The organism is Bradyrhizobium sp. CCBAU 53351, from assembly GCF_015291745.1.
Classification (GTDB): Bacteria; Pseudomonadota; Alphaproteobacteria; order Rhizobiales; family Xanthobacteraceae; genus Bradyrhizobium.
The window spans coordinates 1,754,996-1,811,676 of record NZ_CP030059.1 but is presented as its reverse complement, the minus strand read 5'-3'; the positions used below and the strand labels follow the sequence as shown (position 1 = coordinate 1,811,676).

52 protein-coding genes and 1 pseudogene (2 of these 53 running past the window's edge) are annotated in these 56,681 nt (G+C 64.6%); 16 read left to right on the top strand and 37 right to left on the bottom strand.

All coding sequences use genetic code 11. From position 1 onward, the window contains the following. Nucleotides 1–1,130, bottom strand: partial view of an isocitrate lyase gene (locus XH83_RS08520; RefSeq protein ID WP_194406569.1) — the 5' portion only. 505 nt of this gene lie to the left of the window's left edge; only the first 1,130 of its 1,635 coding nucleotides appear in the window; it begins with the start codon at nt 1,128–1,130; the stop codon falls past the left edge of the window. A 231-nt stretch (nt 1,131–1,361) separates the two neighbouring features. Between XH83_RS08520 and XH83_RS08515 the strand changes: the two genes are divergently transcribed. Next, entirely contained in the window at nt 1,362–2,807 is a 1,446-nt protein-coding gene (locus XH83_RS08515) for a short-chain fatty acyl-CoA regulator family protein (protein WP_194406568.1), read from the top strand. Nucleotides 2,808–2,982: 175 nt separating this feature from the next. Here XH83_RS08515 and XH83_RS08510 read toward each other — a convergent pair whose 3' ends face one another. Further along, nucleotides 2,983–3,276: an antibiotic biosynthesis monooxygenase gene (locus XH83_RS08510; protein WP_014497428.1), complete on the bottom strand. Its 294-nt coding sequence runs from the start codon at nt 3,274–3,276 to the stop codon at nt 2,983–2,985. Nucleotides 3,277–3,502: 226 nt separating this feature from the next. On the opposite strand from XH83_RS08510, the gene XH83_RS08505 reads away from it, so the two are divergent. Further along, nucleotides 3,503–4,303: a hypothetical protein gene (locus XH83_RS08505; RefSeq protein ID WP_194406567.1), complete on the top strand. Its 801-nt coding sequence runs from the start codon at nt 3,503–3,505 to the stop codon at nt 4,301–4,303. 162 nt (nt 4,304–4,465) lie between these two features. Then, nucleotides 4,466–4,822 (top strand): hypothetical protein, encoded by a 357-nt coding sequence (locus XH83_RS08500; RefSeq protein ID WP_194406566.1) that lies wholly within the window; start codon nt 4,466–4,468, stop codon nt 4,820–4,822. Between the two features lie 236 nt (nt 4,823–5,058). On the opposite strand, the gene XH83_RS08495 is transcribed toward XH83_RS08500, so the two are convergent. After that, the gene (locus tag XH83_RS08495) at nt 5,059–5,700 is read right to left on the bottom strand and encodes a tetratricopeptide repeat protein (protein WP_194406565.1); all 642 of its coding nucleotides are present in this window, start codon (nt 5,698–5,700) and stop codon (nt 5,059–5,061) included. Between the two features lie 134 nt (nt 5,701–5,834). Beyond that, nucleotides 5,835–6,794, bottom strand: coding sequence for a zinc metalloprotease HtpX (gene htpX / locus XH83_RS08490; RefSeq protein WP_194406564.1), 960 nt, complete (start codon nt 6,792–6,794; stop codon nt 5,835–5,837). Nucleotides 6,795–7,086: 292 nt separating this feature from the next. Between htpX and XH83_RS08485 the strand changes: the two genes are divergently transcribed. From XH83_RS08485 to XH83_RS08465, 5 genes are all read left to right on the top strand, one after another. Beyond that, nucleotides 7,087–8,430, top strand: a complete 1,344-nt coding sequence (locus XH83_RS08485; protein ID WP_194406563.1) for an HlyD family secretion protein — start codon at nt 7,087–7,089, stop codon at nt 8,428–8,430. Continuing rightward, a complete protein-coding gene (locus tag XH83_RS08480; protein WP_246776441.1) occupies nt 8,430–10,367 on the top strand; it encodes a glycosyltransferase in 1,938 nt (645 codons plus the stop codon). Before XH83_RS08485 ends, XH83_RS08480 begins: the two co-directional genes overlap by 1 nt. Before the next feature lie 119 nt (nt 10,368–10,486). Beyond that, on the top strand, nt 10,487–11,788 hold the full coding sequence (locus XH83_RS08475) for a lytic murein transglycosylase (RefSeq protein WP_194406561.1): 1,302 nt from the start codon (nt 10,487–10,489) through the stop codon (nt 11,786–11,788). Nucleotides 11,789–11,896: 108 nt separating this feature from the next. Then, entirely contained in the window at nt 11,897–12,400 is a 504-nt protein-coding gene (locus tag XH83_RS08470; protein ID WP_194406560.1) for a DUF1993 family protein, read from the top strand. Between the two features lie 177 nt (nt 12,401–12,577). Beyond that, nucleotides 12,578–13,678, top strand: coding sequence for an alkene reductase (locus XH83_RS08465; RefSeq protein ID WP_194406559.1), 1,101 nt, complete (start codon nt 12,578–12,580; stop codon nt 13,676–13,678). Nucleotides 13,679–13,768: 90 nt separating this feature from the next. On the opposite strand, the gene XH83_RS08460 is transcribed toward XH83_RS08465, so the two are convergent. The 7 genes from XH83_RS08460 to glpD form a co-directional block, all read right to left on the bottom strand. Next, the gene (locus tag XH83_RS08460; protein ID WP_194408201.1) at nt 13,769–15,511 is read right to left on the bottom strand and encodes an ABC transporter substrate-binding protein; all 1,743 of its coding nucleotides are present in this window, start codon (nt 15,509–15,511) and stop codon (nt 13,769–13,771) included. A gap of 130 nt (nt 15,512–15,641) precedes the next feature. Continuing rightward, nucleotides 15,642–15,971, bottom strand: a complete 330-nt coding sequence (locus XH83_RS08455; RefSeq protein ID WP_194406558.1) for a DUF2160 domain-containing protein — start codon at nt 15,969–15,971, stop codon at nt 15,642–15,644. 10 nt (nt 15,972–15,981) lie between these two features. Continuing rightward, nucleotides 15,982–16,788: a carbohydrate ABC transporter permease gene (locus XH83_RS08450; protein WP_194406557.1), complete on the bottom strand. Its 807-nt coding sequence runs from the start codon at nt 16,786–16,788 to the stop codon at nt 15,982–15,984. After that, a complete protein-coding gene (locus XH83_RS08445) occupies nt 16,788–17,690 on the bottom strand; it encodes a carbohydrate ABC transporter permease (protein ID WP_194406556.1) in 903 nt (300 codons plus the stop codon). The genes XH83_RS08450 and XH83_RS08445 overlap by 1 nt, the downstream gene beginning before the upstream one ends. Further along, nucleotides 17,690–18,775, bottom strand: coding sequence for an ABC transporter ATP-binding protein (locus tag XH83_RS08440; protein WP_194406555.1), 1,086 nt, complete (start codon nt 18,773–18,775; stop codon nt 17,690–17,692). Before XH83_RS08440 ends, XH83_RS08445 begins: the two co-directional genes overlap by 1 nt. Nucleotides 18,776–18,789: 14 nt before the next feature. Continuing rightward, nucleotides 18,790–19,866: an ABC transporter ATP-binding protein gene (locus tag XH83_RS08435; protein ID WP_194406554.1), complete on the bottom strand. Its 1,077-nt coding sequence runs from the start codon at nt 19,864–19,866 to the stop codon at nt 18,790–18,792. Then, on the bottom strand, nt 19,863–21,404 hold the full coding sequence (gene glpD, locus XH83_RS08430) for a glycerol-3-phosphate dehydrogenase (RefSeq protein WP_194406553.1): 1,542 nt from the start codon (nt 21,402–21,404) through the stop codon (nt 19,863–19,865). The genes XH83_RS08435 and glpD overlap by 4 nt, the downstream gene beginning before the upstream one ends. 289 nt (nt 21,405–21,693) lie before the next feature. On the opposite strand from glpD, the gene XH83_RS08425 reads away from it, so the two are divergent. Continuing rightward, complete coding sequence (locus tag XH83_RS08425) at nt 21,694–21,945, top strand: type II toxin-antitoxin system prevent-host-death family antitoxin (protein WP_194406552.1); 252 nt, start codon at nt 21,694–21,696, stop codon at nt 21,943–21,945. After that, on the top strand, nt 21,945–22,361 hold the full coding sequence (locus tag XH83_RS08420; protein ID WP_194406551.1) for a type II toxin-antitoxin system VapC family toxin: 417 nt from the start codon (nt 21,945–21,947) through the stop codon (nt 22,359–22,361). The genes XH83_RS08425 and XH83_RS08420 overlap by 1 nt, the downstream gene beginning before the upstream one ends. 2 nt (nt 22,362–22,363) lie before the next feature. Here the strand turns inward: XH83_RS08420 and XH83_RS08415 are convergent, their stop codons facing one another. Together XH83_RS08415 and XH83_RS08410 are read right to left on the bottom strand one after the other, a co-directional pair. Further along, a complete protein-coding gene (locus XH83_RS08415) occupies nt 22,364–23,209 on the bottom strand; it encodes a DeoR/GlpR family DNA-binding transcription regulator (protein WP_194406550.1) in 846 nt (281 codons plus the stop codon). A 92-nt stretch (nt 23,210–23,301) separates the two neighbouring features. Next, the gene (locus XH83_RS08410) at nt 23,302–23,976 is read right to left on the bottom strand and encodes an HAD family phosphatase (RefSeq protein WP_194406549.1); all 675 of its coding nucleotides are present in this window, start codon (nt 23,974–23,976) and stop codon (nt 23,302–23,304) included. A gap of 154 nt (nt 23,977–24,130) precedes the next feature. On the opposite strand from XH83_RS08410, the gene XH83_RS08405 reads away from it, so the two are divergent. After that, nucleotides 24,131–24,580, top strand: a complete 450-nt coding sequence (locus XH83_RS08405) for a nuclear transport factor 2 family protein (protein ID WP_246776440.1) — start codon at nt 24,131–24,133, stop codon at nt 24,578–24,580. A gap of 222 nt (nt 24,581–24,802) precedes the next feature. On the opposite strand, the gene XH83_RS08400 is transcribed toward XH83_RS08405, so the two are convergent. The 11 genes from XH83_RS08400 to XH83_RS08350 all read right to left on the bottom strand — a co-directional run bounded on the left by XH83_RS08400 (nt 24,803) and on the right by XH83_RS08350 (nt 39,913). Beyond that, nucleotides 24,803–24,994 (bottom strand): hypothetical protein, encoded by a 192-nt coding sequence (locus tag XH83_RS08400; protein ID WP_018645288.1) that lies wholly within the window; start codon nt 24,992–24,994, stop codon nt 24,803–24,805. 224 nt (nt 24,995–25,218) lie between these two features. After that, nucleotides 25,219–25,650: an acyl-CoA thioesterase gene (locus XH83_RS08395; RefSeq protein WP_194406547.1), complete on the bottom strand. Its 432-nt coding sequence runs from the start codon at nt 25,648–25,650 to the stop codon at nt 25,219–25,221. 80 nt (nt 25,651–25,730) lie between these two features. Further along, on the bottom strand, nt 25,731–26,483 hold the full coding sequence (locus XH83_RS08390) for a fatty acid desaturase CarF family protein (RefSeq protein ID WP_194406546.1): 753 nt from the start codon (nt 26,481–26,483) through the stop codon (nt 25,731–25,733). 55 nt (nt 26,484–26,538) lie between these two features. Beyond that, nucleotides 26,539–28,635 carry a 3-hydroxyacyl-CoA dehydrogenase NAD-binding domain-containing protein gene (locus XH83_RS08385; RefSeq protein ID WP_194406545.1) on the bottom strand — a complete coding sequence of 699 codons (2,097 nt, stop codon included), beginning with the start codon at nt 28,633–28,635 and terminating at the stop codon, nt 26,539–26,541. A gap of 2 nt (nt 28,636–28,637) precedes the next feature. Then, on the bottom strand, nt 28,638–29,921 hold the full coding sequence (locus tag XH83_RS08380; protein WP_194406544.1) for an acetyl-CoA C-acetyltransferase: 1,284 nt from the start codon (nt 29,919–29,921) through the stop codon (nt 28,638–28,640). Continuing rightward, nucleotides 29,921–32,188 carry an acyl-CoA dehydrogenase gene (locus XH83_RS08375; protein WP_194406543.1) on the bottom strand — a complete coding sequence of 756 codons (2,268 nt, stop codon included), beginning with the start codon at nt 32,186–32,188 and terminating at the stop codon, nt 29,921–29,923. The genes XH83_RS08380 and XH83_RS08375 overlap by 1 nt, the downstream gene beginning before the upstream one ends. A gap of 316 nt (nt 32,189–32,504) precedes the next feature. Then, nucleotides 32,505–33,128, bottom strand: coding sequence for a flavin reductase family protein (locus tag XH83_RS08370; RefSeq protein ID WP_194406542.1), 624 nt, complete (start codon nt 33,126–33,128; stop codon nt 32,505–32,507). Nucleotides 33,129–33,259: 131 nt separating this feature from the next. Continuing rightward, nucleotides 33,260–33,859 (bottom strand): TetR/AcrR family transcriptional regulator, encoded by a 600-nt coding sequence (locus tag XH83_RS08365; RefSeq protein WP_194406541.1) that lies wholly within the window; start codon nt 33,857–33,859, stop codon nt 33,260–33,262. Nucleotides 33,860–33,892: 33 nt separating this feature from the next. After that, nucleotides 33,893–37,030, bottom strand: coding sequence for an efflux RND transporter permease subunit (locus XH83_RS08360; protein ID WP_194406540.1), 3,138 nt, complete (start codon nt 37,028–37,030; stop codon nt 33,893–33,895). 215 nt (nt 37,031–37,245) lie between these two features. Beyond that, complete coding sequence (locus XH83_RS08355; protein WP_194406539.1) at nt 37,246–38,352, bottom strand: efflux RND transporter periplasmic adaptor subunit; 1,107 nt, start codon at nt 38,350–38,352, stop codon at nt 37,246–37,248. A gap of 220 nt (nt 38,353–38,572) precedes the next feature. Next, nucleotides 38,573–39,913, bottom strand: coding sequence for an MFS transporter (locus XH83_RS08350; RefSeq protein ID WP_194406538.1), 1,341 nt, complete (start codon nt 39,911–39,913; stop codon nt 38,573–38,575). A 76-nt stretch (nt 39,914–39,989) separates the two neighbouring features. Between XH83_RS08350 and XH83_RS08345 the strand changes: the two are divergent. After that, a pseudogene (locus tag XH83_RS08345) lies at nt 39,990–40,417 on the top strand (DUF2809 domain-containing protein). Between the two features lie 85 nt (nt 40,418–40,502). On the opposite strand, the gene XH83_RS08340 reads toward XH83_RS08345, so the two are convergent. From XH83_RS08340 to XH83_RS39615, 3 genes are all read right to left on the bottom strand, one after another. Beyond that, nucleotides 40,503–41,669, bottom strand: a complete 1,167-nt coding sequence (locus XH83_RS08340; protein ID WP_194406537.1) for a winged helix-turn-helix domain-containing protein — start codon at nt 41,667–41,669, stop codon at nt 40,503–40,505. A gap of 114 nt (nt 41,670–41,783) precedes the next feature. After that, nucleotides 41,784–42,038: a hypothetical protein gene (locus tag XH83_RS08335; protein WP_063196637.1), complete on the bottom strand. Its 255-nt coding sequence runs from the start codon at nt 42,036–42,038 to the stop codon at nt 41,784–41,786. Beyond that, on the bottom strand, nt 42,039–42,218 hold the full coding sequence (locus tag XH83_RS39615; RefSeq protein WP_210347000.1) for a hypothetical protein: 180 nt from the start codon (nt 42,216–42,218) through the stop codon (nt 42,039–42,041). A gap of 275 nt (nt 42,219–42,493) precedes the next feature. Here XH83_RS39615 and XH83_RS08330 point away from each other — a divergent pair, with 275 nt between their 5' ends. Then, nucleotides 42,494–43,135 (top strand): OmpA family protein, encoded by a 642-nt coding sequence (locus tag XH83_RS08330; RefSeq protein ID WP_194406536.1) that lies wholly within the window; start codon nt 42,494–42,496, stop codon nt 43,133–43,135. Nucleotides 43,136–43,183: 48 nt separating this feature from the next. On the opposite strand, the gene XH83_RS08325 is transcribed toward XH83_RS08330, so the two are convergent. Beyond that, nucleotides 43,184–45,127, bottom strand: a complete 1,944-nt coding sequence (locus XH83_RS08325) for a PAS domain-containing sensor histidine kinase (RefSeq protein ID WP_246776490.1) — start codon at nt 45,125–45,127, stop codon at nt 43,184–43,186. A 102-nt stretch (nt 45,128–45,229) separates the two neighbouring features. Next, nucleotides 45,230–46,660 (bottom strand): phospholipid carrier-dependent glycosyltransferase, encoded by a 1,431-nt coding sequence (locus XH83_RS08320; RefSeq protein WP_194406534.1) that lies wholly within the window; start codon nt 46,658–46,660, stop codon nt 45,230–45,232. Nucleotides 46,661–46,712: 52 nt separating this feature from the next. On the opposite strand from XH83_RS08320, the gene XH83_RS08315 reads away from it, so the two are divergent. After that, a complete protein-coding gene (locus tag XH83_RS08315) occupies nt 46,713–47,414 on the top strand; it encodes a FecR domain-containing protein (RefSeq protein WP_194406533.1) in 702 nt (233 codons plus the stop codon). Nucleotides 47,415–47,416: 2 nt separating this feature from the next. Further along, nucleotides 47,417–48,577, top strand: a complete 1,161-nt coding sequence (locus XH83_RS08310) for a hypothetical protein (RefSeq protein WP_194406532.1) — start codon at nt 47,417–47,419, stop codon at nt 48,575–48,577. A gap of 123 nt (nt 48,578–48,700) precedes the next feature. Here the strand turns inward: XH83_RS08310 and XH83_RS08305 are convergent, their stop codons facing one another. The 3 genes from XH83_RS08305 to XH83_RS08295 form a co-directional block, all read right to left on the bottom strand. Further along, the gene (locus XH83_RS08305) at nt 48,701–49,189 is read right to left on the bottom strand and encodes a VOC family protein (RefSeq protein WP_194406531.1); all 489 of its coding nucleotides are present in this window, start codon (nt 49,187–49,189) and stop codon (nt 48,701–48,703) included. Between the two features lie 43 nt (nt 49,190–49,232). Then, the gene (locus XH83_RS08300; protein WP_194406530.1) at nt 49,233–49,661 is read right to left on the bottom strand and encodes a VOC family protein; all 429 of its coding nucleotides are present in this window, start codon (nt 49,659–49,661) and stop codon (nt 49,233–49,235) included. A gap of 118 nt (nt 49,662–49,779) precedes the next feature. Then, nucleotides 49,780–50,292 (bottom strand): cupin domain-containing protein, encoded by a 513-nt coding sequence (locus tag XH83_RS08295; protein WP_194406529.1) that lies wholly within the window; start codon nt 50,290–50,292, stop codon nt 49,780–49,782. A gap of 128 nt (nt 50,293–50,420) precedes the next feature. On the opposite strand from XH83_RS08295, the gene XH83_RS08290 reads away from it, so the two are divergent. Next, complete coding sequence (locus XH83_RS08290) at nt 50,421–50,639, top strand: CsbD family protein (protein ID WP_194406528.1); 219 nt, start codon at nt 50,421–50,423, stop codon at nt 50,637–50,639. Nucleotides 50,640–50,748: 109 nt separating this feature from the next. Here the strand turns inward: XH83_RS08290 and XH83_RS08285 are convergent, their stop codons facing one another. From XH83_RS08285 to ggt, 5 genes are all read right to left on the bottom strand, one after another. Further along, nucleotides 50,749–51,213 carry an FKBP-type peptidyl-prolyl cis-trans isomerase gene (locus XH83_RS08285; RefSeq protein WP_018323238.1) on the bottom strand — a complete coding sequence of 155 codons (465 nt, stop codon included), beginning with the start codon at nt 51,211–51,213 and terminating at the stop codon, nt 50,749–50,751. A gap of 61 nt (nt 51,214–51,274) precedes the next feature. Beyond that, nucleotides 51,275–53,566, bottom strand: a complete 2,292-nt coding sequence (locus tag XH83_RS08280) for a xanthine dehydrogenase family protein molybdopterin-binding subunit (RefSeq protein WP_194406527.1) — start codon at nt 53,564–53,566, stop codon at nt 51,275–51,277. Nucleotides 53,567–53,568: 2 nt separating this feature from the next. Continuing rightward, nucleotides 53,569–54,585, bottom strand: coding sequence for a xanthine dehydrogenase family protein subunit M (locus XH83_RS08275; RefSeq protein WP_194406526.1), 1,017 nt, complete (start codon nt 54,583–54,585; stop codon nt 53,569–53,571). A gap of 4 nt (nt 54,586–54,589) precedes the next feature. Then, nucleotides 54,590–55,153, bottom strand: coding sequence for a (2Fe-2S)-binding protein (locus XH83_RS08270; protein ID WP_194408200.1), 564 nt, complete (start codon nt 55,151–55,153; stop codon nt 54,590–54,592). A 220-nt stretch (nt 55,154–55,373) separates the two neighbouring features. After that, nucleotides 55,374–56,681: the 3' portion of a gamma-glutamyltransferase gene (gene ggt, locus XH83_RS08265; RefSeq protein WP_194406525.1), read on the bottom strand. Its footprint extends 279 nt past the window's final position; only the last 1,308 of its 1,587 coding nucleotides appear in the window; its start codon lies off the right edge, out of view — the gene reads right to left on this strand; the stop codon is at nt 55,374–55,376.

The following is a 56,681-nucleotide window of genomic DNA, read 5'->3' as shown; positions in this document are numbered from 1 at the left end:
ATGCTGGCGATCTGCTCGATATGCGGCTTCTCGGTCTCGATCCAGAGCAGGTCGGCGCCGTTCTGCAGCGAGGTGATGCAGTCGAGCACGCAGCGGTCCGCACCGGTGCCGGGACGGAACTGGTAGAGGTTCGAAGGCAGGCGCTTCGGACGCATCATCTTGCCGTCGCGGTTGATGATGACGTCGCCGTTGCGAGCGTTCTCCGCAGTGATCTCCTCGCAATCGAGGAAGCTGTTGTACTGGTCGCCGAGGTCGCCGGGCTTGTGGCTGACGGCGATCTGCTGCGTCAGGCCGGCGCCGAGCGAGTCGGTGCGGGTCACGACGATGCCGTCTTCGACGCCGAGCTCGAGGAAGGCATGGCGGCAGGCGCGGATCTTCGCCAGGAAGACCTCGTGCGGCACGGTGACCTTGCCGTCCTGATGGCCGCACTGCTTCTCGTCCGAGACCTGGTTCTCGATCTGCAGCGCGCAGGCGCCCGCCTCGATCATCTTCTTGGCGAGCAGATAGGTCGCTTCCGCATTGCCGAAGCCGGCATCGATGTCGGCGATGACGGGCACGACGTGGGTCTGGAAGTTGTCGATCTTCGCGATCAGCTCCTTCTCACGGGTCGTGTCACCTTCCTTGCGCGCCTTGTCGAGCAGGCGGAAGATGTCGTTGAGCTCACGGGAGTCCGCCTGACGCAGGAAGGTGTAGAGCTCCTCGATCAGCGCCGGCACCGAGGTCTTCTCGTGCATCGACTGGTCGGGCAGCGGACCGAACTCGGAGCGCAGCGCCGCGATCATCCAGCCGGAGAGGTACAGATAGGTGCGATCGGTCTTGCCGCCGAAGTGCTTCTTGACCGAGATCAGCTTCTGCTGGGCGATGAAGCCGTGCCAGCAGCCCAGCGACTGGGTGTACTTGGTGGGGTCCTTGTCATAGGCCGCCATGTCGGCCCGCATCAGCGCCGCGGTGTAGCGGGCGACGTCGAGGCCGGTCTTGAAGCGGTTCTGCAGGCGCATGCGGGCGACGGCCTCGGCCGACACGCCGTTCCAGGTGGGCTGGGTCTCGAGGAGCGCCTGAGCCGCCTTGACCTCGTCCTGATACGAGGACGGGCCCTGGAGGGTGCTGATGCCGCGCGGCTGATAGTTCATGTGCCTAATCCCTTTGCTGGCGATGGCGATGGCAGGCCATCGACATTCTTGACAGTGCATTGCGATATGCGTGTCAGGAGCTAAACGCGAAAACGGAAACTTCGTATAGATGGCTTGTTTTTTATTGGTGATGTCATGTAACATCAGAACATGTAATAGATGTTATTTTGTAAATATTGTAAAATAATAGGTCAGCAAGCCTGTCCTTGTACGACTCTGGAGATCCGAGACATGCCCGCCAGTTCCGGCAAGAAACTCTTCGTCGGCCCGCGCTTCCGGAGAATCCGGCAGCAATTGGGGCTGTCGCAGACCCAGATTGCCGAGGGGCTCGGGATCTCGCCGAGCTATGTCAATTTGATCGAGCGAAACCAGCGCCCGGTGACCGCGCAGATATTGCTGCGGCTGGCCGAGACCTATGACCTCGATCTGCGCGACCTCGCCACCGCCGACGAAGACCGCTTCTTCGCCGAGCTCAACGAGATCTTCTCCGATCCCCTGTTCCGCCAGATCGACGTGCCCAAGCAGGAGCTGCGCGACCTCGCCGAGCTCTGCCCCGGCGTCACCCATGCGCTGCAGCGGCTCTATGCGGCCTATACCGAGGCCCGCCAGGGCGAGACGCTGGCCGCAGCGCAAATGGCCGACCGCGACGTCGGCACGCGCTACGAAGCCAACCCGGTCGAGCGGGTGCGCGAGCTGATCGAGGCCAACCGCAACTATTTTCCGGAGCTGGAGCAGGCCGCCGAGACGTTGCGGGATGAGCTGAACGTGCCGGCCGAAGGACTCTATGCGGCGCTGGCCGCCCGGCTGCGGGAAAAGCATTCGATCCAGACCCGCGTCATGCCGGTCGACGTGATGCGCGAGACGCTGCGGCGTTTCGATCGCCACCGCCGCCAGCTCCTGATCTCCGAGCTGGTCGACCCGCCCGGCCGCGCCTTCCAGCTCGCCTTCCAGCTTGGCTTAGGGGAATGCGCGCAAGCCCTGGAGAGCATCATCGGCCGTGCCGGACCGCTCGACGACGCGCCGCGCCGCCTGTTCCGCATCACGCTCGGCAATTACTTTGCGGCGGCGGTGATGATGCCCTATCCGGCGTTCCTCGCCGCCGCCGAAGCGCTGAACTACGACATCCACGTGCTGGCGCAGCGCTTCAATTCCGGCTTCGAGCAGGTCTGCCACCGGCTCACGACTTTGCAGCGGCCGAACGCGCGCGGCATCCCGTTCTTCCTGCTGCGCGTCGACAATGCCGGCAACGTCTCCAAGCGCTTCTCGTCAGGCACCTTCCCGTTCTCGAAGTTCGGCGGCACCTGTCCCCTGTGGAACGTGCATTCGACCTTCGACACGCCCGACCGCCTGCTCAAGCAGGTGATCGAGCTGTCCGACGGCACGCGCTATTTCTCGATCGCGCAGATGGTGCGCCGCCCGGTCGCGCCGCACCCGCTGCCGCAACCGCGCTTCGCCATCGGCCTCGGCTGCGAGATCCGCCATGCCGCGCGCCTCACCTATGCCGCCGGCATGGACCTGGAGAAGACCGAGGGCACGCCGATCGGCGTCAATTGCCGTCTCTGCGAGCGCGAAAACTGCGCCCAGCGCGCCGAGCCGCCGATCACGCGCACGCTGATTCTGGATGAGACGACGCGAAGGGTGTCGAGTTTTGCGTTCTCGAATGCTCGGGAGTTGTGAGGGAGTATCTCTTGCGGGAAGCGAGCCCACTCACACCGCTGTCATGCCCCGCGAAGGCGGGGCATCCAGTACGCCGCGGCCCATTGGCTCCATCATAACTGTCACGGAGTACTGGATCGCCCGCCTTCGCGGGCGATGACAGCGGAGAATGTGGCGCGACTGACCCGCCAACGCCTCACGCCAGCGTATGCACGATCACGGGGCCCGCGGCGGCGCTCGCATGCCCGGCGAGCAGCGGGCCGAGATCCTTTTCGATCCAGGCGATCGCGCGCCGGTTCGCTTCCTCGGCCTGCTCGAACTTGTCGAAGATCGAGATCGCGGTGACCGTGTCGTCGCCGGCATAGACGACGTAATAGGCGCGGAAGCCGTCGACGTCGCTGATGATCGGAACGGCGCCGTCCTTGATGCGGCGCGCCAGCTCTTCCGCACTCCCGCTTTTCGCCTTGGCCTGACGGATGGCGGCATACATGGCATCCTCCCTTCCGGCTCGTGATGAGGGGCTTGTTGCCCGGAACGATGTTACGCCGAAGCGCCCCGCCAATCCATGCTTGGTTAACCCTGCCCTAATCCGCTGCGGCGTTCTGCAACCAACGGTTAAGCACGCCTCAACATCGGTGCCTTAGTCTCGCCCCACTCACTTTTCGCAAACAACGGTGACCTATTGTGCCGGGCGAAGTGACATCAGGGGGTTCATCATGCGCATTGCGTTGCTGCTGACCGCAATCATCGTCGGCGCGCTCTTCGCCAGTCCGTCCCATGCCGGATCGCTCGATGCCGATGCAGCACAGCCGCTGCCACCGGGCTTCCAGAGCTACCGCGGCTACATGTTCGACCTGTCGGAGAATTCCGACCGCAAGGACGTCGACAAGCTCACCGACAATCTGAAGCAGCAGATCGACCTCGTCGAAGGCGCCGGCCTGTCGCCGCGCGTGCTGCGCTTCTTCCATACGGTGCCGATCGTCGCGAGCGAGCTCGCCTGCCTCGACGAAGGCGCCGCGACCGCGTGCTACGGCCGGGTCACGCCGGACATCCGCCGCACCGCGCCGCGGACGCTCACGGTGTGGGATCCGGACAAGCAGCGCTGGACCAATCCGAACGCCGTCGACCTCGCGGTCGATTCGGGGCTCGGCGTGATCATGCTGCGCCCGGACATGATGCGCTACGAGAAGGAGGCCGTGCTGCTGCACGAGCTGCTTCACGCCTATCATGCGCGGCTGCTGCCGGACGGCTATTCCAACAAGGGCGTGATCGCCTACTACGCCCTGGCGAAGTCCAAAGACCTGCTGCCCAAGGACAGCTATGCGATGAAGAATCCCATGGAGTTCTTCGCGGTGACCGCCAGCATCTTCCTGGCCGGAAAGAGCGAATTCCACGACCCGAAGTCGCGCGAGACGCTCAAGGAGAAGATGCCGGACTATTACAAATATCTGGTCGGCGTGTTCGGATTCGACCCCGAGCCGGCGGCGGCGAACGGTCCGGTTGCCTCGCTGAAATAAGGCACCCCGCCGAAACATTGGAAAGCCGCGCGCCATGCGCGGCTTTTTTGGTTTTGGCCGGCCAGAAGCTGCGGATGACACCCGGCCGGGAATTGCCAAGGCGGGGCCCGATCTGCATAGTCCCGCCCGCATCGATACCTGATTTCAAGAGGATAGAACAACATGGCGGACGCCGACCTGGATGTCGTGATCCGGCAACTGGCCAGACAGCTGCATACGGGCCTGATGACCCGCGCCAAGGAGCGGCGGGATCGCTTCAACGGCCTTGCGGCCAAGGCCAAGAGCAAGGAGACAGCCGAGCGCTTCAAGATGATGGCCAAGGCCACTCTGGAGCAGGCCACCGCTGCCGCCAAGCGCCTACAGATGTCCGCCGACAACGTCGCCGACAGCTACGCGCGGTCGATGCGGATCGCCGCCAGCACGCCGGTTGCGGTGAAGGTGGAGAAGAAGGCCAAGGACGAGAAGCCGGCGAAGAAGGCTGCCAAGGCGAAGAAGGCGAAAGCCAAGAAGGCGAAGTAAGCGCTGGAATTCTTCCCTTCTCCCTTGTGGGAGAAGGAGGCGGCCATGGGCCGCCGTTCTGAGGAACGCCGAAGCAAAGCTTCGGCTATGGCGCCGGATGAGGGGTTGCCTCCGCAAACTCAACGCAAGAGATTCACGCGCGGAGAGATACCCCTCACCCGTCTCGCCGCTACGCGGCGAGCCGCCCTCTCCCACAAGGGGGAGAGAGGGTACAGAGAGCAAGATCCACGAGAATTTTATCGCCTCGGCACGGACGCCTGCGCCGGCTCGGCGCTCGCGAGTTCGGCGAGCTTGGCGCGGGCGGCTTCGCGCGCGCGGCCGTCCTTGCCTGATGGCAGCGCCAGCGCCGCCTCGAAATCGGCGCGCGCGTCGTCGGCCTGGCCGCGGGCGAGGAACGCGAGGCCTCGGTCGAGGCGGGCCTCGGCATTGCTGGGATCGAGGCGGACCGCCGTGTTGTAGCTCAGGATGGCGCGATCGAGATCGCCAGTGGCGGCGAGCGCGAGGCCGCGCTGGTGATAGGGCGCAGCGAGCTTGGGATCATGCGCGATCGCCTCGTCATAATCGGCGATGGCGAGCTCGAGGTCGCCGTTCTGGCGGCGCGCGAGCGCGCGGTCGCGATAGAGCGCAGCGCGGTTGGGATTGAGGTGAATCGCCTCGTCGAAATCGGCGATCGCCCGCCTGAAGTCGCCATGGCGCAGCGCGATCCGTCCGCGCCCTTCATAGGCAAAGGCGATCAGCGAGCCGCGCAGCGGCGAGAAGCCGATCACCGCCGAACAGATGTCGGGATCGTCCTCATCGCCGCAATTGACGACCATGTGCGTGGACAGGCCCAAGAGCACGCAAAGGACGATCAGCAATGGTATGGCAAACCTGGTCATCTTCGACGGTGACCGGCAGTGGGCCGGCCACACATCCCCTTTCGAAGAAAGCATCACCCGCGCGTGTTAGCACCCGATCAGGCGATCCTGTGTGCGCCAGGTCACAAAACCGGCCTCGATCCGGGCCGGCTCCGTCAGCCCCAAGGACCACGTGAGGGGCCACGCGACGGACCTCGCGACGACGAGCGCCCCCACGGTCCCGCCGGCGGATAGTTCTCGTTGGCACCGACCGACGGCGCCGCCCGCGTGCCGAGCTCGGCCGCCAGCTGCTGGAGCGCGGCGATGCGGTTCTGCGTCGAGGGATGGGTGGCGAACAGATTGTCCACGCCATGGCCCGACAGCGGGTTGATGATGAACATGTGCGCGGTCGCGGGGTTTCGCTCGGCCTCGTAATTCGGCACCTGATGCGCGGCACCCTCGATCTTGACCAGCGCGGAGGCCAGCCACATCGGTTGTCCCGCGATGCGCGCACCGAGATTATCCGCGGCGTATTCGCGCGTGCGGCTGATCGCCATCTGCACCAGCATGGCGCCGAGCGGAGCGAGGATCATCATCAGGATCGAGCCGACGATGCCGAGACCATTGTTGTTCTCGCGATTGCCGCCGAAGAACATGCCGAACTGCGCCAGCATGGAGATCGCGCCGGCGATGGTCGCAGTGATCGTCATCAACAGCGTGTCGTGATTTTTGATATGGGCGAGCTCGTGCGCGATCACGCCGGCGAGCTCCTCGCGGCTGAGTTGGCGCATCAGGCCCGTGGTGACGGCGACCGCGGCATTCTCCGGGTTTCGCCCGGTCGCGAAGGCGTTGGGCTGCACCTCGTCCATCAGGAACACGCGCGGCATCGGCAAGCCGGCGCGGCCGGCGAGCTCGGCGACGAGCCCGACCAGCTCCGGCGCAGTCGAACGGTCGACCTCATGGGCGCCGTACATCGAGAGCACCATGCGGTCGGAGTTCCAGTAGGTGAAGAGATTGGTCGCCGCAGCAATGACGAGCGCGATCATGGCGCCCGAGGCACCGCCGATCAGATAGCCGACGCCCATGAACAGGGCAGTCAGGCCTGCAAGCAGCATTGCGGTACGAAGATAGTTCATGGCCGTCTCCTGGGCCGGCCGCGGGCAAACCTTCGGCCGCCGCTCCAGAACTATGAATGCCGCCAGATCCCGCAAGGTCGTGCGTCGCCCGGCCGCAGATCCATCTCGCATCAGGACTGGGGCAGCAGCCTTGCTGGCCCCGCTAAACCTTGATCGGGATTTGCGCAAAAACGCGCACGGACGCTTAGCAATCTGGAAAGCGCATCTCCGCTTAAGTGGCGGTAGCCCGGCACACCCCGCGGTGGTTGCGCATTGACCGCTTCCGTTGGCACCCGTCAGCAAGGTGACCGCCATGATGGACCGCTCGCCCGCTTCCGTCGATCCCGCATCCGCTTCCTCTCCTCACGACACCAGGACCGACGCGAAGGGATTGCAGGAAGCGCTGTACGAGCAGATGTTCGCCAACGACGAGCCCGGCCGCGCACCCGAAGCGCCGATCGCGCCGGACGCGCCGCGTCGCTGGTCCCGCCTGCGGCGGAGCACCAAGATCGTCATCGGACTTGCCATCATCGCGATTTTCGGCTGGCTGCCGCTGCGCGCGTTGTGGGAGAATTCGAGCGTCGAGGCGGTGCTGAATTCGCGCCTCGTCACCCTGCGCACGCCGATTGGCGGGCGCGTATCGGCCGTCCGGCACGTCACCGATCAGGCCAGGCTCGATGCCGGAACCGTGGTCCTGCGCGTCGTGAACTCGCGCGGCGACCGCACCCGGCTCGACGATCTCCGGCGGCAGAAAGCGCGCCTCGAGAACGAGCGGCCGAGCCTTGCCGCAAAACTTGCCTTGGCTCAGGCCGCGCAAAAGGATCTGGCGCGGCAGGCCGCGCAATTCCGCGAGGGACGCGTGCTGCAGCTCGAGGCCCGTATCGCGGAGATCCAGACCTCGATCGAAGCAGCGGCCGCGCGGCGGGACGAGGCCAGCGCCGCGGTGGAACGTGCCTCCTCGCTGGCGAAATCCGGCAATGTCTCGACCGTCGAGCTGGCCCGCCTGACACGCGAGCTCTCGGTGTCGCAGCAGACCGAGCTCGGCGCGCGCAAGCGGCTGGATGCCGCCAAGGTCGAGCTTGCCGCCGCACAGAATGGCTCGTTCCTCGGCGACAGCTACAACGACCGGCCCAGCTCGGTGCAACGCGAGGAGGAGATGCGTCAGCGCGCCGGCGACCTCGAGGCCGATCTTGTCCGCGGCGACACCGAGATCGCCTGGCTCGGCAACGAGATCATCGTCGAGGAGGTTCGCTTCGCCGATCTCTCCGAGGCCAACATCACGACACCCGTCGCGGGCCGCGTCTGGGAGATGATGACCTCACCCGGTGAGGACGTGCAGGCCGGCCAGCCCCTGCTCAAGGTGCTCGATTGCAGCGGCGCCGTCATCACCGCCAACGTCACCGAAAGCGTCTACAACCGCTTGCAGCTCGGCGACCGCGCGACGTTCGAGCCGAACGACGGCGGCGACGCGATCTCCGGTGCCGTCGTCAATCTGACCGGTGCCGCCGGCGCGCCCGCCAACCTCGCCATCAATCCCGACGCGCTGAGCAAGGAGCCCTATCGCGTGACCGTCGCGCTGGGCGATATCGCCGCGCGCACCTGCACCGTCGGTCGCACCGGACGCGTCGTGTTTGCAAGGCATGAGCCCGCGTCGTGATGGCGGCGCTGACACCCGGCCTGATCACGCTCGGCGCCTTCATGGCTATCGTGCCGCTGTTGCGGCGCGACAGCACGAAGGCGCGCTCGTTGCTGGCCATCGTGTCACTCGTTTTCCTGCTCCGCTATCTCCATTGGCGCGTCACGGCAACTCTTCCGCCGCCGCATCTGACGGCCGATGCGGTAATCGGCTATCCCTTCATGCTGCTGGAAGTGGCCTCGCTCGTCGCGGTCACGCTGTCGCTGTTCTTCCTGAGCCGAACGGTCGACCGTACCGGATCGTCCAGGATCGACGGCCGCGCCACCGATCCCGCCGCGCCGCTGATCGACGTTTTCATCTGCACCTACAACGAGGAGCGATCGATCCTGGAGCGCACGATCATCGGCGCGACCGGAATGGAGTACGGCAATTACCGGGTCTGGGTGCTCGACGACGGCCGCCGGCCGTGGCTGCGGCGCCTGTCGGGCGAGCTCAACTGTCACTATCTCACGCGCCGCGACAACCATCACGCCAAGGCCGGCAACATCAACCATGCCCTCAGGCATGTCGGCACACTATCGGAGCGGCCTGACTTCATCGCCATCCTCGACGCCGACTTCGTGCCGCGGCCCGACTTCCTCGCGCGAACCGTCTCGCTGATGGACGATGCCTCGGTGGGCGTGGTGCAGACACCGCAGCACTTCATCAATCCCGATCCAATCCAGACCAACCTTGCCGCAACCGACGTCTGGCCGGACGAGCAGCGGTTCTTCTTCGACATCCTGATGCCGGCAAAGGACGCCTGGGGTGTCGCCTTCTGCTGCGGCACCTCATCGCTCATTCGATACGACGGACTGGTGCAGATCGGCGGCTTTCCAACCGAGTCCGTGACGGAAGACTATCTCGTGACGTTGCGCCTGAAGGAATTCGGCCTCACCACGGTGTATCTCAACGAGCGGCTGACGATCGGACTCGCGCCGGAGGGGCTGAAGGAATACATCACCCAGCGCGCGCGCTGGTGCCTTGGCTTCATGCAGATCGTCCGCGGCCGCAGCGGACCGCTCTCGCAGGGGTCTAAACTCTCCTTCATCGACCGACTGTCCCTTGTGGACGCCTTCATGAGCTGGTCGGCAGTCTACGTTTCGAAGGTGGCCGGGCTCGTGGTGCCATGGCTGTTCCTGCTGTTCGGCATCAAGGCCGTGCAGGCGAACCTCACCGAACTGCTACGCTTCTTCCTGCCGTTCTACGTCTGGCACGGTCTCACCATGGCCTGGCTGTCGCGCGGCCGTTCGCTCGCCATGATGACGGACGTGTCGCAACTCATCGCCGCGCCCGCGGTGCTCAAGGCCGTCGCCACCGGTCTGACGAAGCCGAAAGGGCATAAATTCAGGGTGACCGCGAAGGGCGGCGACCGCGACAGGCGATTTGTCGAATGGCCGCTGCTGCGGCTCTATGGCTGCGCCCTTCTCATCACGCTCGCCGCCATCGCCTATGCCTTCATCCTGCACCTTCGCGGCGAGAACATCGCCTATGGCGGACTGGCGCTGGCCTGGAGCCTCTACAACGCGCTCATCCTCACCGTGGTCTGCTTCGTCTGCATCGAGCAACCGCGCAAGCGCAAGGCGGAGCGCTTCGATCGCAACGAAGCCATCCTCCTGCGTCAGGCCGGCAAGTCGCATCTGGCGCGGCTCGCCGACATCTCCATCACCGGCGCCCGGCTGATCGATCCCGATCCGCCGCTCCCCGGCAGCACGATCGAATGCAAGATCTACGGCCGCTCGATCGCGGCCGTCGTGGTCCGACGCACCACGGATGGATTTGCCGTGCGGTTTGAGGAGGGGATGGACACGCGCGTGCATGCGATCAGAGCGTTTTATGCCGGCGAATATGTCCGCGCGTATCGGGGCGTCAGGGCACTTCCGGTCGGGAAGGCGCTGCTGATGCGGCTGTTCGGCTAATCCCCGCGACAGCGGCTCGCTCGCATGCCAAGCGGCACGGCATGGAAAGTATGGTCTGGAGCCGTCACTTCACCTAGACTTCGGGCGAATCCACGCCTGCCCTCCCCGCCGGAACCCCCATGCTCCAGATCCGATTTGCGATTGCGGCCGCCGCGCTCCTCGCATGCCCCGCCAGCGCCTCCGCCCAGCTCGCGCCGCCGCCCGCCAGGCCTGTCGCGCCAAGAGCCTCCGTGCCCTCGCCGCGCGCGGCTTCTTGTCATAATGGCGCGAGCTTCGATCGCTTCCTGGCCGACGTGAAGAGCCAAGCGGTGGCGGCCGGCGTGTCGCAGCGGACGATCGCGGAGGCCTCGCCTTATCTCATCTACGACCAGGGCATCGTCAACCGCGACCGCGGCCAGCGCGTGTTCGGCCAGCTCTTCACTGAATTCGCCGGACGCATGGCCGCGCCCTATCGCATGCAGAACGGCCAGCAGCACATCAAGCAACATGCGGGCGCGTTCGCGCGCGCCGAGAAGGAATATGGCGTACCGCCGGCGGTGATCGCCGCATTCTGGGGGCTGGAAAGCGACTTCGGCGCGAACATGGGCAATCTGCCGACGCTGAAATCGCTGGTGTCGCTCGCCTATGACTGCCGCCGCTCCGAGATGTTCGTGGGCGAGACCATCGCCGCGCTGAAGATCATCGACCGCGGCGATCTGCATCCCGACGAGATGATCGGCTCCTGGGCCGGCGAGCTCGGGCAGACCCAGTTCCTGCCGGTGCATTACGCCAACTACGCCGTCGACTATGACGGCGACGGGCGTCGCGACCTGTTGCGCTCGCCGGCCGACGTGATCGGCTCAACCGCAAATTACATCGCCAACGGCTTGAAGTGGCGGCGCGGCGAACCCTGGCTTGAGGAGATCAAGGTGCCGCCAAACCTGCCGTGGGACAAGACCGATCTCACGGTGAAGGAGCCGCGCTCGACCTGGGCGCAACTCGGCGTCACCTATCCCGACGGCCGTCCCCTGCCGAACGACAATCTGCCGGCGTCCGTGCTGCTGCCGATGGGACGCTTTGGGCCGGCTTTCATGGCCTATGCGAATTTCGCGGCCTACACCGAGTGGAATAACTCGCTGATCTATTCGACCACGGCGGGCTATCTCGCCTCACGCATTGCGGGTGCAGCTCCCATGCGCAAGCCGGCCCAACCGGTCCCGCAGCTGCCGTTCAACGAGCTCAAGGAATTGCAGCAGCTCCTGGTGCGTGCCGGCTTCAATGTCGGCAAGGTCGACGGCGTGATGGGCCAGCAGAGCCGCGCCGCCGTGAAGGCGATGCAGATCAAGTTCGGCCTGCCCGCGGATTCCTGGCCGACCGCCGAGCTGCTGGCACGGCTGCGCGGCAGCACGGCGCAGGCGCAGCCGGCGGGCGTGGTGCGATAGAATTTTCGCACCGCACAAGCCCTCCCCGCGATTGTATTTTTCCATGAGCCTCCCATGTGAGTGGATCAGGTTTTCTCCTGAGGTTTCCCATTCACAAGCGAGCATCACATGTCCTTCTACGACGCGGTCGTCCCTGCCTATTTGCAAATGCTGAACAGCGTGACCGGGCTGCTTACCAAAGCCGAGGCGCATTGTGCGGCCAAGAAGATCGATCCCAGCGTCCTGCTCGGCTCGCGCTTGTTTCCGGATATGCTGCCGCTGTCGAAGCAGGTCCAGCTCGTCAGCGATTTCGCCGCCAAGGGCTGTGCCCGCCTGACGCATAGCGAGGTCCCCTCGACGCCCGACACCGAGACGAGCTTCGCGGAGTTGAAGCAGCGGCTGGCGAAGACCATCGACTACGTGAAGTCATTCAAGCCGGAGCAATTCGAGGGCGCCGAGACCAAGGACGTCACCTTCCCGGCCGGCCCGGACAAATCCATCACCATGAAGGGCCAGCAATTCCTGAGCGCCTTCTCGCTGCCGAATTTCTATTTTCACGCCACGACGACCCACGCAATCTTGCGCCACAACGGCGTCGAAATCGGCAAGCGCGATTTCATGGGCGCGAACTGATTTGCCAAATCGCACGGTTGCGTGGTGGAATTCTCCTGCCGCAGCCGGAATTGCACATGAATCATGCTACGCGGCCCGGCCGCGTAGCTAGCCTGCGCTTTGAGTATGGCTCCGCCCTTGCGCCTGATGTCGCGATGCACAAGTGTTCCTGACCTTTCACCGTCTGGAACATCGCAAATGAGCCGTTCGACCAAATTGTTTGAGACCTACAAGCTCGGCCCGATCACGCTGGCCAACCGCCTCGTCATGGCGCCGCTGACGCGCAACCGCGCCGTGCCCGGCACATTCGTACCCGGCGCGCTCGCCGCCGAGTATTACGGCCAGCGCGCCTCCGCAGGGCTTCTGATCACCGAAGCGAGCCAGGTCTCACAGCAGGGCCAAGGCTACCAGGACACCCCCGGCATCTACAGCAAGGACCAGGTCGCCGGCTGGCGCAAGGTTACCGACAAGGTCCATGAGCGTGGCGGCAAGATCTTCATCCAGCTCTGGCATGTCGGCCGCATCTCGCATGTCGATCTGCAGGCGAATGGCGCGGCCCCGGTGGCGCCGAGCGCGATCCGCGCCAAGGGCAAGACCTTCGTGAACGGTACTTTCGCCGACGTCTCCGAGCCGCGCGCGCTGGAGCTTGCCGAAATTCCCGACATCATCGACGATTTCAAGCGTGCCGCCAAGAACGCGCTGGAGGCCGGCTTCGACGGCGTCGAAATCCACGGCGCCAACGGTTATCTGCTCGACCAGTTCGCCAAGGACGGCGCCAACAAGCGCACCGATGCCTATGGCGGCTCGATCGAAAACCGCGCGCGGCTGATGCTCGAGGTGTCCAAGGCCGTTGCGACGGAGGCCGGCGCCGATCGCACCGGCATCCGCATCTCGCCGGTGACGCCGGCCAACGACATCTCCGACAGCAATCCGCAAGCTTTGTTCGATCACATCGTCGACGGTCTCAGCGCGCTGAAGCTGGTCTATCTCCACGTCGTCGAAGGCGCCACCGGCGGCCCGCGCGACTTCGCCCCGTTCGACTATGCGTCCTTGCGCAAGCGCTTCGCCGGCGCCTACGTCGCCAACAACGGCTACGATTTCGATCTCGCCACCAAGGTGCTGGATGCGAACGCGGCCGACCTCATCGCCTTCGGCAAGCCCTTCATCTCCAATCCCGACCTCGTCGAGCGGCTGAAACAGGGCGCAGCGCTGAACGACTGGGACAAGAACACCTTTTACGGCGGCGGCGCGAAGGGATACACGGACTATCCGGCGCTGGCGGCCGAGCCGGCGGAGTGATCTTCTCCCTCTCCCCGCAAGCGGGGCGAGGCTAAGAAAAAAGGCCGGGATCGCTCCCGGCCTTTCGCATTTGGTGACGCTATTCGCCGCTTACTTGGCTTCCGCGCGCTTCGGGGGGGTCGCCGGCCACGACTTGATCAGGGTGTCGTAGTCGACCGTCTCGCCCTTCGGCTTCTCGTTGGCGAGCTTGCGCTGGGGCGCGATGGTGCCGTCCTTCTCGGCCTTCGCGAACCAGTACTCCGGCTTCTCCTTCTTGTGGAGCTTCGGACCGCAGGCGCCCTGCACGTTGGACTTCTCCAGGCGCTCCATGACGGAGTCCTGAGCCGCCGCGAGAGCATCCATCGCCTGTTGCGGCGTCTTCGCACCGGACGACGCATCGCCGATGTTCTGCCACCACAGCTGAGCGAGCTTCGGATAGTCGGGCACGTTGTTGCCGGTCGGGGTCCACTGCACGCGCGCGGGCGAGCGGTAGAACTCGATCAGGCCGCCGAGCTTGGGCGCACGCTCGGTGAACGACTTGTCCCAGATGTCGGATTCACGGATGAAGGTGAGACCGACATGGCTCTTCTTCAGGCTCACCGACTTGGAGATGATGAACTGGAGATAGAGCCAGGCCGCCTTGCGGCGGTCCGCCGGGGTCGACTTCAGCAGCGTCACGGAGCCGGCGTCCTGATAGCCGAGCTTCATGCCTTCCTTCCAGTACGCACCGTGCGGCGACGGCGCCATACGCCATTTCGGCGTACCGTCCGCGTTCATCACGGCGATGCCCGGCTTCACCATGTCGGCGGTGAAGGCGGTGTACCAGAACATCTGCTGGGCGATGTTGCCCTGGGCCGGGACGGGGCCTGCTTCGGAGAACGTCATGCCCTGCGCCTGCGGCGGCGCATACTTCTTCAGCCACTCGAGGTATTTGGTGATCGAGTAGACCGCGGCCGGACCGTTGGTGTCGCCACCACGTTCGACCGAGGAGCCGACCGGGCGGCAGCCTTCCATGCGGATGCCCCACTCGTCGACCGGCAGACCGTTCGGAATGCCCTTGTCACCGTTGCCGGCCATCGACAGCCAGGCGTCGGTGAAGCGCCATCCGAGCGAGGGGTCCTTCTTGCCATAGTCCATATGGCCGTAGACCTTGACGCCGTTGATCTCCTTGATGTCGTTGGTGAAGAACTCGGCGATGTCCTCATAGGCGGACCAGTTCACGGGCACGCCGAGCTCGTAGCCATACTTGGCCTTGAACTTGGCCTTGTAGTCGGCGTTGGTGAACCAGTCGTAGCGGAACCAATAGAGGTTCGCGAACTGCTGGTCGGGCAGCTGATAGAGCTTGCCGTCCGGACCGGTCGTGAACGACTTGCCGATGAAGTCGTTGACGTCGAGCATGGGATCGGTGACGTCCTTGCCCTCACCGGTCATGTAATCCGACAGCACGATGGTCTGGCCGTAGCGGAAATGCGTGCCGATCAGGTCGGAATCGTTGATCCAGCCGTCATAGACGTTCTTGCCGGACTGCATCTGGGTCTGCAGCTTCTCGACGACGTCACCTTCCTGGATGAGGTCGTGCTTGAGCTTGATGCCGGTGAGCTCGGAGAACGCCTTGGCCAGCGTCTGCGATTCATATTCGTGGGTCGTGATGGTCTCGGAGACGACGTTGATCTCCATGCCCTTGAAGGGTTCGGCGGCCTTGGCGAACCACTCCAGCTCCTTCTTCTGGTCTTCCTTCGACAGCGTCGAGGGCTGGAATTCCGCGATCCATTTCTGGATCACGGCGTCGTCGGCGGCGCGGACCGGCGCCGAGACGGCGAACGACACCGCGATGATCGCGGCGGCGCTGGACATGGTCAGAAAACTGCTCTTGGTCAATGGACCTTTCCTTCTCCTAAACTGTCGCATGTTGTTCCTCCGTTGCAGCGACAAACTTTTATACAGACCCGGATTGCCCCCGGGCCTGGCCGTCCCTTCGCGAGCTTCAGACCGTGCGGAATATGAGCACGGCCGTCACCAGCGAAATTCCACTTGCGAGCCACAGGCGCGAGATCTCGACGCCGTCCTCGCCGATCGGCAGCGTTGCGATCGCATCGGTGCCGAAGAAGCCGATCCAGAGAAGGTGGATAACGGCCGCCGAGATCAGCGAGATGAACAGGCGATCGCCGCGCGTGGTCGGGATGCGCAGCACACCGACGCGCTCGGCCTCGGGATAGACCGCCGCAAGCCACGTCATCACGGCGAGCGTGCAGGCGAGCGCGGCGAAGAAGATCGCCGTCGGCGGCGTCCAGGCCATCCATGCGATGGTTTCCATTGATGCCTCCCTAGACCCGACCGAGCGCGAAACCGCTCGCGATGTAATTGCGGACGAACCAGATCACGAGCGCGCCCGGGATGATGGTGAGCACGCCGGCGGCGGCCAACAGGCCCCAATCCATGCCCGACGCCGACACCGTGCGCGTCATGATCGCGGCGATCGGCTTGGCCGAGACCGAGGTCAGCGTGCGCGCGAGCAGCAGCTCGACCCAGGAGAACATGAAGCAGAAGAAGGCGGCGACGCCGATGCCGCTCGCGATCAGCGGCACCAGGATCTTGATGAAGAAGCGCGGGAAGGAATAGCCGTCCAGGAATGCCGTTTCATCGATCTCGCGCGGCACGCCGGACACGAAGCCTTCGAGGATCCACACCGCCAGCGGCACGTTGAAGATGCAGTGCGCGAGCGCAACGGCCCAGGGCGTATCGAACAGGCCGATCGCCGAATAGAGGTTGAAGAACGGCAGCGCATAGACCGCGGCCGGCGCCATGCGGTTCGACAGCAGCCAGAAGAACAGGTGCTTGTCGCCGAGGAAGCGGTAGCGCGAGAACGCATAGGCCGCCGGCAGCGCCACCGAGATCGAGATGATGGTATTGAGGACGACGTATTCCAGCGAGTTGATGTAGCCGGAATACCAGCTCTCGTCGGTGAAGATGCGCTTGTAGTGCTGCAGCGTCGGCGTGTGCGGCCACAGCGTCATCGTCGAGACGATCTCGGCGTTGGTCTTGAAGCTCATGTTGACGAGCCAGTAGATCGGCAGCAGCAGGAAGATCAGGAACAGCCCCATGATGAGGCGGCGGCCGGGAATCGAGTGCATCACGCGGCTCCTTCCTGGGGCTTCCGCTCGGCGCCCGCATTGGTCATGACGGTGTAGAAGATCCAGCAGACGATCAGGATGATCAGGTTGTAGACCAGCGACAGCGCCGCGGCCTTGCCGAGGTCGAACTGGCCGAGCGCGATCTTGACGAGCTCGATCGACACGAAGGTGGTGGAATTCCCGGGGCCGCCGCCGGTGACGACGAACGGCTCGGTGTAGATCATGAAGCTGTCCATGAAGCGCAGCAGCACCGCGATCAGCAGCACGCGGTTCATCTTCGGCAGCTGGATCGCCTTGAACACGGCCCAGCGCGAGGCGCCGTCGATCTGGGCGGCCTGGTAATAGGCTTCCGGGATCGACTTCAGGCCGGCATAGCACAGCAGCGCGACGAGGCTGGTCCAGTGCCAGACGTCCATCACGATGACGGTGACCCAGGCGTCGATGTCGTTGGAGACGTAATTGTAGTCGATGCCCGCGGCATTCAGCACATAGCCGAGCAGGCCGATGTCGGGACGGCCAAAGATCTGCCAGATCGTGCCGACAACGTTCCACGGAATCAGCAGCGGCAGCGCGAGGATGACGAGGCAGGCCGCCACCGTCCAGCCCTGGCGCGGCATCGACAAAGCGACGACGATGCCGAGCGGCACCTCGATGGCGAGGATCACCATCGAGAAGAACAGGTTACGGCCGAGCGAGGCGAGGAAGCGGCCGCCCAGATCGGTCGAGGGATCGAGCAATTCCTTGAACCAGCCGACGCCGTTCCAGAAGAACTGGTTGTTGCCGAAGGTGTCCTGCATCGAATAGTTCACCACCGTCATCAGCGGCAGCACCGCCGAGAAGGCGACGACCAGGAACACCGGCAGCACCAGGAACCAGGCTTTTTGGTTGACGGTCTTGTCCATCAGGCGGCTCCCTCCACCAGAAGGCTGTCGGCATAGACGTGGACGTGCGACGGATCGAATTTCAGTCCGGCCATGCCGTCCGGACTGGTAAAGCCCGCCGGCGCACGCGCCGCGAGCTTGGCATCGCCGAAGCGCGCGCGCGCGAAACGGATGCGGCCGAGATCGTCGAGGCGCTCGATCTTCGCCGTGAGCAGGCCCGGCGCGGGCGCGACGACCTCGACGAATTCGGGGCGGACGCCGATCTCGATCTTGGCGCCGGCAGGCAGATTGTCGTAAGCACGGTCGAGCGCGATGACGTGGCCGCCGACGATGGCCTCGCGTCCCCTCACCTCCGCCGGCAGGATGTTCATGCCGGGCGAGCCGATGAAATAGCCGACGAAGGTGTGCGCCGGCTTGTCGAACAGCTCGGCCGGGGTGCCGCTCTGCACGACGCGGCCGTCATGCATGACGACGACGGTGTCGGCGAAGGTCAGCGCCTCGGTCTGGTCGTGGGTGACGTAGATCATCGTGAGGTCGAGCTCGCGATGCAGCGCCTTCAGCTTCGAGCGGAGCTGCCATTTCAGCTCGGGATCGATCACCGTCAGCGGCTCGTCGAACAGCACCGCGGCGACGTCGTTGCGCACGAGGCCCCGGCCGAGCGAGATCTTCTGCTTGGCATCCGCCGTGAGACGCGTCGCCTTGCGGTTGAGGTAGGGTTCGAGGTCGAGCAGACGGCCGATCTCGGCGACGCGCCGGTCGATATCCGCCTGCGGCACGCCGCGGTTCTTCAGCGGGAACGCCAAATTCTGTCCGACCGTCATGGTGTCGTAGATCACCGGAAACTGGAACACCTGGGCGATGTTGCGCTTCTGGGTTGACAGCGGCGTGATGTCCTTGCCGTCGAACAGGATTTTCCCGCGCGACGGCGTGATGATGCCGGAGATGACGTTGAGCAGTGTGGTCTTGCCGCAGCCGGAGGGGCCCAGCAGCGCATAGGCGCCGCCCTGCCGCCAGGTCATGGTCACAGGCTTCAGCGCAAAGCTTTCCTGCGGCGCATCATTGCCGCCGTAGGAATGCGCGAGATCGACGAGGTCAATGCGGGCCATGGCGCACCTCCCCCTTAGGAGCCCGGCGCGGCGACCAGGCGGTCAGCCGCGTCGAACACAAAGAGGTCGTTGGGATCTAGCACGGCATCGAGCGTCTGGCCGGGCTCGAACTCGTGCACGCCGTGCAGCACCGCCACCCAGTTCGATCCGTCGCGGGTCAGATGCACGAAACTCTCCGAACCGGTGATCTCGGTCACCGTAACAGTGGCGTGGAAGGCGTGACGATCGGCCTCGCCATTGGCGAGCGCAAGCTGATGCGCTCGGAAGCCGACGCGATAGGCGCCGTCGGCAAGGCTCGAATAGAGACCGGAGGCGGGCGATGCCGTACCGCCGGCATATTGCACGGAGCCGTTCTTCTTCTCGATGCCGACCAGGTTGAGCGGCGGGTCGGAAAACACCTGGGCGACCCGCAGCGTCTGCGGCCGGCGATAGACGTTGGCGGTCTCGCCCATCTGCAGCGCCTGTCCCTCCCACATGCAGACCGTGTTGCCGCCGAGCAGCAGCGCCTCGGTCGGCTCGGTGGTGGCATAGACGAAGATCGCGCCCGAGGCCTCGAAGATCCGCGGCAGCTCGGCGCGCAGTTCCTCGCGAAGCTTGTAGTCGAGATTGGCGAGCGGCTCGTCGAGCAGCACGAGGTCGGCGCCCTTGACGAGCGCGCGCGCGATCGCGGTGCGCTGCTGCTGGCCGCCGGAAAGTTGCAGCGGGGTGCGCTTCAGGAACGGCTCGAGCCGCAGCAGCTTTGCGGCCTCCGCCACCCGCGCCTCGATCTCGTCGCGCGGCTTGCCCTGCACGCGCAGGGGCGACGCGATGTTCTCGTAAACCGTGAGCGAGGGGTAGTTGATGAACTGCTGGTAGACCATGGCGACCGAACGCTGGCGCACGTCGGCGCCGGTGACGTCCTTGCCATTCACCACCACCTTGCCACTGGACGGCTTGTCGAGGCCGGCGAGCAGCCGCATGATCGAGGTCTTGCCCGACAGCGTCGGCCCGAGCAGCACGTTCAACGTGCCGCTCTCGAGCGTCAGCGAGACGTCGCGGATGTGCTCGACACCCTCGACGGTCCGGGTCACGTGGTCGAGTGTCACGGTCATGAGCGTCCTCCCGCTTCCAGCAGGGGACTTTGCGACACCGCGTGGCTCCTGATCCAGTCGTCGAGCACGGCGATCTCGTCGGCAGATAGTCGCAGGCCAAGCTTGGAACGGCGCCAGACCACGTCCTCGGCGGTCACGGCCCATTCATGGGCGATGAGATAGCGGACCTCGCGCTCGGTGAGCGTCGCACCAAAGGACTGGCCGAGATCGGCGGCTGCCTTGGCATCCCCGAGCAGCTTGGCGGCCCTTGTGCCATAGGCGCGGGCGAGACGCCGCGCATGCTCATGGCTGAGGAAAGGATAGCCCCGCTGAAGTTCGGCGATCAGGCCGTCGATGTCGGACACGTTCATGTCGCCGCCGGGCAGCGGCCATTTGCCGGTCCAGCCCTCGCGCGCCTTCGCGCTGCGCAAGTAAGGCGCGAGCCGCTCCAGCGCCTCCTCGGCGAGGCGGCGATAGGTCGTGATCTTGCCGCCATAGATCGACAGCAGTGGCGCCCCGCCGGGCGTGTCGAGCTCGAACACGTAGTCGCGCGTCGCAGCCTTGGCCTCGCTGGCACCGTCATCATAGAGCGGTCGCACGCCCGAATAGGTCCAGACCACATCGTCCGGCGTCACCGGCTTGGCCAGATATTCGCTCGCCGCCGTGCAGAGATACTGGATCTCCTCGGGCGTCGCCTTCACCTTGGCGGGATCGCCGTCATAGTCGCGGTCCGTGGTGCCGATCAGCGTGAAATCATCTTGATACGGGATCACGAAGATGATGCGCCCGTCGGCATTCTGGAACATGTAGGCACGGTCGTGGTCGTAGAGCTTTCGGACCACGATGTGCGAGCCCTGCACCAGCCGCACCTTGGCCTTGGCGTTGACGCCCGCGCCGCGGCCGAGCACGTCCTCGACCCAGGGGCCGCCAGCATTGACCAGCGCCTTCGCCTGGATCTGCGAGCGCTCGCCGGTCAGCGTGTTGACCATGCCTACGGTCCAGAGGCCATCGGCCTGGCGGATCTCGGTGGCGCGGGTGCGGGTACGGATCTCGGCGCCCTTGTCGGCGGCATCGCGTGCGTTGAGCACGACGAGGCGGGCATCGTCGACGAAGCAATCCGAATATTCGAAGGCGCGGGTGTAGCGGTTCGGGATCAGCGGCTTGCCGACCTCGTCACGCCCGAGATCAACCGAGCGGGTCGCGGGCAGCAGATGCCGGCCGCCAATGTGATCATAGAGGAAGAGGCCGAGGCGCAGCAGCCAGGCCGGGCGTAAGCCAGCGTGATGCGGCAAAACGAAACGCAAGGGGCGGATGATGTGGGGCGCGATGCCCCAGAGGATCTCGCGCTCGATCAGCGCCTCGCGGACCAGGCGAAACTCGTAATATTCGAGATAGCGCAGGCCGCCATGCACCAGCTTGGTCGACCAGGACGACGTCCCGCTCGCCAGATCGTTCATTTCGCACAGGAAGACAGTGTTACCGCGACCCACCGCGTCCCGCGCGATGCCGCAGCCATTAACACCGCCTCCGATGATGGCGAGGTCGAAGATACGCTCCAACAGACGCTTCCCCTGACGGCCGCCCGTTCCTTCGGTCGGCTACTTTCGTTTTTGATTAGATCACACCGAAAAACGAAAGCAAGATGAAAGAGAGGCGAAAAGAAGCGAAAGCGGAACTTTTTCCACGTCCATAAGCCGAAGAAATCGGCCGAAGAACGGGCAAATTTGGCGGCAGACTGCCCAAGAGACGGCCAAGCCATACCCCGAACGCCACCGTCCGCCTTGAATGTAGCAACATAACTACATATTCTGGGCTGGAGACATTGCTACGGCGAAGGACGCACTGACGATGGTGACGACTCTGACCAGCCGAGAATTCAACCAGGATACCGGCGGAGCCAAGAAGGCTGCCTGGCAGGGCCCGGTCTTCATTACGGATCGCGGCCGCCCGGCCCATGTCCTGCTAACCATCGAAGACTATCTGCGCCTGAGCGGCGGGCATATGAGCCTCGCCGAAGCTCTGGCTCAGGGGAACGCGGACTTCGATTTCGATCCGCCTCGCATCGAGGGCGGCATCTCCAGGCCCGCCGATCTCGACTGATGTTTCTGCTGGACACCAATGTCATTTCCGAACTGAGGCGGCCGGACAAGGCTGATCGCAACGTTCTCGCCTGGGCCAATGCAGTGCCCGCGGCACATTTCTTCATGTCCGCCATCTCGATTCTTGAAATTGAACTCGGGGCGCGACTGATCGAGCGGAAAGACGCAGTTCAAGGTGCTATCCTGCGAGCCTGGATCGACGATTACGTCCTGGCCCGCTTCGAAGAGCGGATTCTGGCCATCGATACGGCGGTCGCGCAGTGCTGCGCGCAACTTCACGTTCCCAATCCTTGGGCTGAACGCGATGCCCTGATTGCAGCGACCGCGCTTGTTCACGGCTTGACCGTCGTGACGCGCAATGTCGCGGATTTCGAACCCACTGGCGTGGCGCTGCACAATCCGTGGGGCGACGCCTAGTCTTATCGCAGACGCACCACCGGCGCGGCCTCCGGTGCGGCATCCTGGCTATCTGCCGGCGCATCGTCGATATCCGCGCCCTTCGGCATCGCCGCCATCACCTCGATGCCCTTGCTGTGGCAGATGGTGGCGAGGCGCTCGGGAAGCTCCTGGTCGGTGACGAAGGTCTGGATCTGCGTGATGTGGGCGATGCGCACCGGCGCGCTGCGACGCAGCTTGGTGGAATCGGCGACCAGCATGACGCTGCGGGCGTTGGCGATGATGGCCTGTGCGACCTGCACCTCGCGATAGTCGAAGTCGAGCAGCGCGCCCTCCTCGTCGATCGCGGATGCGCCGATGATGGCGTAGTCGACCTTGAACTGGCCGATCAGCTGCGTCGCGGTCGAGCCGACCACGGCGCCGTCGGCGCGCCGCACCGTGCCGCCGGCAACCACGACCTCGATGCGGGGGTGGCGGTAGAGCAGCATCGCGACGTTGAGATTGTTGGTGATGACGAGGAGATCCTCATGCGAGGTGAGCGCGCTCGCGACCTCCTCCGTCGTGGTGCCGATATTGATGAAGAGCGAGCACCCGTTCGGGATCAGGGATGCGGCGGCAGCTCCGATCGCCTTCTTCTCGTCGGCGGCGACGAAGCGGCGCGCCTCATAGGCGAGGTTCTCGACGCCGGAGGCGATGATGGCGCCGCCATGGATGCGGGTCAGCGAGCGCCGCTCGCAGAGGTCGTTGAGATCTTTTCGGATGGTCTGCGCCGAGACCTCGAAGCGGCGCGCGAGCTCCTCGACCATGACGCGGCCCGAGGCGCGCGCGATGTTGAGGATTTCGGCTTGGCGATGGGTCAGTCCGGTCACGGCAAGGGCCTCAAATCAGGAAGCGGCATGGTGCGGCGGTTCGCAGCGGCGGTCAATGCGCGCCTCGATCACGGTTAACGGATGAGGTGGGCTCACCATGCCATCGCGGCGGCAAGGCGCACGAGCAGGTCCGGATCGTCGAACGCGCTCGCAGAGGCAATTGCGCCGGCACCGACAAGGTCGGCGTGGCTGAGGCTGGTCCGGATTCCGATCGTCGGAATGCCGGCGGCGGCGGCCGATTGCACGCCGGAGCGGGAATCCTCGAACGCAACCGAAGCCGCCGCACTGGCTCCGACGAAGCGCAACCCCTCCTGATAGGGCAGCGGATGCGGCTTGCCGTGCGGCAGCTCGTCGCCGATCACGATCGCCTTGAACCGCGCGGTGATGCCGAGGCCCGACAGCAGCAGCTCGGCGTTGAGACGCGGCGCATTGGTCACGGCAACCATGGGAACGCCGGCCGCGTCTGCGCGGTCGAGCAATGCCATCAGCCCCGGCAACGGTTCGATCTGCCCTGCCACGAGGTCACGGAAGATCGCTTCCTTCTCGGCGAGGATCGCGGCGCGCCGCTCCGGCGTTTCGTCGGGCAGAAAGCGGTCGCCGATCGATACGTTGGCGAAGCCTTGCAGCTCCCTGGAGAAGCGCGCGTGGTCGAACACATGGCCGCGGGGCCCGAGCACCTGGTTGAAGGCCTCGAGATGCAGCGGGTCGGTGTTGGCGAGCGTGCCGTCGATGTCGAACAACAATGCCCTGCCGATTGCTTCGATCATTTCCCTACTTTCCCAAAACCGCGGCGCATCAATGCGAAAGGCGTATCAATACGGGCTCGAGCGCGCAATGGCGCATCCACATGACGACAATGCAGCACTCGACAAAGTCGCGCGCGACTGCAACACTCCTTGCAAGATCAAAAAGGAGGAAACGATGATCAACCGACGCGACCTTGCTCTTTCGACTCTTGCCGTCTCCGCGCTTGCGCTCACCGCACCGGCGCTCGCCGCCTCGGCAGACGAAGAGGCGGTGGCGAAGAAGGTCGAGGCCTTCCGTCTCGCCCAGATCGCGGCTGACCCGAAGGCGCTCGGCGCGCTGTGCTGGGACGATCTCAGCTACAGCCATTCCAGCGGCAAGGTCGAGGACAAGGCGACGTTCATTGCCAACGCCACCGACGGCAAATCCAAATTCCTGTCGATCGAGTACAAGGATCCGACCATCAAGGTCGTCGGCCCCGCCGCGATCGTGCGCTTCCACTGGCTGGGCGAGCAGGAGATGGCGGCCGACGGAAAGAAGGTATCCACCAATCTTCACATCCTGATGAACTGGCAGAAGCAAGGCGACGAGTGGAAGCTGCTGTCGCGAGCTGCAACGAAGTTGTGATGACGCTCTTGCCCCTCTCCCCTTGTGGGAGAGGGCGGCTCGCCGCGACATCGGCGAGACGGGTGAGAGGTTGCCTCAGCGAGTTAGTCTCTTAGGTTTTGAATTCACCGATAGACCCCCTCATCTGGCGCTTCGCGCCACCTTCTCCCGCAGGGGGAAGGCAGTATCAAGGGCGGCAAAAAATTCCGCCCACATTTCGCGGGCCGATCGACCGGCGGGCGCTTACGCCGCTTCCTTCACATCTCCGTTCACCAGCTTGCGCGCGGCGCGCTCGGCTTCACGCGCGTTGCGGAAAAGCTGGCCTTCGAGACGGTTGAATCGGTGGGACGAGGCGAAGAAGCAGTAGCCTCCGGAAGAACGAACGACGATACCTGCGGTCTGCGAATCGACTTCGATGATGTAGCTGTCCGGCATAGTCCGTGGATTCCTCAGTGCGGGCAAATAACGGTGCTCCTGCCCAAAGGTTCCCAGGGCATTTGAGGCCGTTTCCACCTCGAATCGACACGCAATTGAGTACGCCGTGACCTCATCCGTTTTATGACTGGTTCTTGACTGGTTCTTGGCGAAGCCGCGACGCAGGAACACGTGATCGGTCATCATTCACGAAGCGGACGATGCAATATCAATGAGGCACGTCGTTACGTCGCGATGGTTGCGTCGGCCGGACGAACCGCCTGCGGGCGACCGTGTTCGTCGATCGAGACGTAGGTGAAGTTGCCGTCGGTGACGAGGAAAGGATGCTCCTCCCCGCGACGCAGCGCCCACGCTTCCAGATGCACGGTGAGCGAGGTGCGGCCCACGCGCACGATGTTGGCGTAGACCGACACGAGATCGCCGACATAGACGGCTTTGCGAAAGTTCATCGCCTCGATCGCGACCGTCACGGTCCGCGATTTCGCGACCTTTGACGCAAACACGCCGCCGCCGACATCCATCTGGCTCAGCAGCCAGCCGCCGAAGATGTCGCCATTGGCGTTGGTGTCGGCAGGCATCGCCAGCGTGCGGATACAGAGATCGCCGCCTGGCCCGGTGCCTGAGCTGTCAGGGGCGTGGATTTGCGTATCGGTCATATGGCTGGTCTCCCGCGGCTCTCAGCTCTCGATACAAAGCCGCGGCGCCTTGCGCAACATCGACACGAGACAAGCTTGCGCTATCCAATTGGCCACGGCGCCCCAACGAGGCCGCCGGCATCGTTCAGTCTGCGTTGCCACTCCGCATCGTCAGCCCGCGGCGCGCGTCCGGTCACCGCCGTCACCAGCCGTTCCAGCCTGCTCCAAATCCGGAGACGGTCGCAGGGATAGTTGGCCCATCCATTGATGACACAATAGCGGATGGTGTGGTCATGGTGATGACGCCAATGATGCTCGGGTGAGCAGACCAGATGCAGCCGTTGCGCGATGCGCAGGAGCGGCGGGCGGTGTGACCAGTGCGCGAGATTGTGAAAGCTCATGCCAAACAGCATGCAGATCGCGATCACGAACCAGACGATCATCAGCGCATAAGTGAACGTGGAAACCGGAAACGACGCCGTGACGGCGGCCGCAATTCCGACCACTACGGCGCTCGGTGCCGCACCGAGCGATGCCTGGTCGAGGAAGTCGTAGAACAGGACGTGGCCGGGATGGGTGTGATGCTCGCGCGTGATCGCGATGCCGCGGCCGAGCATCCCCTCGTCGAGCCAGGTGTCGACCACCCAATGCACCAGCCCGGAAAACAGGTCAGCGAGGAAATACCCGGCCAGGAGCGCCGCGATCAGCCACGGCCAACGCAATCCCGCCGCGGGATAAGTCCCGACGAGATAGCCTGCGCAACACAGGATCACCACGACGTCGGCCCCGCAGCACAGCCGCGTGATGATGATCTCGCGCGGGGTCGCGTGCTTGAAGAACGGGATCGTCGGCATCGGCGATGCTCCCTGGGCTCTACCACCCATGATAGCATCTTTTGCCGACGGCTCCCTATCGCAAACCGTCCCAGCCCGCATCCGGCGCAAAACGTCCGCCGAACCTCTCGGCGAGCCCGCGCAAGGTGGACACGACATTCTCCACGCCGCGCGTGCGCGCATAGTTCAGCGGACCGCCGCGGAACGGTGCATAATCGGTGCCGAAGATCATGGCGCCGTCGACAGCATCGGCATCAGCGACGATGCCTTCGCGAAGCGCCGCAACGCAGACGTTGGACATTGGCAGCACCAGGCGGTCGATCATCTGGTCGGTGACGCGCGGACCGGTCTCGGGGAGCGGCGCCTTCTCTGCCTTGCCGTCCTTCCAGGTGTAGAAGCCCTTGCCGGTCTTGCGGCCGAGCTCGCCCCTGGCGACCTTGTCGCGCAGCCAGGCGGGCGTCGGCGGCAGCAGGTCGCCGAACTTCGTCCGCAGCATGTCCCCGACGTCGAGGCAGATGTCGAGCCCGACCTGGTCGGCGAGCTCGATCGGCCCCATCGGCATGCCGAACTGCTCGGCTGCGGCGTCGATCAGGCGCTGGTCGATCTTCTCGTCCAGCATCACCATGGCTTCCAGCATGTAGGGCGTCAGCGCGCGGTTGACGAGGAAGCCGGGCGAGCTCTTCACAGACAATGGCAGACGGTCGATCGCACCGACGAAAGCAAGTGCGTCCTTCAGCGTCTGCGCGTCGTTGCCGTCGTGGCTGACGACCTCGACCAATTGCAGCCGCGATACCGGATTGAAGAAATGCAGGCCGACCAGGCGCTCCGGCCGCGCGAGCGTAGTGCGCAAATCTTGCAGCGGAATGCTCGACGTGTTGGTCGCAAGGATCGCGCCCGGCTTCATGCGCGGCTCGATCCCGGCATAGACCTTCTGCTTGAGCTCGAGCTTTTCCGGGACCGCCTCGATGATGAGATCGGCGTTGCGCACCCCCTCCCCGTCCATGTCGGGGATGAGGCGATCGAGCGCGTCGCGCACCTCGGCCGGCTTGCGGATGATCTTGCCGTAGAGCTCGGCGGCGCGCTTCACCGCGCCCGCGATCGGCTCGGCCTTCATGTCGGCGAGCGAGACGCGAAAGCCCTGCCCGGCTATCCAAGCCGCGATATCGCCGCCCATGGCGCCCGCGCCGATGACGTGGACATGCTTGATCGAGTTGCCGGAGCCTGCCGCCTTCTTCATCTGCTCGCGCAGGAAGAAGACGCGGATCAGATTCTGCGCGGTCGGCGTCACCATCAGCTTGGCGAAGGACGCCTGCTCCGCCTTCAGCATCGCGGCCTTGCCGCCGCCATGGGTTTCCCAGAGGTCGATCAGCGCATAGGGTGCGGGATAGTGCTCGCGAGACGCGGCCTTCGCCGCCTCCGAGCGCATGCGCTTTGCGAGCAGCCCGCGGACCGGGCCGAAGTTCGTCGCGTGAGTCAGGAAGCCAGCGCGCGCCCGCTTCATCCGGCCGAACAGCGCATCCTTCACCGCGCCCCGGACATGGCGCTCCTGCGTGACGGTATCGACGAGGCCGATCGCCTTGGCCCGTCGCGCATCGATGGTGCGGCCGGTCAGCATCAAGGCCATCGACTGGGTCGGGTTGACCAGCGCGGTAAGCCGCGCGGTGCCGCCGAGACCGGGATGCAGGCCGAGCATCACCTCCGGGAAGCCGAAGCGCGCGCCGTCGACGGCGACGCGCGACTGGCAGGCCAGCGCAACCTCGAGCCCGCCGCCGAGACAGAAGCCGTGGATGACCGCGACCGTCGGCAATTTGAGCGCTTCGAGATGATCGACCACCGCATGCGCGGCCCGGATACGGGTCTCCACCACCTCCGGGTCGGACGCGCCGCGGAATTCGTTGACGTCGGCGCCCGCGATGAAGCCGGACGGCTTTGCGGAGCGGATCACGAGGCCGGCCGGACGCTCGGTCTCGATCGCCGCGAGCGCGGCGTCGAACTCCTCCATCACGTCGGACGAGAGCGTATTGGCGCTGGCATCGGCGCGGTCGAACAGCAGCCAGGCGACGCCGTCTTCATCGCGGGTGAGCTTGAAATGCTTGTACGGACTGTCCGGCGCGGGCTTGGGCCCCAGTTCCAGGACGCGGTCGCCGAGCGCGGTCATGATCTTGGAATCCATGGTCACACCGCCTCGATCAGCATGGCGCCGCCGAGCCCGCCACCGATGCATTCGGTGGCGACGCCCCGCCGCGTGCCGAGCCGCTTCATCGCATTGACGAGATGCAGCACGATACGGTTGCCGGAGGTGCCGACGGGATGGCCCAGCGAAATCGCCCCGCCATCGACGTTGAGCTTGTCACGGTCGATCTCGCCGGCCGCGCCGTCGAGACCAAGGATCTCACGGCAGAATTTGTCGTCGTTCCAGGCCGCGAGACAGCCCAGCACCTGGGTGGCGAAAGCCTCGTTCAGCTCCCAGGTCTCGACATCCTTGATGGTAAGGCCGTTGCGCTGGAGCAGTGGTGTTGCCGACATCACCGGACCGAGCCCCATGATAGCAGGGTCGAGCGCGGCCCAGTGACTGTCGACGATCGCGGCTTTCGGCGTGAGCTTGTACTTGGCGACCGCGGCATCGGAGGCGAGGATCACCCAGGAGGCGCCGTCGGTGATCTGCGAGGAATTGCCGGCGGTGACCTGGCCCCAGGGGCGCTCGAACACCGGCTTCAGCTTTGCCAGCGTCTCCGCCGTGGAATCCGGCCGCACGCCGTCGTCATGGTCGAAGAACTTGCCATCGCGCGAGAACGCAGTTTCGACCTCGCCCTTGAGATATCCCGCGCCTTGCGCGTGCGCGAGCCGGCGATGGCTCTCGGCAGCATAGGCGTCGGACTGCGCGCGCGTGATCCCGAAGAGATGGCCGACGACCTCGGCAGTCTGGCCCATGTTGAGGTCGGTGACGGGATCGGTCAGCCCGCGCTCGAGGCCGATGATCGGCTTGAGATCGCGCGGGCGCAGCTTGAAAGCCGCGGCGAGCTTGGCGGCCACGCCCTTGGCGGTGGCGAGGCCGGCGAACCAGCGCACGCCGGAATTCGGCCAGACCAGCGGCGCGTGGCTCAGCGCCTCGGAGCCGCCGGCAAGGATCATGTCGGCATGGCCTTCACGGATATAGCGGTAGGCCGTGTCGATCGACTGCATGCCCGAACCGCAATTGATCTGCACCGTGAAGGCGACCATGTCCTCGCCCATGCCGAGCCGGAGCGCCGCGACGCGGGCCGGATTCATCTCGTCCGCGATCACGTTGACGCAGCCGAGGATGACCTGGTCGAAGCTGTCGGGCGAAAACGGCTGGCGCGCCAGTAGCGGCCGGCCGCATTGCACGGCGAGATCGACCGGCGTGAACGGGCCGGGGCCCGAACGCGCCTTCAGAAACGGCGTCCGGCTGCCGTCGACGATGAATACCGGTCGTGCCATCAGCTCGCCGCCCTCTGGTCACCGAGTTCCTGGAAGAACTGATGCACATTGACGGTTTTCTTGTAAATCGGCGACAGCGCTTCCGGCGCAAAATCGTCGACCTCGATCACTTCGGTGACGGCGCTATGAGCAGCGGCCAGTTGCTCGCCCTCGGCCTGCGTGATGACACCCTTGGTGACGGCTTCCTTCCAGTCGCGGATATGCGCCGCGCGCATGCGCTTGGCGATCGCATCGGTGCCCACGACCAGCTTGAACGCACGCTCCAGCCGGGCAAAGCCGCCGTCGTCGTCGACATGGGCCAGATCCGGCGTCAGGCGCTCGCGCGCCGCCGACGGCTCCAGCACGATGGCAGCGCATTGGTGCACGACGCGGTCGGACGGGCCGAGCACGCGCGCGCCGAACGGCTGGACGACGAGCTTGAGGAAGCCGGCGACGAAGCGGTTCGGCAGGTTGGCGAGGATTTCGGCGAGCCGGTTCTCGATCGTCCTGAAGCCGCTCGCCATGCACCATTCCAGCGCGGCAAAGTCCTCCTTCTGCCGACCTTCGTCCTGCCAGCGCTTCAGCGCGGCGGAGAGCAGATACAGCTCGGACAGGATGTCACCGAAGCGCGCCGACAGCATCTCCTTGCGCTTGAGCGCGCCGCCGAGCGTCAGGAGCGCCATGTCGGCGCAGAGCGCAAAGGCCGCCGAATAGCGCGAGAGCTGGCGGTAGAACGGCGTGGCGTCGCCGGCGTCAGGCGCCATCGCGAAGGCGCCAAAAGTCCAGCTTCGACCGAAGGCACGGAATAGCGTCTGGAAACTATGCCCGACATGTTTCCAGAACGCCTTGTCGAATGCAGTCAGCCCACGCTCGCGATCGGTGTCCGCGAGCGCGTTCATCTCGTCGATCAGATAAGGATGCGCGCGGATCGCCCCCTGCCCGAACACGATGAGATTGCGCGTCAGGATGTTGGCACCTTCGACCGTGATCCCGACCGGCACGGCGCGGTGCAGATTGCCGAGATAATTTTGCGGACCGTCGATCACGGCCTTGCCGCCGTGGATGTCCATGGCGTCGTCGATCGCGGTGCGCATCCGCTCGGTCGCGTGCAGCTTCATGATGCCGGAGATGACGGCGGGATGCACCCCGGCATTCAGCGCCGCGCAGGTCAGCCGGCGCGCCGCATCGAGCTGGTAAGCGGTCGCCACGATGCGCGCGAGCGGCTCTTCCACGCCTTCGAATTTCGAGATGGAGATGCCGAACTGCTCGCGGATACGGGCATAAGCGCCGGTGGTGCGCGCCGCGTAAGCGGCCCCCGCGGCAGAGAGTGACGGCAGCGAGATGCCGCGGCCGGCGGCAAGTGCGGTCATCAGCATCTTCCAGCCCTGCCCCAGCCGCTCCTTCCCGCCGATGACGTAATCCAGGGGGATAAAGACGTCACGTCCCCGGTTGGGCCCGTTCTGGAACACCTGCATCGACGGCAGATGGCGGTGGCCGATTTCGACGCCGGGCAGATCGGTCGGGATCAGCGCCACGGTAATGCCGAGCTCTTCCTGATCGCCGACGAGATGCTCGGGATCATAGGCCTTGAAGGCAAGGCCGAGCAGCGTCGCGACGGGCCCGAGCGTGATGTAGCGCTTGTGCCAGTTGAGCCTCAGCCCGATGACCTCGCGGCCGTCGAACTCTCCCTTGCAGATGACGCCGCTGTCGACCATCGAGGCGGCATCGGAGCCGGCTTCCGGGCTGGTGAGGCCGAAGCAAGGAATGTCGCGGCCATCGGCGAGGCGCGGCAGCCAGCGTTCCTGCTGCTCCTTTGTGCCGAAGCGCATCAGGAGCTCGCCGGGGCCGAGCGAGTTCGGCACCATCACGGTGACGGCGGCCGCGATCGAGCGGGTCGAGATCTTGCGCACCACTTCCGAATGGGCGTAGGGCGAGAAGCCGAGACCGCCGAATTCCTTCGGAATGATCATGCCGAAGAATTTCTCGCGCTTGACGAAGTGCCAGACGTCCTGCGGCAGGTCGCGCCATTCCCAAAAGATCTTCCACTCGTCGAGCATGGCGCAGAGCTCGTCGACGGGCCCGTTGAGGAAAGCCCGCTCCTCCTCGGTCAATTTGGCTGGCGCAATTTTCAGCAGCTTCGACCAGTCGGGATTGCCGGTGAAGAGATCGGCGTCCCACCAGACGTCGCCCGCCTCCAGCGCCTCACGCTCGGTGTCGGACATCGCCGGCAGCACGCCGCGCGCCCAGGAGAAGATCGGCTTCGTGATGTTGTCGCGGCGGAAGCTCATGGCTGACCTCGTGCATCGGCGCGGTTATCGGGCATTTTAGCGGAAACTGGCTGGCGGAGGCGAACATCTCGCCTGCAAAATTGACGCGGCCGGGCGGGCCCCCGGACCATAACGGCCAGGGTGCGCGGGCAGTTCCGGGAGGGGAATGGGGCTAGATGTCTCCCCACGTCGTTCCGGGGCACGCGAAGCGTGAGCTCTGGTGCGCAATTGCGCACCTGAGAATCCATCGCGCCGCAATGTTTGTCGATAAATGGATTCCGGGCTCGCGCCAGACGACGCGCCCCGGAATGACGGCGTGGAGAGCGAAGCGGCGGCCTTAATCCGGCCGCACCATCTCGAACATGTTTTCGGGCTTGATCTCGAAATAATCGCCGCGGCGGCCGGCGCGGACGATCGGGCGGGCGGCGGCGGTCTGGTAGACGCCGTCCTTGATCATGGCCTTGTCGATGTGGACCGCGACGACCTCACCCAGCGTCAGCCAAGCGTCGGCCTCCTTGCCGTCGGCGCCCTTGAGCCGGATGATGTCGGACACCTTGCATTCGAAGGCGACCGGGCTCTCGCCGACGCGCGGCACGTTGACGAGCTTGCCGGGCACCGCGGTGAGGCCCGCGACCTCGAACTCGTCGACCTCGGGCGCGACATGCGCGGCGGTCGCATTCATGTGCTTGGCAAGGTCCATCGTGGCGAGATTCCAGACGAATTCGCCGGTCTGCTGGATGTTCTCCACCGTGTCCTTCCAGTTGGTGGAGGAGAAGCCGATGATCGGCGGCACGTAGCAGAAGGCGTTGAAGAAGCTGTAAGGCGCGAGGTTGACGTGGCCCTTGGCGTCACGGGAGGAGATCCAGCCGATCGGCCGCGGCGCGATGATGGCGTTGAAGGGATCATGCTTGAGGCCGTGGCCCTTGGAGGGCTCGTAGAAATACAGGTCTTTGTCGGTCACGCGCTTGCTTCTCCGCTATCCGTCATTCCGGGGCGATGCGAAGCATCGAACCCGGAATCTCGAGATTCCGGCTTCGCGCTGCGCGCGACCCGGAATGACGGCAGCCGTTATAGGGAGAAACGTCCCGCCTGTCAGTGCCGCGGCGACAGACCCGCGATGACGAAATCGATCATCTGGTCGATGTTCGGGCCCGGCTTGGTGGCGCACTGGGCGATCATCTGGGGGTGGAAGAAGCGCATCATCGCGGTGCACGAGCAGAGCGCGGCCAGTTGCAGATCGGGCGCCTCGAACTCACCGGTGGCAACGCCTTGCGCGATCATCTGGCCGACCATTCCGGCGACGCATTCCATGTGGTTGACGCAGACGTCCCAATCCTCCTGCATCGCGATCTCGACCATCTCATGCAGCTTGTTGTCGCCGACATAGCGCTCGGTGTTCATGCGATGGATGGTGGTGAGGAGCTCGCGGAAGCGGTCCAGCACGGGCCCCGGCCTTGCCACGATCCGCTGCGCTTCGAGCTCCACCTCGCCCATGAGCGAGCGGGCCACCGCCTGATGGATCGCCTTCTTCGATTCAAAGAAGCGATACACATTGGCGGGGCTCATCCTGAGCTCCTTGGCGATGTCGCCGACCGTGGTCTTCTGGTAGCCGATCTGGCGGAACAGCCGTTCGGCCACCTCGAGGATACGATCCCGGGTGTCGCCTTCGATATGTTCCGAAATAAGGGCCATCGATCAGGACTCGTTCGTCAGCAGTCTTCTCATTTATTCAGCCGCTTCAGCAAGCGGAATTGCGTGGGGGTCATCGCTCCCATGCTGCGGCGCGGCAGGCTGTTCCGGCGTACCGGCCTCGTCCAGGCTCTTCCTGAACCACAGCGCATAGAGGCCCGGCAGGTACAGCAGCGTTAGGAATGTCGCGACGAACAAGCCACCCATGATGGTGATCGCCATCGGACCCCAGAAGGCCGATCGGGACAGCGGGATCATGGCGAGAATGGCGGCGAGCGCCGTCAACACCACCGGACGGGCGCGGCGGACGGTGGCTTCCACGATCGCCTCGCGCCGGGTCAAGCCGTGGGAGACGTCGGTCTCGATCTGGTCGACCAGGATGACCGTGTTGCGCATGATCATGCCAGCGAGCGCGATCAGGCCGAGCAGCGCCACGAAGCCGAACGGGGCATTGGCGACGTTGAGGCCGAGCGAGGCGCCGACGATGCCGAGCGGCGCGGTCAGGAACACCAGGATCAGGCGCGAGAAGCTCTGCAGCTGGATCATCAGCAGCGTCAGCATCACCATGACCATCACCGGGAAGAGGATGAAGATCGAGGCGTTGCCCTTGGCGGATTCCTCGAACGCGCCGCCCGCCTCGATACGGTAGGCCGGCTCGAGGTGGTCCTTGATCGCCTTCAGCTTCGGCGTGATCTGGTTAGTGACGTCGGGCGCCTGCACGCCGTCGACGACGTCGGAGCGCACGGTGATCGCCATGTCGCGGTTGCGCCGCCACATGATCGGCTCCTCGTGCGCATACTCGATCTTGGCGATCTGCTGCAGCGGCACGGCAACGCCATTGCGCGAGGTGATGGTGAGGTCGCCGACGCCGCCGAGGTCGAGGCGCTCGGACGAGACCGCACGGGCGACCACGCCGACCTTTTCGATGCCGTCGCGCACGGTCGTGACCTGCGAGCCCGAGATCAGCATCGCGAGCGCCTGTGAGACGTCCTGCGGCGTCAGGCCCATGGCGCGGGCACGGTCCTGATCGACGACGAGCTTGAGGTAGGGCGACTGCTCGTTCCAATCGAGCTGGACATCCTTGACGCTCTTGTTCTGCCGCATGACGTCGCGGACCTGATAGGCGATCTCGCGCACCGTGTTGGCGTCGGGGCCGATCACGCGGAACTGCACGGGGAAGCCGACGGGGGGACCGAAATTGAAGCGATCGACGCGCACGCGCGCCTCGGACAGGAAGCCCTCGGCAGCCGCGTTCTCGATCTTGGCCTTGATGCGCTCGCGCGCCTCGACGCCCTTGGCCACGATGACGATCTCGGCAAAGGCCTCGTTCGGCAGCTGCGGATTGAGGCCGAGCCAGAAGCGCGGCGAGCCCTGGCCGACATAGGACGTATAGGTCTCGATGTCCTTGTCGTCCTTCAGCAGCGTCTCGGCCTTCTTCACCGCCTTTTCGGTGACGTTGAAGGCGGTGCCCTCGGGCAGGCGCAGCTGGAAGAACAGCTCGGGCCGCTCCGACAGCGGGAAGAATTGCTGCTGGACATGGCCGAACCCGACGATCGAGGCGACGAAGACGCCGACGGTCGCGGCCACCACGGTGATGCGGTGGTTGACGCACCATTGCACGATGGCGCGCAGGCCGCGGTACATTCGGGTCTCGTAGACCGCGTGCGGATCGTGGTTGTGGTGCACCTTCATCTCCGGCAGCAGCTTGACGCCGATATAGGGCGTGAAGATCACCGCCACGAACCAGGAGGCGACCAGCGCGATCGCCACGATCCAGAAGATGCTGCCGGCATATTCGCCGACCGCGGAATTGGCAAAGCCGATGGGGAGGAAGCCAGCGGCCGTGACCAGCGTTCCCGTGAGCATCGGAAACGCAGTTGATTCCCAGGCAAACGACGCCGCACGCATGCGGTCCCAGCCCTGCTCCATCTTAACCACCATCATCTCGACCGCGATGATGGCGTCGTCGACAAGCAGGCCGAGCGCGATGATCAGCGCGCCGAGCGTGATGCGGTGCAGGTCGAGCGACATCATGTTCATGACGACGAAGACGATGCCGAGCACCAAAGGCACCGACAGCGCGACCACGATGCCGGTGCGCCAGCCCAGCGCCAGGAACGAGACGAACAGCACGATGACGAGCGCTTCCATGAAGGAGTGCACGAACTCGCCGACGGCGTGCTCGACCACCTTGGGCTGGTCGGCGATCAGCTTGACGTCGATGCCCTGCGGCACCGCCTTCATGAAGTCGGCCGTCGCCTTCTCGACCTCCTTGCCGAGCTCGAGGATGTTGGCGCCCTTGGCGGTGACGACGCCGATTCCGATCGCGGCCTTGCCTTCCTGGCGGACGACGAAGCTCGGCGGATCGACATAGCCGTGGGTGACGGTGGCGATATCCGCCAAGCGGAACACGCGACCGTTGCTCTCGACCGGCGTTTCGGCGACGGCCTTGGCACCGTCGAGCGCGCCGGTGACACGCAGCGGCACGCGCTGCGCGGAGGTCTCGACCGTGCCGGCGGGGGTCACGTTGTTCTGCTTGGCGAGCGAATCGAACAGCGCCTGCGGCGTGATGCCGAGGGTGGCGAGCTTGGCGTGGCTGAACTCGACGAAGATGCGCTCGTCCTGGTTGCCGTAGACGTCGACCTTGGTCACACCGGGCACCTTGAGCAGGCGCTGACGGAAGCCTTCCGAAACCTTCTTGAGCTGGGCGTAGTCGGCACCGTCGCCGGTCATCATGTACAGGATGGAATCGACGTCGGAAAACTCGTCGTTGACGACGGGTCCGAGAATGCCCGACGGCAGCTGGCCCTGCACGTCGACCAGCTTCTTGCGCAAGAGATAGAAGAGATAAGGCACGTCCTTCGGCGGCGTCGAGTCGCGGAAGGTCACCTGGAGCGCGGTGAAGGCGGGCTTGGAATAGGTCTGCACCTTCTCGAAATAGGGCAGCTCCTGGATCTTCTTCTCGATGGGATCGGCGACCTGCGTCTGCATCTCCTGCGCGGTCGCGCCCGGCCAGATCACGGAGACGTTGACCACCTTCACCGTGAAGAACGGATCCTCGGCCCGGCCGAGCTTCTCATAGGAGAAGAATCCGGCGACGCCGAGAATGATCATGAGGAAGAGAACCAGCGTCGGATGGCTGACGGCCCAGGCCGAAAGGTTGAAGCGCTTCATCGCTCTCTCCGAAAAGACGATCCAGTTGCCAAAGACACGACAGCCACTCTGTTCATTCCGTCGTCGCGAGGCAGCGAAGCAATCCAGGGGGCTGGGCAGGTTCTGGATCGCTTCGCCGCTTCAGCCTTTGCTTAGGGACAAAGGCCGAAACTCACCTCACACGACGTAACTCATTCTCTTGTCACTCCGGGGCGCATCGCCCGGAATGACGAAAGTTAAAACGACAGTGACGACACGACCCGCACCCGCTGGCCCGGATCAAGCTTCTGCACACCGAGGGCAACGATCTTGGCGCCCTCATCCACGCCGCTGGTGATGAGCACATCGTTGCTCTCGTAGGACTTCACCGTCACCGGCTTCAAGGTGAGCGCGCCGTTGTCGTCGACGACGTAGAAGGACGGCTTGCCGCCCTCGTTGAACAGCGCCGACAGCGGCAGTCGCGCGACACGCTCGGTCGCAGCGTCCGACAGCGTCAGCGTCGCGGTCATGCCGAGCGCAACCTTGTCGTCGGCCTCGGGCAGCGAGAATTTCGCAAGATAGGTGCGCGTGGCCGGATCGGCCGTCGGCGCGATCTCGCGCAGCTTGGCCGCATATTTCTTGTCCGGCTCGGACCAAAGAGTGACGCTGGCGACGCCCGACTTGGCGCGTCCAACCAGCGTCTCAGGGATCGCGACGACCGCTTCCTTCTCGGCAAAGCGGGCGACACGGATCGAAGCCTGGCCCGCGGCGACCACCTGGCCGGGCTCGATCAGCGTTGCGGTGACGACGCCCCGGGCGTCGGCAGCAAGCGTCGCGTAGGAAAGGGAGTTCTTGCTCAGCTCGAGCGCGCGCTCGGCGCGGTTCAGGCGCGCGCGGGCTTCGTCCGCAGCGGCGCGGCTCGAATCCATCTGCGCATCCGTGGTCCAACCCTTGGCCTTCAGATCCTTGGCGCGCTGCTCGGCGGCGGCGGCCTGGGCCAGCACACCGGTCGCGGCGGTCTGCTCGGCCAGCGCCTGCTCGGCCTGCAGCTTCAGATCGACTTCATCGAGGGTCGCGAGCGGCTGGCCGATTTCGACGGTCTGGCCGACTTCGACGAGGCGCTTGGCGACCTTGCCGGCGACGCGGAAGCCGAGATCGCTCTCGATCCGGGGCCTGACGGTGCCGACGAAACTGCGTTCCGGGGTCTCGGCATCATAATGCGCGGTTGCGACCAGAACCGGCCGCGGCGGCTCGGCCTTCTCAGCGACGGTATCATTGCACCCAGCCAGGGCCGCGGCCATCAGAGCCAGCGACACGCCTGCCAACAGCCTGGAATAGCTCGACAAAACCGACCGGACGAACATCGAAGGACACTCCTGCAGCTCGAATGAGAGGAATGTCAACTAATCACTGATAAAAGTCAATAATCGTCAGTCATCAGGAATGCGTGATCGTTAAGGGGAGTGGGACGACTTAATGATGACGACCTGTAGCGCCTCAACCGCGCTATGTTGGTGTTTTCGGGATTGGCTGGCTCACAGGGAAACGCCGACGCAGATTAGCCGGTAGCTTGGACGGTGCGCTCTACCGCCCCTGCCCGGCGAACTCGTGCTTGGTCTCGTGGCCGCCGATGAACACCAGGATGCCGGCGAGAAGAGGCAGCACGGCGAGCACCAGGAGACCGGTCGAGGTCTGTCCCGTCGCCTCCTTGACCCAGCCGATCAGATACGGCCCGCCGAAGCCGGCGAGGTTGCCGATCGAGTTGATAAGGGCGATGCCGCCGGCGGCGGCGGTACCGGAGAGCCAGGCGGTCGGCAGGGTCCAGAACACGCCGAAGCAGCAGAACACGCCGATCGCGGCCACTGTCAGCACCACCATCGTCATGGTGGGATCGGTGAGGTAGCTGGAGACGGCGAGCGCGACGGCGGTGAGCAGCAGCGGCGTACCGACATGCATGACGCGCTCGCGCGTGGCATCGGAGTGCCGCGCCCACAGGATCATGGCGACGGTGCCGAACAGATACGGGATCGCGGTGACGAAGCCGGTCTGCGCGTTGGTCAGCCCGAACGCCTTGACGATCTGCGGCAGCCAGAACTGCATGCCATAGAGCGCCCCGACGAAGCCGAAATAGATCAGGCTGAGCGCGATCACCTTCGGCGAGGACAGCGCTTCGCCGAGCGAGACATGCTTCACGGCCTGCTTGGCCGCGATTTCCGAATCGAGCTTCGCCTTGAGCCAGGCCTTCTGCTCGGCCGAGAGCCAGTCCGCCTTCTCCGGTTTGTCGGTGAGATAGAACCAGGTGACGATGCCGAGCAGCACGGAGGGGATACCCTCGATGATGAACAGCCACTGCCAACCCTTCAGGCCCATCATGCCGTCGAGCCCGAGCAAGAGGCCGGAGATCGGCGCACCGATCACGGTCGAGACCGGCACCGCGATGGCGAAGGCCGCCAGGAAGCGGGCGCGATATTCGGCCGGATACCAATAGGTGAGATAGAGGATGATGCCGGGGAAGAATCCGGCTTCGGCGACACCGAGCAGGAAGCGCAGGACGTAAAAGCTCGTCACGCCGCTGACCACCGCCATCAGGGCGGAGATGATGCCCCAGGTCACCATGATGCGGGCGATCCAGCGGCTGGCTCCGAATTTCTCCAGCGCCAGATTGCTCGGCACCTCGAAGATGAAATAGCCGATGAAGAAGATGCCGGCGCCCCAGGAGAAGATCAGCGGGGTGAACTTCAGCTCGGCATTCATGGTCAGCGCGGCGAAGCCGAGATTGACGCGGTCGAGATAGGAGAAGAAGTAGGCCAGCACCAGGAAGGGAATCAGGCGCCAGGAGATGGCGCGGATCGTCGATGTTTCGATTTCGCTCTTGGCGTTGTTGGCGCCGCCGGCGGAACCGGCATCGATGGTGGTCTGGCTCATGGCTTCCCCTTTTGTTGCTTTTGTGGGCTGGTGTGCGGTTTTCAGCATAGCGGGCGAAGAGTCAATGGAGCGAGCAATGCATGGGACGCAGCCGGATCAAGCCATTGCGCCGCTCCGGACATCGCTGATCCGCGCGGCTCTCGCATTGATCGTCATCGCCTGCGGACTGGCCTTGCGCTGGTACGGCTTTCCACTCGGCCTGCCCGCTTTCGTGGTGAAGTATGGCGGCTCGCTCTTGTGGGCCACGATGGTGTTTCTGCTGGCGGAGCTTTGCTGCCGCGACTCACGCGGACGCAGATTGCAGCCGTCGCGGCCATCATCGCCATCGTCGTGGAATTCTCCCGGCTGGTGCACACGCCATGGCTCGACGCATTCCGGCTGACGACGGCCGGCGCGCTGCTCCTGGGGCGAATCTTCTCGCTGTGGAATGTGGTGGCGTATGGGATGGCGATTGCATTCGGCGTGTGGATCGATCGGTTCGCCGAAAGGCGTAGGGCGGATTAGCGGAGCGTAATCCGCCTCATCTTCTCTTCGTCGCGACGGCCGTGGCGGATGACGCCTTCGGCTAATCCGCCCTACGAAGTCGCAGCTACTCCGCCAGCTGAAACCGTTCGAAGCGATCGAGCTCTTCCTCGATGCCCTGCTTGAGCGCCTTGCGCCCCGCCGTCTTCTTGCCCTGCCCGACCCAGGTCCATTTCTGCATCAAGAGCTTCCTGGCCTGCCGATCGGTCTTCAGATCGAGCGCGGCGACGATCTCGTCGCCGACCAGCACGGGCAGCGCGAAATAACCGAGCTTGCGCTTGGCCTTCGGCACATAGGCCTCGAACAGATGGTTGTAGCCGAAGATGAGATTGGTGCGCTTGCGCTGGATGATAAGGGGATCGAACGGCGAGAGGATGTGGACGAGGTCTGGCGAGACCATCTCACCATTCCCCTCGAGCGCGGCCGGCGCCGCCCAATGCTCCTGCTTGCCGGCGCCGTCGATCGCAACAGGCACGAGCTCGCCGCGGCGTACGCGCGAGGCGATCAGTCCGGCCACCGCCTTCTTGCGCGGCGCATCGAGATGGCAGATGGAATCGAGACTCACCACACCTTGCGAGCGCAATGCGCGATCGAGCAGATAGGCCGTGATCTCCCTGGCCGAGGCCGGCCTCGGCAGCTTGTCCCAGCCGAAATGGCGCGTCATCAGCTCATAGGTCTTGAGCATGCCCTGTCGCTCGCTGATGGTGACGGCGCCGGTATAGAAGGCGAGCTGTAGCGCCCGCTTCGAAGGCTTGCGGCTCTGCCACAAATGCTCCTTCTCGGTGAGCACGTCATCCTCGATGTCGCGGATCGTCAGCGGATTGGCTCGCACCAGCCGCATCACCTTGCGCGTGTCGGCCGGCTTTACCGAAGCGAACCATTTGTGCCCCTCGCGCTGATGCTCGCGCATCGCCGGCAGGAATATGCGGAAGTCGCCGGTCGGCACGTAAGCGAGCGCATGCGTCCAATATTCGAACACGCTTCGGTCGACGGTCTGGGCATGACGCAGATCGGCGCGGCGATAGGACGGGATCCGGCTGAACAGGATATGATGATGGCAGCGCTCGATGACGTTGATGGTGTCGATCTGCACATAGCCGAGATGAGCGACCGCGTCCGCAACGGCCTGCGCTCCCTCGCCGAACGGGGCGCGCTCATCCAGCCGCTGGGCGTGCAGCCAGATCTGCCGGGCCTGTTTCGTCGTGAGGGGATGGGGTTTGGGCGTGCGTGACATTGCAGAACGCAATGTAGCGGGATTCGCGCCGGGAGAAAGCAGTGGGCCAGAACCGACAAAGAAAAAGCCGCGCTGCCATCTGCTGACAGCGCGGCTGTTCGATGTCGCCGAGGCCTACTTCGCCATCATGGCCTTCTGCGACTTCATGTAGTGCATGCAGGCGCTCTTCATCTTGCCATTGCTCATGTCGGTGTTGGCCATGGCCATTTCCTTGTTCGACGCCATCTTGGCCGGTGTGTCGGGCGTGCCCCCCATCATCGCGGCGGACTTCATCATGTTGTCCTTGGTGCACGCCATCATCGCGGCGGACGCGGGGGACAGCGAAAGGGTGAACGCGACAAAGGCGGCGGCCGTGAGCAAGATCTTCATCTAAAAGTCTCCTCCGTAAAACGAAACCGGCGTCATGCCGGCCTTCGCAATTACGTATTCTCGCGCGCTGACGTTTCGCGGAGAAGATAATTTTCTTGCTGCGGTGCGAAAGCGGAAGGTCAGGGCGCGCACCGGGCCGATTTCCTGCTCACGACCGGACCGCGCGACGACGCGGTCCAAGAGCCTGCGCATCGCAAGGTGATTTCAATCACATCGGGCCCGGCGCCGCGTGAACCTATCCCGGAGAGAATGCGACCACTTCTATTGGGACGAACGGCTCCGCTCCCGGAACGGCTGCAAAACGTGCCCGTTCACCGCCCGAACGCCGGAAAATACACGAGAACAGGCTTTGACGCGGTGTCGTCACCCGTGACCAAGATCACATCGGGCCCTTTGAACCGGACCTATGCTCGCAGCATCAAATCGCTATCAGGCGTAACAGCGAGGATACGACAATGACCCGTTTTGATAAGTTCTTTGGACTGAAGGCGATAACTCTCTCCGCCGCGCTGTCGATGACGGCGGGCCTGGCTCTGGCCGGCGACAGCAATGTCACCACTGGCCAGATCCTGGATGCACTGAAGCCGAAGCCGGCAACCCGCGGCCTGTCCGTCGGTCCGCAGGCTGACACGGCCGTGCAGGCCAAGGAAGCGACCTTCCTGAATACCGTGCGCAACCGCTCGACCCGCTCGCTCTCGACGGGCGAGCGTGAGCAGATCGCCGAGCTCGCCGCGACCAAGCCGAAAATCGACCTGGAAATCCAGTTCGACTACAACTCGGCCGATATTGCCAAGACGTCGGTGCCCTCGGTGCAGGCGCTGGGCAAGGCTCTGTCCGATCCGGCGCTCAAGGGCTCGACCTTCGTGGTCGCCGGCCACACCGATGCGACCGGCGGCGAGGCCTACAATCAAGGCCTGTCCGAACGGCGCGCCGACACCATCAAGAAGTACCTGGTGCAGAACTACGGCCTCAACGGCACCGATCTTGTCACCGTCGGCTATGGCGAGACCAAGCTGAAGGATACCGCCAACGGCGCCGACCCGATCAACCGCCGCGTCCAGGTCGTGAACATGGACACCAAGACCGCGTCGAAATGATCTGATGACGACCATCGCCTGCCGGCCCTCCGGCAGGCGGACCGTCGCTCAGACCGGCACCGCTCCGGCGAGCGCCTCCCGGACCAGCCGCGCGAGCTCGGCCTTGCGGTAAGGCTTCTCCAGGATCAGGGCGCCCTGCCGGACGTGGCCGTTCGCGGCCAGCGTTTCGAGGGCGTAACCCGAGGTCAGCAATACGTGCAGCTCGGGCCTCTCCTTCCGGGCGAGACCCGCGAGTTCCCATCCGTTGACGCCCCCGGGCATGACGACGTCGGTGAAGAGCAGGTCGACATGCGGCGTTACGGCAAGCGTCTGCAGGGCTCCCTTGCCGTCGACGGCGGAAATCACCTTGTAGCCCAGGCTCTCCAGGCTCATCACCGCATAGGAGCGGACGAACGGATCGTCCTCGACGACCAGCACGATTTCCGAACCGCTCTGTGCCACCTCCTTCTCGACCGCCAGCGGCGCGCCCTGCGACTTGCTCAACACGGCCGGAAGATAGATCCGCACCGTCGTTCCCAGGCCCGGCTCGCTGTAGATCGTCACGTGGCCGTTGGATTGCTTGACGAAGCCATACACCATGCTGAGCCCGAGCCCGCTGCCTTTGCCGACCTCCTTGGTGGTGAAGAAGGGTTCGAACGCGCGTTCCAGCACCCGCTTCGGCATGCCGGTGCCGGTGTCGGTCACAGCGATCACGACATATTCGCCCGGCCCGACATCGGGATGCGCATTGTGATCACCGGCATCGAGCGATGCATTCGCCGCCGAGATGGTCAGGCGTCCGCCTGACGCCATCGCATCCTGGGCATTCAGCGCGAGGTTGAGGACCGCCGCCTCGAGCTGCGCCGGATCGGCAAAGGCCTGCCGGAGCGCAGGATCGGCCTGCGTGGCGATCTCGATGTCCTCGCGCAGCGTTCGCCGCAACAGCATGTACATGGACTCGACGAGCTTGTTGCATTCGGTCTCGACCGGCCGCAGCAGCTGCTTGCGGCTGAAGGCGAGCAGGCGTTGCGTCAGCTCGGCGCCGCGTTCGCCGGCGCTGCAGATGTCGTCGGCAAGGCGCTTCAGGTCCCCGCGCGGCACCAATTGCTCGGCGAGATATTCGGCATTGCCGACGATCACGGTGAGGAGATTGTTGAAGTCGTGGGCGATGCCGCCGGACAACTGTCCGACCGCCTCCATCTTCTGCGCCTGGATCAGTTGGGCCTCGGTGCGCTTGCGGTCGCTGAGATCGTGGATCATGCCGACGAAGATGGACGAGCCGTCCTGCTGGGCCTCGCCGACCGAAAGGTCCATCGGGAAGGTCGTGCCGTCCTTGCGCCGGCCCAGCACCTCGCGGCCGATGCCGATGATCTTCTTGTCGCCGGTCGCGATGAAATTGCGGATGTAGCCGTCATGCTCGGACCGGTAGGGCTCGGGCATCAGCATCCGGACATTGTGTCCGAGCACCTCGTCGGCCTCGTATTTGAACAGCCTTTCGCAGGCCGGATTGAATTTCAGGATGATGCCGTCCGAATCGATCAGGATCACGCCGTCGACGGCGGTGTCGACCACCGCGCGCAGCCGCGCAGCGCTCTCGCGCAGCTCGCGCTCGACCCGCTCGCGCTCGGTGAGATCGTGAATGATGCCGACGAAGATCGAATCGCCCGCGGCCTGCCTGCTCTCGCCCACCGACAAATGCATCAGAAAGGTCGAGCCGTCCTTGCGCCGGCCTACCACTTCGCGGCCGATGCCGATGATCTTGCGTTCGCCGCTGACGTGGTAATTGTGAAGATATCCGTCGTGGGCGTCGCGGTAGGACGACGGCATCAGAACCTTGACGTTCCGCCCGATGACTTCCTCGGCGGCATAGCCGAACAGCTTCTCGCAGGCCGGATTGAACATCAGCACGCCGCCGCGCGCATCGATCAGGATCACGCCGTCCACTGCGGTGTCGACGACGGCCCGCAGCCAATCAGCGTTGGACTGGTCCGGACTGGCGATGCGATCCTCCATGCTCACCCGAAGGCTCCTCAGACCCGAGGATGACGGCCAGTCCACACGCGCAGATTGATTCAGGCAAGATAATTCTACCAAACATATGCACGCAAGCGGGCACTAGATCCAGCTTTGGAACACCATCAGCCGGCCGAAGCTCCGCATCGAGGTCCCGATGAAGGCTGCCGAAATCGGCAGCATGACCGCAAAGCCGATCCCGGCAACGCCGACATAGGCCCACAGCAGCCAGCGCGGCAGACCGTCCCGGCGCAGCACATAGACCAGGGCGAGCGACGCCGCGGTGGCGGCGGGCAGATAATAGTAGATGAAACCCAGCGTGCGCGGCAGCAGGGCCCAGGCAAGCCAAGGACCGAAATAGAACGCCGCGATCAGGAACGCATCCCAGCGGCGCTCGACGACGAAATCGCGCAGCACGAGCGCGAGCGCGAGCAGCGCCGGCCACAAAACCAGCGGATTGCCGAGGAAGACGACCGCGGAGACGTTGTCTTCCGCGACCTTGTCGAACAGGAACCAGACCGGGCGCGCGAGTAGCGGCCAGGACGGCCATGAACTCATATAGGTGTGGCCGGCAATCGCGGTCGTGGTGTTGTCGGCAAAGATCCGGCGCTGCGCCTCGATCAGCTCCGGCAGCGACACCCCGTAAAGCGGAACGAAAGCGGCAAGATAGACCACGCCCGGCAGAATCGCGAAGCTGAGCACGACATGATGCAGCCGGAGGCCGGGCCAGAGGTCCGGCCGATACCAGTCCTGCGGCTTCGCGTCGGCGAACAGCGTACGCCAGCCCTGCATCAGGCGGATCACCGCGACGATGACGATGCAGACGCCGAGCGGAAACAGGCCGCTCCATTTGCAGGCCGCAGCGCAGCCGAACAGGCTGCCGGCGAGCGCGAACAGCGCCTGCGGACGCTGTCGTCGAAACCCGTGCATGAAGGCGGCGGTCGCGAGCAGACCGAAGGAGAGCGCAAAGATATCGAGCATGGCGATGCGTGCCTGCACGTAGAGCATCTGGTTGAAGGCGGCGATCAGCGCCGCGGCGACCGCGGGGCCTTGCGCCGCGAACAGCGCGAGGCCGCACAGATAGATCGCGACGACGGCGAGCGCGCCGAACAACGTCGCGGGGTAGCGCCAGCCGAGCGCATTGTCGCCGAAGGTCGCGATCGAGGTCGCGATCAGCTCCTTGGCCAGCGGCGGATGCATCGGATTGAGCATCGGCTGCGACATCGCCGGTGCCAGCATCTGCCGCGCCGCCGGCACGTAGTGCACCTCGTCGAAGACGAACTTCTCCGGCGTCGTCAGTCCGATCAACAGCGCGAGATGCGCAACCAGGAAGATTGCGACAGCAATCACTGCGCTTCGCGACATCATCGGAACCGCAGGCAATTCGAGCGGCTGCTGGGAGGCTGTTTTGCGTGGCAAATTTGCGTCACCGCGGACAAAAATAGAAGTCTCGTTTTTCATTGAACGCATTCTGCCGCAACTGTCACTAAGCATGACGCACGTCCCGCGCGGCTTGTGATAATTCCGCCACATCGCAAGCTTGCGCGATCCGGTACGATCAGGGACATATCGATCGGTTGCGAAAATGAATTTGCGTTTCTGGTTTTTCCCCACCCTGTTGTCGGCGGCGCTTGGCGCCGCGCCCTGCGCAATGGCGCAGACGCGCGTCGGCGAAGCCGTCGTGATCCAGAACGAGGTGGTGCGCGTCGCTGCGTCCACCACGCCGATCAATGTCGGCGACAGCATGCTGCGCGACGAGACCGTGCGCACCGGCGCCGACAGCGCGGCGCGCTTCGTGATGGCCGACAGCACCAATCTGTCGCTCGGTCCCAGCGCCACGCTGAAGCTCGACCGCACCGTCTTCAACGACGAACACAGCTATCGCGATGTCGCGATCCGCATGACCACGGGCGCATTCCGTTTCGTCACCGGACATTCCGAGAAGACTGCCTACAAGATCACGACGCCGCTTGCCACCATCGGCGTGCGCGGCACCACGCTCGACATCCTCTCGCAGCGCGGACGCTCCGTCGTCGTGCTTCAGGACGGCGCAGCCAGCGTCTGCACGACGAGCTTCCAGTGCGTGCAGCTCACCCAGCCGGGCGACACCGCAATCATCACCTCGAGCGGCGGCAAGGTCGGCATCACCAAATCCAACTCGCCGCCCTGGACCTTCGCCGCCAACTGCGCCGCGAGCGCCGGGCTTTGCGCCGTAAACCAATATGCCGACGCCTCGCCGACCATCACGCCCGCCGTCCATGACGACGGCATGCTGTGCGGGCGCTGACGATGGCGAAATTCAACTTTCGACTCTTCGCCCTCGCCGGCCTGCTGACCGTGGCCGCCGCGCTTGCGTTCGTCGCGCTCGATGTTCGCCCGGTTGCAGCTCAGGTTTCTTGCGAGATCGAATGTGGTGAGCCGACGCCTTACCCGACCTATTCTCCGTCCCCATCACCGACATCTTCGCCGTCGCCTTCTCCCTCTCCTTCGCCCAGCCCCTATCCCTCGCCGTCGCCGAGTCCATCTCCATCACCGACCTCGGCGCCGACGCCGACCGGTGCGGATTCCAGCGGCAATTCGATCGGCGGCCTCGCGGGCCAGCGCTTCAACCAGATGATCACCAACCGGGTGCTCGGAACGGTGTTGCTGGGCGTCAACGAGCAAGTCAATTGCAGCGATTGCATCAGCGCATTCGGCTCGGCCGGCTCGTTCTCGGCCGGCATCCACGGCCGCAAGGAATTGACCAACAATTTGTCGCTGCTCGCCGGCATCGCCTACACGCAATACAACGAGGGCGGCTACAAGATCACGAGCGCACCGATCGGCGCCTTCGCACTGCGTTACGACTTTACCGACTGGGGCTCGTCGCGTCCGTTCTTCGACGTCGGCACGATCCTGACGCCGTGGGAAAAGGCGCGCTACACCCGCAGCTACAACACCAGCCTCGGGCCGGTGAGCGTGACGAGCTCGACCAACGCCTCGAACTACGCGGTCTACGGCCGCGCCGGCTGGATGAGCCGCCTGTCGCCGCGCGACGAAGTCGCAGCCTCGATCGAGGTCTGGCAGCTCTGGCAGCGCGTGTCCGGCTACAGCGACAATGCGGTGGCATTCAATCCGTTCGACGCCACCATCGCTGATGGCACCGACCGCACCAGCCTGGTCAAGATCGGCGGCCAGTGGACACATCTGTTCGGCAGCAATTTCGAGACGAACATCAATGGCGGCTGGGTGCAGTCGTTTGCCAGCCGCAGCGGCATCGTGGCGACCGTGACCGGCCAGGGCGTGGTGGTGCCGACCATGGGCAACCAGGGCTGGTTCGAATATGGCGGCCGCCTCGGCTTCCGCGTGCAGAAGGGCTGGATCGTGGATCTCTTCGCCAACGGCACGCTGGGCCCGCAGCCGGTGGGCAACACCATCCACGGCGGCGTCGGGCTAAGGATAAATTACTAGCTGCGGGCGCAGTTTCGTAGGGTGCGCATAGGCAAAGCGTGCCCACCACTTCTCGATATTGGAGACAAAGGGTGGGCACGGCGCAAACGCGCCTTTGCCTACCCTACGGCATCCGCGCTGATGTCACGCCGCCGACTTGCCCTCGAACGCGCGGCGCAACGCGTCGACATCCAGCTTCACCATCTTCATCATCGCCTGCATCGCGCGCGCGGCGGCCGCCTTGTCGGGGCTCGACAGGAATTCGAACATCACCTTCGGCACCACCTGCCAGGCCACGCCCCAGCGATCCCTGAGCCAGCCGCACTGCTCTGCCTTGCCGCCATCCGCGAGAAAGGCATTCCAGACGCTATCGACCTGGGCCTGGTCGTCGCAATGGATCATCAGCGAGATGGCGTGGGTATACTCCATCTTCATGCCGCCGTTGAGCGCGACCAAGGGCTGGCCGGCCACCGTGAACTCGACCACCAGCACCGAGCCCGTCTTGCCGGAGGGTCCGTCCGAAACGTTGCGCTGAACATGCGTGATCTCGGAGTTCGGCACGAGCGAGGTGTAGAACTTCGCGGCCTCTTCGGCATCGCCGTTGAACCACATGCAAGGCACGAGCTTGGACATCCCGAGTGCTCCTCTTCGAATGTTGGATATTTGCGGATTTCGATCAGGCGTCGGCCATGGCCGGCTGCGCGGGCGCGGCCGCCAGATCCATCCAGTTCACGCCCCACATGTGGCCGTCCGGATCCTCGAAGCTGCGGCCGTACATGAAGCTGTATTCGTCCTTCGGGCTGGGATCGGCCACCCCGCCCGCGGCCTCGGCCCTGCCGACGATCTCGTCGACGTCGCTGCGGCTGTCCGCCGACAGGCAGAGCAGCACCTGGTTCGAGGTTCTGGCATCCGCGATCGGCTTCGGCGTGAATTGACGGAATTTGTCGTGCGTCGTCAGCATGACGAAGATGGTCTCGGAAAAGGCCATGCAACTCGCCGTATCGTCGCAGAATTGCGGGTTCTTGTCCGCGCCGACCGCCTCGTAGAACGCGGTGGCGCGCGCGAGGTCGGTCACCGGCAGGCTGACGAAGATCATCTTGGGCATCGGAGGCTCCTTGGGGCGGGTTCTGCCCAAGGACGGATGGCCCACAGGCCATCCGACACGGCCTCCGAATATTTTTTTCGAGTCCCGGGGGACGATCGCGCCGCCCCCCGGGCCAGTCCTACTTCTTCTCGTTCGGGTCCCGGTGTACCGGATCGATCCACAGCACGGTCTCGGGCTTCTCGATTGGCTCGATGTCGAGGTTGATCGCCACGGCTTCGCCGTCGCTGCGCACCAGCACGCATTCCAGCACCTCGTCCGGGCTGGCGTTGATCTCCTGGTGCGGCACGTAGGGCGGGACGAAGATGAAATCGCCGGGGCCAGCCTCTGCCGTGAATTGCAGCTTCTCGCCCCAGCGCATCCGGGCCTTGCCCTTCACGACGTAGATGACGCTTTCGAGATGGCCGTGGTGGTGCGCGCCGGTCTTGGCATCGGGCTTGATGCTGACCGTGCCGGCCCACAATTTCTGCGCACCGACACGCGCGAAATTGATCGCGGCCGCACGATCCATGCCGGCCGTGGACGGCACGTTGGTATCGAGCTGGTTGCCGGGAATGACCCGCACGCCGTCATGTTTCCAGCGATCGTCATGACCGTGGTCATGGTGAGAATGCGAATGGTCATGGCCGGTCATGGGACTTGCTTTCTGTTGGTTCCGTGCGCGGCAAACTAACCCGAAGCCGCGCCCGTGAGCCATACCAAAATTGGAACCCTCGTCGCCCCGGGACGTTGACTACACGACAAGATGAAAAGGAGAGTTTCATGGGCAGCACCAGCGACAAGATCAAGGGCAACGCGAACGAAGCGATCGGCAAGGCCAAGCAGGGCATCGGTGAAGCCACCGGTTCCGAGCGCTTGAAGGGCGAAGGCGTCGTCCAGGAAGTGAAAGGCAAGGGCCAGCAGGCCATGGGCGATGCCAAGGACGCCGCAAAGGATGCGATCGATCGCGCCGCGGCCTCCGCAAAGCGCGCGACGGAATGACGCGCAAAGGAGCTGAATGCGAAAAGACCGGCCGAAAGGCCGGTCTTTTTGTTTGTCCAGTCATTCCAGGGCGGCTCGAAGAGCCGAACCCGGAACGACAGCTGCGCCGTCATTTCACCGCGAGCAATTCCACGTCGAACATCAGCGTCGCGTTCGGCGGAATAACGCCGCCGGCGCCGCGCGCGCCGTAGCCGAGTTGCGGCGGAATGATCAGCGTGCGCTTGCCGCCGACCTTCATGGAGGCAACGCCCTCATCCCATCCGGCGATGACGCGGCCCTTGCCGATCGGGAATTCGAACGGCTCCTTGCGATCGACGGAGCTGTCGAATTTCTTGCCCTTCTGGCCGTTCTCATAGAGCCAGCCGGTGTAGTGCATCACGCAGATCTGGCCGGGCTGCGGCGAGGCACCGGTGCCGACGGTGGAGTCGATGATCTGCAAGCCTGAAGCTGTGGTCATGGTCTTTCCTGCGGTCTGGGCCGAGGCCGTGGTGGAAACGAAATGCGACACGCCTGCGATCACGGTGATCGCGAGCGCCGACATCAGGGTGAGGAGCGCGCGCTGGAAACGCTGCATAAAGACACCTTCCGTTTGTGGCGGAAGGTGTCTAGCGCAACGCGGTTGGGGTTTCCACCCCTCACACCTCGATATTTTCCAGCCGGACCGGGAGCTTGCGGATGCGCTGGCCGGTGGCGTGGTAAATCGCATTGCAGATCGCCGCATTGGTGCCGACATTGGCGAGCTCGCCGACGCCCTTTGCGCCGACGGGATTGATGCGGTCATCCTGCTCGGACAGCAAGATGACCTCGACGTCGGCCACATCGGCATTCACGGGCACTAGGTAGTCGGCAAGATTGTCGTTGACGTAGCGGGCATTGCGCTCGTCGATCTCGGTGGCCTCCAGCAGCGCCGACGACATGCCCCAGATCAGTCCGCCCATCAGCTGGCTGCGCGCGGTGCGCGGGTTCATGATGCGGCCTGCAGCGAAGGCGCCGACCAGGCGGGGGCAGCGGATCTCGTGCGTGAAGCGGTTGACGCGCACCTCGACGAACTCCGCTCCGAACGCATAGGCGATCTGATCCTTCATTTGGTGTCCGCCCACGAGCCGCACCTGCCCGCTATGCATGGCGCGGAAGGAATCCAGCGGCGCGCCTTCCGGCTTCCACTCGCCATATTCCTCGACGACGCCGACCCCGAGCGCGTCGAACGCCTTCTCCAGGTCGAGCGGCCGATCGCCCTTTGCTGCCTGCGTGGCCGGCGTCTGGCCGAGGCCGACGGTCTCCTTGGCCTTGTCCGTCAGGCTTTGGCCCGGCATCGCCGCCTTGAACAGGCGCTGCCGGATCTGATCGCACACCATCGTCACCGCCGAGCAGGTGCTGGCCGTGGAGTTCGAGCCTCCGGCAACGGGCGCCGGCGGCAGATCGCTATCCCCGATGAAGACGGCGACCTTCTCCAGCGGCACGCCGAGCCTTTCGGCCGCAGTCTGCGCAATGACGGTATGGGCACCTGTCCCGATCTCGTGGCCGGCGATCTCGACGCGGGTACGGCCGTCGCGCTGCAGCCGGACGCGTGCTGCAGCGGGGCCCATCTGCGTCGGATAGCAGGTTGCGGCACAGCCATAGCCGATCAGCCAGTCCCCGTCCGACATCGATTTCGGCTGCGGCGAGCGCTGCGTCCAGCCGAACGCCTTGGCGGCCTCGTCGAAACAGGCCATCAGCGAGCGCGAGGTGTAGGGCTTGCCACCGATAGGCTCGTTGGTGGTGTCGTTCATACGTCGAAGCTCGACCGGATCCATGTTCAGCTTGACCGCGAGCTCGTCCATTGCGCTTTCCAGCGCAAACAGATACGGCACCTCCGGTGGCGAGCGCATGAAGCCGGGCGTGTTGCGGTCGGCCCGCACGATGGAGACGAGGCTGTCGACATTCGGACAGGCATAGAGCCGCGTCGTCGTCTTGGTGCCGCCGACGCAATAGGCATCGGGCCGAGAGGACACTTCGGCGCCCTCATGTCTGAGCGCGACCAGCTTGCCGTCGCGGCGCGCACCGAGCTTGATCTCGTGGCGGGTCTCTGCACGGTGGGTGGTGATGGTAAAGCCCTGGTCGCGGGTCGGGACCAGCTTGACCGGCCGGTTCAGCCGCCTGGCAATACCGGCGATGATGGCGGTACGCGGCGTCATGGAGCCGCGCGAGCCGAAGCCGCCACCGACATAGGGGTTGACCACGCGCACCTTGTCGGCGTCGATGCCGAGCTGTTCGGCGACCCCATATTTCAGGCCGTAGACGAACTGGCTCGGCTCGTAGATGACGAGCTCGTCGCCCATCCAGGCGCAGCTTGTCGAAAACAGCTCCATCGGATTGTGATGCTGCGCCGGCGTCTCATAGGAAGCGGTCAGCTTGACCTCCGCCTCGTCGAACGCCTTGGCGAAATCGCCGACCTTCGGGTCTTCCTTGAACTGGGCATTCTGCCCCTTCGCAGACGCACTGGTCGTTCCCGGGGAGTCGAAGGTCGCGCTTGGCGTGGCGGCCGTGTAGCTGACCTTGACGCGGTTGGCGGCCTCACGGGCCACCTCGTAGGTTTCGGCAACGACCACCGCAATGATCTGGCCGTCATGGGCGATCTCGGCGGATTTCAGCGGCTGGATCGTCGTGCCCGCATAGCCGCCATTGCTGAAGAGCTTGGAGTCCTTCAACTTCGGTGCGTTCTCGTGGGTGACGATATCGATCACGCCGCGGACGCGCCTGGAGTCATCGAGATCGAAGCTGTCGATCCGTCCCTTGGCGATGGCGCTGGTGACGAGAAACGCATAGGCGGGGTCGGCGAGCGGCATGTCGGACGCATAGGTCGCTCGTCCCGTCACTTTTACGACCCCATCATAGCGCGGCACCGGCTGGCCCATGTTCGTCTTCGGCTCGGGAGCAGCAACGGTCATGATCAGATCTCCATCGTTACGGCTTGCTGGAGCGCGCGTGCCACGACGCGCTTGCCGAGCTCAATCTTGAAGCTGTTGTGCTGCCGCCCCTTGGCGTCCGCGAAGGCGGCATCGGCAACACGCTGCGCCAGGCCGTCGTCGAATCTCTGTCCTTTCAACAGCGCCTCCGCCTCACGCGCCCGCCAGGGCACGGTGGCGACGCCGCCGAGCGCAACGCGCGCGTCCCTGATCATGCCGTCCTGCACGTCGAGCGCGACCGCCGCCGAGGAGAGCGCAAACTCGTAGGACTGCCGGTCGCGCGCCTTGAGATACACCGAACGGGGCCAGCGTCCGGAAATGGAGAACGCCGAGATCAGCTCACCCGGTTGAAGACTGGTCTCGATGTCGGGTGTGCTACCGGGCGCCTTGTGCAGCTGCGCAAATGGCAGGCTGCGGACGCCGGATTTTTCGGTGATTTCGACGGTTGCATCCAGCGCGATCAGGGCCTGCGCGAAATCGCCGGGATAGGTCGCGATGCACTGGTCGGAGACGCCGAGCACCGCGTGCATGCGGTTGACGCCGTCCATGGCGGCACAGCCGGAGCCGGGATTGCGCTTGTTGCAATTCTCATAGGACACATCGCGGAAATAGCTGCAGCGCGTTCGCTGCATCACGTTGCCGCCGAGCGTCGCCATGTTGCGCAACTGGGCGCTGGCGGCGAGCTTCAGGGAATTGGCGATCACCGGGTAATTGCGCTGGATCTCGTCGTGCGCGGCAACATCCGACATCTTCGCGAGCGCGCCGAGACGCAGGCCGTCGCCCTTCGGCTCGATCGCCGACCAGCCGCGCGCGAGCGCATTGATGTCGACGATCGCGGCGGGCCGCATCACGTCGAGCTTCATCAGATCGATCAGCGTGGTGCCGCCGGCCAGCGGCTGCGCCTGGGCCTGGGTCAGCGGACTATTGGCGGCCGCAGCGGCGCTGAGCGCCTGCACGGCAGCGTTCGGGTCCGTTGCCCTTTGATACGTGAACGGTCGCATGCGCCTACCCTTTCATGATCTCGGGCGCGGCCTGCTTCACGGCGGCGACGATGTTGGGATAGGCGGCGCAGCGGCAGATGTTTCCGCTCATATATTCGCGGATGTCGGCCTCGCTGCCCGCATGACCCTCCTTCACGCAGGCAATCGCGGACATGATCTGGCCGGGCGTGCAATAGCCGCACTGGAACGCGTCGTTGTCGATGAAGGCCTGCTGCATCGGATGCAGGCGATCGTCGGTGGCGAGGCTCTCGATCGTCGTGATCTCCTGCCCCTCGGCCGCGAGCGCGAGAGTCAGGCACGACACCACCCGCCGATCGTCGATCAGCACCGTGCAGGCGCCGCATTGGCCGTGATCGCAGCCCTTCTTGCTGCCGGTGAGCTTGAGATGGTCGCGCAGGGCATCGAGCACCGTGGTGCGCGCGTCGATGTGCAGGCGCTTGTCCTTGCCATTGACCCGCAGCGTGACATCGACAGGGAGTGACGGGTCCTGTACCGCGGGGGCCCTGGCCCCCTCTGCGGCCGCGCGCGCCGTGATCGGGACGAGCGCACTGCCGGCCGCGCCGGCCATGAAGGCGCGCCGATCGAATGCTGATTGTTTGGAACTTGATGTGTCGGACATCCAGGCCTCCGCCGCTGATCTCTCGAGGCAGCGCACGCCTGCACCGCTCATCGCCCCTTAACCTGAAGCAATGAGCTCTGTTCCGAACGGAAAAGGGCGATGCAGCAAATGCCGCATCGCCCTTCGTCAACTTTTCCTGATCTCGTGCCCGAGGAACTTGCGCTGGCGATCAATAACCCAAAGCGCAGCCGTCCTTGCGCGGATCGGAACCGCCGGTGAGCGTACCCTTGTCCCAATCGATCCAGATCGCCTGCGCGCCACCGAGCGGGCCGACCACGCTGGTGGTCTTGTGGCCGAGCTTCTTCAGCCCTTCGACGATCGCGGCCGGCACGCCGTCCTCGAGCTGATACTGGCCCTCGTAGTGCAGGCCGCGCGGCATATCGATCGCCTCCTGCACGTCGCAGCCGTAATCGAGGATGTTGGTCAGCACGCGGGTCTGGCCGACCGGCTGGTACTGCCCGCCCATCACCGCGAACGGCATCACGGAGCGGCCGCCCTTGGTGAGCAGGCTCGGCATGATCGTGTGCAGCGGACGCTTGCCGCCTTCGATGCAGTTGGGATGCCCCGGCTGGATGCGGAAGCCGCCGGCGCGGTTCTGGAACAGGACGCCGGTCTTGTTCGAGACGATCGCCGAGCCGAAGGAATGCGCGATCGAGTTGATGAAGGAGCAGACGTTGCGGTCCTTGTCGACGACGGTGATGTAGATCGTCGACGGGTTCATCGGCGGCGCGACATTAGGCAGATCGAGCATGCCGTCCATGCGGATCTTGGCGATGTGCTCGTCGCAGAACTCCTTGGCGAGGATCTTCGCGACCTCGATCTGCATGTGCTCGGGATCGGCGACATGCAGTTCGCGATGCATGTAGGCGATGCGCGCGGCTTCTGCCTCGAGATGGAAGCGCTCGACGCTGAGCGGGGCGAACTTCGTCAGGTCGAACCGCGACAGGATGTTGAGCATCAGCAGCATGGTGAGGCCGGGCCCGTTCGGCGGGCACTGCCAGACGTCGTAACCCTTGTACATGGTGCCGATCGGCGTCGTCGTCTCGGTGGTGTGCGCGGCGAAATCGTCGAGCGTGTGCAGGCCGCCGATCCCGCGCAGGGTCTCGACCATGTCTTCGGCGATCGGGCCCTTGTAGAAGGCATCGCGGCCATCCTTGGCGATCGCGCGCAGGGTCTTGCCGAGCTCGGCCTGGCGGATGACGTCACCGGCCACCGGCGGCTTGCCGCCCGGCAGCAGGTACCGCACCGTGTTGGTGCCGGCCTTCAGCTTCTCGGACTGGTTCTTCCAGTCGAACGCGATGCGGGGCGCGACGACGTAGCCTTCCTCCGCCGCCTTGATCGCGGGCTGGAGCAGCCGGTCGAAGCCGAACTTGCCGTGATCGCGCAAGACGGTGGCGAAGGCATCGACCACGCCGGGGATCGACACCGCATGCGCCGAGGTCAGCGGCACGGAGTTGATCTTGCGTTCGAGATACCA

Excerpts from the sequence above, each read along its gene's own strand:
- XH83_RS08515 (WP_194406568.1), top strand. The coding sequence starts at position 1,362 with ATGCCCGCCAGTTCCGGCAAGAAACTCTTCGTCGGCCCGCGCTTCCGG.
- XH83_RS08510 (WP_014497428.1), bottom strand. The coding sequence starts at position 3,276 with ATGTATGCCGCCATCCGTCAGGCCAAGGCGAAAAGCGGGAGTGCGGAA.
- XH83_RS08505 (WP_194406567.1), top strand. The coding sequence starts at position 3,503 with ATGCGCATTGCGTTGCTGCTGACCGCAATCATCGTCGGCGCGCTCTTC.
- XH83_RS08500 (WP_194406566.1), top strand. The coding sequence starts at position 4,466 with ATGGCGGACGCCGACCTGGATGTCGTGATCCGGCAACTGGCCAGACAG.
- XH83_RS08495 (WP_194406565.1), bottom strand. The coding sequence starts at position 5,700 with ATGACCAGGTTTGCCATACCATTGCTGATCGTCCTTTGCGTGCTCTTG.
- htpX (WP_194406564.1), bottom strand. The coding sequence starts at position 6,794 with ATGAACTATCTTCGTACCGCAATGCTGCTTGCAGGCCTGACTGCCCTG.
- XH83_RS08485 (WP_194406563.1), top strand. The coding sequence starts at position 7,087 with ATGATGGACCGCTCGCCCGCTTCCGTCGATCCCGCATCCGCTTCCTCT.
- XH83_RS08480 (WP_246776441.1), top strand. The coding sequence starts at position 8,430 with ATGGCGGCGCTGACACCCGGCCTGATCACGCTCGGCGCCTTCATGGCT.
- XH83_RS08475 (WP_194406561.1), top strand. The coding sequence starts at position 10,487 with ATGCTCCAGATCCGATTTGCGATTGCGGCCGCCGCGCTCCTCGCATGC.
- XH83_RS08470 (WP_194406560.1), top strand. The coding sequence starts at position 11,897 with ATGTCCTTCTACGACGCGGTCGTCCCTGCCTATTTGCAAATGCTGAAC.
- XH83_RS08465 (WP_194406559.1), top strand. The coding sequence starts at position 12,578 with ATGAGCCGTTCGACCAAATTGTTTGAGACCTACAAGCTCGGCCCGATC.
- XH83_RS08460 (WP_194408201.1), bottom strand. The coding sequence starts at position 15,511 with ATGTCCAGCGCCGCCGCGATCATCGCGGTGTCGTTCGCCGTCTCGGCG.
- XH83_RS08455 (WP_194406558.1), bottom strand. The coding sequence starts at position 15,971 with ATGGAAACCATCGCATGGATGGCCTGGACGCCGCCGACGGCGATCTTC.
- XH83_RS08450 (WP_194406557.1), bottom strand. The coding sequence starts at position 16,788 with ATGCACTCGATTCCCGGCCGCCGCCTCATCATGGGGCTGTTCCTGATC.
- XH83_RS08445 (WP_194406556.1), bottom strand. The coding sequence starts at position 17,690 with ATGGACAAGACCGTCAACCAAAAAGCCTGGTTCCTGGTGCTGCCGGTG.
- XH83_RS08440 (WP_194406555.1), bottom strand. The coding sequence starts at position 18,775 with ATGGCCCGCATTGACCTCGTCGATCTCGCGCATTCCTACGGCGGCAAT.
- XH83_RS08435 (WP_194406554.1), bottom strand. The coding sequence starts at position 19,866 with ATGACCGTGACACTCGACCACGTGACCCGGACCGTCGAGGGTGTCGAG.
- XH83_RS08425 (WP_194406552.1), top strand. The coding sequence starts at position 21,694 with ATGGTGACGACTCTGACCAGCCGAGAATTCAACCAGGATACCGGCGGA.
- XH83_RS08420 (WP_194406551.1), top strand. The coding sequence starts at position 21,945 with ATGTTTCTGCTGGACACCAATGTCATTTCCGAACTGAGGCGGCCGGAC.
- XH83_RS08410 (WP_194406549.1), bottom strand. The coding sequence starts at position 23,976 with ATGATCGAAGCAATCGGCAGGGCATTGTTGTTCGACATCGACGGCACG.
- XH83_RS08405 (WP_246776440.1), top strand. The coding sequence starts at position 24,131 with ATGATCAACCGACGCGACCTTGCTCTTTCGACTCTTGCCGTCTCCGCG.
- XH83_RS08400 (WP_018645288.1), bottom strand. The coding sequence starts at position 24,994 with ATGCCGGACAGCTACATCATCGAAGTCGATTCGCAGACCGCAGGTATC.
- XH83_RS08395 (WP_194406547.1), bottom strand. The coding sequence starts at position 25,650 with ATGACCGATACGCAAATCCACGCCCCTGACAGCTCAGGCACCGGGCCA.
- XH83_RS08390 (WP_194406546.1), bottom strand. The coding sequence starts at position 26,483 with ATGCCGACGATCCCGTTCTTCAAGCACGCGACCCCGCGCGAGATCATC.
- XH83_RS08385 (WP_194406545.1), bottom strand. The coding sequence starts at position 28,635 with ATGGATTCCAAGATCATGACCGCGCTCGGCGACCGCGTCCTGGAACTG.
- XH83_RS08380 (WP_194406544.1), bottom strand. The coding sequence starts at position 29,921 with ATGGCACGACCGGTATTCATCGTCGACGGCAGCCGGACGCCGTTTCTG.
- XH83_RS08375 (WP_194406543.1), bottom strand. The coding sequence starts at position 32,188 with ATGAGCTTCCGCCGCGACAACATCACGAAGCCGATCTTCTCCTGGGCG.
- XH83_RS08365 (WP_194406541.1), bottom strand. The coding sequence starts at position 33,859 with ATGGCCCTTATTTCGGAACATATCGAAGGCGACACCCGGGATCGTATC.
- XH83_RS08360 (WP_194406540.1), bottom strand. The coding sequence starts at position 37,030 with ATGAAGCGCTTCAACCTTTCGGCCTGGGCCGTCAGCCATCCGACGCTG.
- XH83_RS08355 (WP_194406539.1), bottom strand. The coding sequence starts at position 38,352 with ATGTTCGTCCGGTCGGTTTTGTCGAGCTATTCCAGGCTGTTGGCAGGC.
- XH83_RS08350 (WP_194406538.1), bottom strand. The coding sequence starts at position 39,913 with ATGAGCCAGACCACCATCGATGCCGGTTCCGCCGGCGGCGCCAACAAC.
- XH83_RS08340 (WP_194406537.1), bottom strand. The coding sequence starts at position 41,669 with ATGTCACGCACGCCCAAACCCCATCCCCTCACGACGAAACAGGCCCGG.
- XH83_RS08335 (WP_063196637.1), bottom strand. The coding sequence starts at position 42,038 with ATGAAGATCTTGCTCACGGCCGCCGCCTTTGTCGCGTTCACCCTTTCG.
- XH83_RS08330 (WP_194406536.1), top strand. The coding sequence starts at position 42,494 with ATGACCCGTTTTGATAAGTTCTTTGGACTGAAGGCGATAACTCTCTCC.
- XH83_RS08325 (WP_246776490.1), bottom strand. The coding sequence starts at position 45,127 with ATGGAGGATCGCATCGCCAGTCCGGACCAGTCCAACGCTGATTGGCTG.
- XH83_RS08320 (WP_194406534.1), bottom strand. The coding sequence starts at position 46,660 with ATGTGGCGGAATTATCACAAGCCGCGCGGGACGTGCGTCATGCTTAGT.
- XH83_RS08315 (WP_194406533.1), top strand. The coding sequence starts at position 46,713 with ATGAATTTGCGTTTCTGGTTTTTCCCCACCCTGTTGTCGGCGGCGCTT.
- XH83_RS08310 (WP_194406532.1), top strand. The coding sequence starts at position 47,417 with ATGGCGAAATTCAACTTTCGACTCTTCGCCCTCGCCGGCCTGCTGACC.
- XH83_RS08305 (WP_194406531.1), bottom strand. The coding sequence starts at position 49,189 with ATGTCCAAGCTCGTGCCTTGCATGTGGTTCAACGGCGATGCCGAAGAG.
- XH83_RS08300 (WP_194406530.1), bottom strand. The coding sequence starts at position 49,661 with ATGCCCAAGATGATCTTCGTCAGCCTGCCGGTGACCGACCTCGCGCGC.
- XH83_RS08295 (WP_194406529.1), bottom strand. The coding sequence starts at position 50,292 with ATGACCGGCCATGACCATTCGCATTCTCACCATGACCACGGTCATGAC.
- XH83_RS08290 (WP_194406528.1), top strand. The coding sequence starts at position 50,421 with ATGGGCAGCACCAGCGACAAGATCAAGGGCAACGCGAACGAAGCGATC.
- XH83_RS08285 (WP_018323238.1), bottom strand. The coding sequence starts at position 51,213 with ATGCAGCGTTTCCAGCGCGCGCTCCTCACCCTGATGTCGGCGCTCGCG.
- XH83_RS08280 (WP_194406527.1), bottom strand. The coding sequence starts at position 53,566 with ATGACCGTTGCTGCTCCCGAGCCGAAGACGAACATGGGCCAGCCGGTG.
- XH83_RS08275 (WP_194406526.1), bottom strand. The coding sequence starts at position 54,585 with ATGCGACCGTTCACGTATCAAAGGGCAACGGACCCGAACGCTGCCGTG.
- XH83_RS08270 (WP_194408200.1), bottom strand. The coding sequence starts at position 55,153 with ATGGCCGGCGCGGCCGGCAGTGCGCTCGTCCCGATCACGGCGCGCGCG.